Source organism: Priestia sp. TRM10 (assembly GCF_057808375.1).
In genome coordinates, this window is the sequence record NZ_JBJZOT010000002.1 from 515826 (window position 1) to 573496 (window position 57671).

Sequence of the window (57671 nt, forward strand, 5' to 3'; positions counted from 1 at the left end):
CATCATTTTGTCCCACTTTTGTGTAACGTCATAGCACGTATGGAGTGTTGCTTGAGGTGAAACACCCATTACGGTCGCAATGTCCGCTCCTGCTTGATAACATATCTCAAATTCATATTTTGCATTATCAATTGTTTTAATATCAGCGACAACGGACTTGTGTGGAAAAGCGTTTTTGATTTCATAAATACTTTCCATTCCAAATTCTTTAATAAGAGAAGTTCCTACTTCAATCCAATCAATGAATGCTTCTGCCTTTTTAGCAATGTTTATTGCTTCTTGAATTGTTAAGCGATCTAAAGCTAGCTGTATTTTCATATTAAACTCCCCTTATCTCCTGTTTGGTAAACCGGTTTAGTAATAGTATAAAACAAATGTAAGCGCTTCTCAATCCTTAAAATAAAAAAGTGAGCCTTTATAACTCACTTTTTTGTTTAATGAGGCTTTGGACCCGTTGTTTCGCGAATTATTAGCGTGCATTGATACTCATTTTGTTCACTTGGTGTTGGCTCTTTTTGAATTTGACGAATGAGTAAGCTTGCTGCTTTTTTTCCCATTTCAAAGGCTGGATGTGAAACAGTTGTAACAGAAGGTGTAGATACCTCTGCATGCGGAATATTATCATACACAATTAATGATAAATCGTTTGGAATCGATAACTTCTTACGTTTAATATATTTTTGCACTTCAATAAAAACTAAGTCATTTCCAGCAAGCAAAGCTGTTGGAGGTTCAGAATAAGAAAAAAGCTCGTCTAACTTCTCTTGCATGCACGTTTTTTCACAGTTAATAATAAATTTTTCATCTACAGCAACATCTCGTTCTCGTAAAGCTTGTTTATACCCTTCTACACGTTCGATACGCGGAGAAATTGTAAGAGGTTCTGTTATAATCGCTATTTTCTCATGACCAAGATCTAATAAATGAGAAATAGCTTCGCAAGTTGCTTCACGGTTATTAACAAAAATAGATGGAACTTTCCCTGTGAGTTCCTCTACTTTTCGGTCCATCACAACAATGGGGTATTCTTCTCTTACCATTTGTTCATAGAGCTCGGTGTTTTCCCCTGTTGGAAATAAAACAAGTCCATCCACTTGTTTAGCTTTTAACATTTCAATATATTTCTTCTCTTTTTCCGGGTTATCATCTGCATTGCAAATGATGGCATGAATATCATACTTATGACAGTAATCTTCAATCGCACGAATCACTTCAGTCGAAAGATGATGCATAATATTTGCAATAATAATACCAATCATGGATGTACGTTTTTGCTTTAAACTTCGCGCTAAATAGTTTGGCTGATAACCTAAGGTCTCAATTGCTTGTTGAATTCTTTTTTTCGTGTCTTCTCCCATATATTGATATCTTTTATTAATATATTGAGATACTGTACTCTTGGATACATTTGCTGCTTTTGCAACGTCAAGCATCGTTACTTTCTGCATATCATCCGTCCTTTTTCTATTTCTATACTATGGTTGGTGTTGTCTATTAATAGTTTAAACAAAACGAACAGAAAAAGAAAAGCTTTCAGCACCGGAAATTCACGAGGCTTTCCAACTTTTCTTTCTCCTTAAAAGAACAATCAGAGGAATTCCCCTCTGATTGAATGATTTAAGCCATTTTTTCAACGTGTTTTACAGCTTCTTTCTTGCCTGGCTTTTTTGTTGCAACAATCGTCAGGATGGCTGCAAGGAATAAAGAACCAGCCATAAATACATAAGAAGCACCGAATCCACCTGTTAATCCGTTCAAATATCCAACAATGTAAGAGCCAAGAAAAGAACCGAGTGCTCCCATACTATTGATTAAGGCCATTGCTCCTCCTGCTACATTTCGAGGTAGAATTTCAGGAATAATCGCAAAGAACGGCCCGTATGGTGCATACATTGTTCCCCCTGCAATAACTAGCAATGTAAATGAAAGCCAAAAGTTACTCGTCCCAATAAGGTATGATCCAGCAAAAGCAAGCGCTCCAACTAATAAGAATGGCCATACAAAAGCACTCCTGTTTAGAAACTTATCAGAAAGATATGAAACTGCTAACATTAATACAACAGCTAAAACGTATGGAATAGCAGAAAGCCAGCCTGTTTTCACTATGTCCATGTTTGGTGCTGCTTTAATAATGGACGGTAACCACATTACAAATCCGTATACTCCAATGCTCCATAGGGCATATTGAATACTTAATAAAATAACAGTTCGATTTTTAAAAGCTTCCTTATAATCTTTAACGGGTTTGATGCCTCTTTGTTCTTTTTCTAACTCTTCTTGTAGATCTCTCTTTTCTTCAGATGATAACCATTTTGCATCTTTTGGTTCATCATTTACTAGCTTCCACCATAGAAATGCCCAAATAACAGCAGGAAAGCCTTCTAAAATAAACATCCATCTCCAACCAAAGGATTCTAATAGATAACCAGATACAATTGACATCCACAAAACAGTAGCAGGATTCCCTAAAATCAGAAACGTGTTTGCACGGGAACGTTCAGCTTTTGTAAACCAGTGGCTTAAGAAAACAAGCATCGCTGGCATAACAGCGCTTTCAACAACGCCTAGCGCAAAACGAATTACAAATAAGAAGCCAATATGACTAACTAAACCTGTTGCAGTGGCAAGTCCTCCCCATAAAATAAGTGACCAGAAAATGAGTTTTTTTGCACTTTTCTTTTCAGCATAGTGTGCGCCAGGAATTTGGAAGAAGAAGTATCCTAGGAAAAATAAGGAACCGAGCAAGGACGAAATCGCTGGTGTAATATGCAAATCTTCTGCTAATCCAGAAGCAGCTCCAAACCCATAATTCGCTCTATCTAAGTATGCTAAACTATACGTAATAAATACGACTGGAATTAATCGTAGCCATCTTTGTTTTGCAAGCTGTTTTTTCATCTTTACTTCACTCCTTGTGCATGAGATTGTAAATAAGATTGTAGTTCTTTCTCTGTTGGGTATCCATCGTTATCTCCTGTTGTACCAACAGCAAGTGCCCCAATTGCATTTCCTCTTCGGATGGAATCCGAAATTGATTTTCCTTTTACTAACCCACTAAGCAAGCCGCATGCAAAGCCATCTCCTGCTCCAACCGTATCAACAACGTGTGGAACTTCAAATCCTGCAACAGTTCCTTCTTCGTAAGAAGTTTTAAAATATGCCCCTTGTTCACCTAGTTTAATTACAACTACTTCAACCCCGCTATCTAAATAGTATGACGCAATATCTTCGGGCTGTTTGTATCCTGTAAGCAGCTCTCCTTCATGAATGCCAGGTAAAACATAGTTTGCTTGTTTAGCTGTTTCATTTGTCACTTTAATCATTTCCTCCTGAGATGACCAAAGCGATGGGCGTAAGTTGGGATCAAAAGAAACCGTTTTTTGCGCTTTTTTCATAAAGCTTAAAGCATATTGAGCAAATTCACGCGTTTCTTGAGAAAGTGCAAGCGGAATTCCTGTCATATGCAAATGAGCTGCTGAGTTAAAATACGTGTGATGAAAATCGCCTATATTTAAATGACTCGCAGCCGAGTTCTTTCGGAAATAAAAAACATCTGGATCTCCTTCTGTTACTTTTGATTTCATTTGGAAGCCTGTTGAATGATGTTCATCATATAATACTCCATCAATATTAACATTCTCTTTTTGAAGTCTATTCATAATAAATGTTCCAAATGGATCACGTCCGACTTTGCTTACCCACGCTGATTGAACATCTAAGCGAGCCAACCCAATCGCAACATTTGTTTCTGCTCCTGCTAACTCTTTTGTAAATGCATTAATCTCATGCAACGGTCCTTGTTCATTTGCCATAAACATGGCCATTGCTTCTCCGAATGTAATCACATCTAACTTTTTCATACGAGTTCCTCACTTTCGGTTACTGAGTTAATATGTTTTGCTAGTGAATCAATGTGGTGAATGGACTCAATAGGAAATTCCAGAGCTTTTACTGTTGGCTGTGGAAACGCTAACAAAATATCTTTCCACTTTTCGTATAAATCATCTAAAATTGACACAGTGACTAACTTCCCGTTTAAGGAGTACACGTGCTTTAAATGAATGTACTGAACATAAGAGCCTAATTTTTTAATAGCTTCTAAGAGAGATTGATTGGTATAGAACCAGTTCCCACTATCAAACGTCATAGCTACTTTCACACTAGATTTAGAAGCCTCTTCAAAGAATTTTTGCAATCGCTTAATATTACCTCCATAAGAAGTTTGATCGTTTTCAACAAACAGTTGAAGATCCGGATAATCATTTAAAAAGTGCCGCAACTCCTCTAAGCTTGATTTCCCTTTTTGATAAAAACCTAGCGAAACTTTAATCCACTGTGCGTGAAGCTCTTCCCCTTCTTCAAAAATCATTCTTAGTTCGTGTTGATTTAAAAAACCATCTTCTAACCATAATTGAATTGGTGCAGAGTACACAATAAATAAGGAAGTTTCTTCAAGCCTTTTTTTAGTCTGAATCCTATCGTTCTCTTTGTCTCTAAATAATTCTCGTCTAATTTCAACCCCGTACACGCCCTTTTCGTATAACGGTTTAATAAATGAATGTTGACCGTTTTCTTCAAGCTCATTTTGTGGAAATGCGTTTAAAGGAATAATTAATTTTTCCATAGATATGCTCCTTACATTATACAATACTCTTTAGAAAACCGGTTTAGTAAAACGGTTTAGTTAGATTATAAAACTTTTGTAAGCGCTTTTCAATAGGTTTTTAAGAAAAGTTTGATATTGATGAATTCCCCTATTTCTATCCTCTTTTTTAAACTAACCGCACTCTCTTATTTCAAACAAGAGACTTATAAAATGATAGATACTAAAAAGAGCGCGAAGTCCTTCAAAAAAGGTTTTCGCGCTCTTTTTATTTTAATGAACACTTATAAAGAAATAGCACCTGTTATTAAGGCAACAATAATCATAACTGTACACGTTCCTAAAGCCCACTTTATTATAAATTTTTGATGATCTCCAAAATCAACCTTTGCCATTCCGACTAGTAGATGAGTAGAAGCAATTAAAGGACTCATGGCGTGTATTGGTTGCCCGAGGATGGAAGCTCGCGCAATTTCAACTGAATCTATCCCATAAGCTTCTGCGGTTTGTGCAATAATCGGGACTACGCCAAAATAATATGGGTCATTTGCCATTACGTAAGTGAGCGGAAGACTCGTAATTGCTGTAATAAGAGCAAAATAGCCTCCTAACTCTTCTGGAATAACGGAAATCAAACTGTTGGCCATCTCATCTACCATATGTGTTCCTGAAAGAATTCCAGTGAACACACCAGAAGCAAAGATTAAAGCGACAACGATTACAACGCTGTCTGCATGAGCACCTAGTACTTTCTTTTGAATATCTAGATTAGGATAATTAATTAATAAAGCTAAAGAAAAAGCGATTACAAACAACACTGGTAAAGGAAGTATCCCTAAAACTAATGCTACAATTAGCCCAATCGTTAATAGTGCATTGAACCATGTAAGATGAGGTCGTCTTAAGTTCGACTCTAGCGCTGCCGCTTGTTGATGCTGAGATAAGTCTCTAGATAAATCTATATTCATGACGCCTAGTCGTTTTCGTTCTTTTTTACCAAGAATATAGGCTGTGAATAATACCCATACAATACCTCCTAGCATAACAGGAACGAGAGGAAGAAACACGTCGTTTACATCAAGCTTTAATGCACTTGCAGCTCTAGCCGTTGGCCCTCCCCATGGAAGCATATTCATGACGCCAAACGACATCATGGATACACAGGTTAGAATAAGAGGGTTCATTCCTAAACGATGATATAGTGGTAACAATGCAGAAACTGTAATAATGTAGGTTGTAGTTCCGTCACCGTCTAAGGCAACAAGACCTGCAAGAATCGCCGTTCCAAATACAACTTTTAAAGGATCTCCTTTAACAATAGATAAAATCTTAGAAATGAGTGGATCAAACAAACCGGCTTCAATCATAATCCCAAAATACAGAACGGCAAACATTAGCATAATCCCTGTAGGGGCAACGCTGCTTAACCCTTCTAATATCATTGGTCCTAAATCTTTAGCAAACCCTCCAATAAGCGCAAAAACTAATGGAACAACGATTAGTGCAAGTAAAGCTGACATTTTCCTTGTTACAATTAAAAAGATAAAGCAGGCCATCATTGTAAATCCCAATAAAGAAATCATCTTATCCCCCCTATTTGAATACGCTTACAAAAAGAATCACTATAAATCTCAAAAGTCTTTTTATAACAATAGTGAGAATAAGAATTCAAGACGAATCTTTATTCTTGAATTCTTATTTCACTTTTCGTCCTTTTAACTAAGATGCTACTCTAACATTGTCTTTTAAACTATTATTGAATCATTTTTTAGTGAGATGTCTGCGTTTATTTATCATTTGACGTAAGACGGTTTGCATAATTCCACCGTTATGATAATAATCAACGTCTACCGCATTATCCAAACGTACGATCACATTAAATTCAAAAGAAGTATAATCTTGACGAATAGCTTTAACTTTTATTTTTTGCTTTGGTTGAATCTTGTTGCATAGCCCTATTGTTTCAAATGTCTCATCACCAACAATCCCAAGTGTTGACGCATCCTCTCCTTCTATAAACTGAAGAGGAAGCACTCCCATTCCAACTAAGTTGCTGCGATGAATTCTTTCAAAGCTTTGTGCTATTACAGCTTTTATCCCTAGTAGATATGTTCCTTTTGCTGCCCAGTCACGAGAGCTTCCTGTTCCGTATTCTTTACCAGCAATAACCACAAGAGGCGTTTTATCTTCTCTGTATGCTATAGCTGCATCGTAAATAGACATAATCTCTCCTGTTGGTAAATACTTGGTTATCCCTCCTTCATAACCTGGCACCATTCTATTGCGTATGCGAATATTGGCTAAAGCACCTCGAATCATAACTTCATGATTCCCCCTTCGCGAAGGATAAGAGTTAAAATCTTTTGGACTGACTCCTTGCTGTTGGAGATATATTCCTGCCGGGCTATTAGACTTTATGGCTCCTGATGGAGAAAGATGGTCAGTTGTGACAGAATCACCAAGTAAAGCAAGAGAACGGGCCCCTTTAATATCTTCAATGTTTCTAAGTTGCTCAGGTACATCTTTTAAAAACGGCGGTTCTTGAATATAGGTAGAAGATGATTCCCATTCATATAAATCTCCTTCTGGGATATGGATTGAATTCCAGCTTTCATTCGCTGTATATATATCTTGGTAACGTTTACGAAAAAGCTCGGGCCGAACTGCATTTCCCATCCATTCTTGCACTTCTTCGGAAGATGGCCAAATATCTTTTAAGTAAACAGGCTCTTTGTTTTGATCATAGCCAATTGGATCACTAGTCATATTAATATCCACTGTCCCTGCTAGAGCATAAGCAACAACAAGTGGAGGAGATGCTAAGTAATTAGCCTGAATTTGAGGATGTACACGGCCTTCAAAATTTCGATTTCCTGATAAAATGCCTGCTACAGCTAAATTGTGATCACTAATAGCTTTACTTACTTCATCAGAAAGCGGACCTGAGTTTCCAATACAGGTTGCACATCCGTATCCCGCAATATGAAAGCCTAGCTCCTCCAAATAGCTTAGCAATCCAGACTCTCTTAAATAATCTGTCACGACACGTGAACCAGGTGTTAACGAACTTTTTACATAAGGAGCTTTATGAAGACCTTTTTCGATTGCTTTTTTGGCAACTAATCCCGCTGTAATAAGAACGTTTGGATTTGAGGTATTTGTACAACTTGTAATTGCAGCAAGAACAACAGAACCATTTTTAATAATGGACTCTTCTCCATTCTCATGCTTTACGACCACTTCTTTTGCTAAATCGCTCTCACTAAGACCATATCCGCCCTTTTCAACCTTTTCACGCATTACATTATGGTATTGTTTTTTCATCTGAGTTAATTCGATTCGATCTTGCGGCCGTTTTGGGCCAGCAAGACATGAAACAACAGTAGATAGATCAAGCTCAATTAAATCTGAATAAATCGCTTCAGGACTATTTTCATCTAAAAACATTCCTTGAGCTTTGTAATACGCTTCCACAAGCTTTATTTGTTCCTCACTACGCCCAATGAGTTTTAAGTAGTTTAGTGTTTCTTGATCTACAGGAAAGAAACCCATTGTTGCCCCATACTCAGGTGCCATATTGGCTATCGTTGCTCGGTCTGCAGTGCTCATCTTCCCTACACCAGGACCGAAAAATTCAATAAACTTACCAACAACACCCTTTTTCCGCAGCAAATTTGTTACTGTTAATGCTAGGTCTGTTGCTGTTGTTCCTTCAGGAAGAGACCCTGTTAGTTTAAACCCAACAACTTCAGGAATAACAAAATATAAAGGTTGCCCTAGCATTGCTGCTTCTGCTTCAATTCCCCCTACTCCCCAAGCTACTACTCCTAGTCCATTAATCATTGTTGTATGAGAATCTGTTCCAACAAGAGAATCAGGATAAATTTCAATATCGCCGTCCCTTTCTTTTGTAACTGCAACTGATGATAAATATTCCATATTAATTTGATGCATAATACCTGTTGCGGGTGGAACGACTAGAAGGTTGTTAAAAGAGTTTTGAGCCCACTTGAAAAAGCGAAATCGCTCCTTGTTACGTTCAAAATTAATCTTTTCATTTAATTCCATTGCATCAGGTCTTCCGAAGTAGTCCACTGTTACAGAATGATCGACTACAAGATCAACAGGAATTAATGGATTGACTTTTGAAACATCTTCCCCAATCCGTTTTACCGTCTCTCTCATTGCAGCTAAATCAACAATGGCAGGAAGACCTGTTGTGTCATGCAGAAGAATACGTGAAGGTTTAAAAGGAACTTCTTGGTTGGAATCACGTTCAACAGCCCAATTGGCTAACCTTTCCACATGCTCTTTCGTAATATTAATTCCGTCGTATTCCCTTAGGACAGATTCGAGCAGTACTTTTATTGAATAAGGCAACCGAGAGATGTTTCCTATCCCCTTTTCCTCTAATGAATTTATTTTGTAATAGCTATAAACTTTTTTACCTACTTTAAGAGTGGAGTGTGTCTTAAAAACATCTCTTTTCTCATCCATACTTTTCAACCCCTTAGGTCTTTCTCTATTTTCCATAAGTTTATTGTATTGTAAATAATGAAGTCATAAAAATATCAATATTTCATAGTTATGTATGCAACTTTTTCATGACAAAGGTTTGGCCTTCTTCTTTTTTAACGGGGCTTTGTGTGCTATTGTTCTAATAAGCTATCCCTAAAATAGCTGCCATAAGGACCGTTAAGCAAAGGAGGAACATCGCGTGGATAATCGTGATTGGCTTATTTTACATACGTTATTTCATGAGAAAAACATCACAAAGACGGGAAAAATTCTGTATATTGCTCAACCAACGTTAACAAAGCGTTTAAAACAAATTGAAACGGAGTTAGGAGTGAAAATTGTTGACAGAGGGATAAAAGGAGTTCAGTTTACGCCTCAAGGAGAATACATTGCAAAACGCGCTGAAGAAGTGCTTCATATCTTTCGTGAGATAAAGGAAGATATTGACAACTTTAATCATAGTGTTTCAGGGACGTTAAGATTAGGTGTATCAAACTTTATTAGCAAATACAAACTTCCCATTCTATTAAAGCTGTTTAAGAAGCAATACCCTGACGTCGAGTTTCAAGTAGACACAGGTTACAGCAAGGATATTTTTAATTTAGTTTACACTCAATCTTCACATATTGGGTTTATTCGCGGAGAATACAGCTGGCCAGATCAAAAGCACTTATTATTTGAAGAAGAGTTATGTATAGCATCTAAACATCCCATTCAACTTGACGAGCTTCCTCATTTACCGAGGATTGACTACCGAACAGATCAGCTATACAAACAGTTAGTGGAAAATTGGTGGACAGAACACTATTCCGAGCCACCGTACATTGCGATGTCTGTTGACCAAGGAGATACATGCAAGGAGATGGTGTTAAACGGATTAGGTTATGCCATTATGCCCTCCCTCTTCCTGCGTGACGTAGAGGATATTCATAAAATTCATCTAAAAGATAAAGAAGGAAAAAAGATAACTCAAAAGACGTGGATGTTTTATTATAACGAATCAACAGAGTTAAACGTCGTCAGAGCCTTTGTGGATTTTATAAAGGAATTAGATGTCTATCACCTTTAATCCCATTAAAAAATAATAAAAGGGACAAGCTAAAGATCAGTCATTCAGTCGTTGTTGAATACAACTCTCTTTCTGTACTAGTCCGTCCCTTTTTTTAATATCTTTCATTTTCACCCTTTCTTTTACTTTGAAAGAAAGTGATCTAGATATTTTATAACTTCTTCCCTATCCCCAGAAACCTTCTCTTCTCTTTTTATATCTAATGCTAATTTATCTAAAGATTTATCAAGAACTTCTTGTTCCATTGCTTGGGGAACTACTACGACCCCATCCCTATCACCAATAATAAAATCACCAGGAGAAATGGTAGCCCCTCCACAAGAAATAGGCACATTTAATTCACCATTCCCTGCTTTTCCACTCGCTGCTACTGTTGTTCCTTTACAAAAAACCGGAAAGTCTAGTCTTTTAATTCCTTCAAGATCACGGATAACTCCATCGACAACAATTCCTTTAATTCCTAATGTTTTGGCCATGCCTACTATAAAGTCACCGGCAATCGCCCGATATGTATCCCCTTTTGCATCAACAACTAATACATCTCCTGGTTTAGCTTCTCTAATTGCTCGCAAAAAAATAAGATTGTCGCCTACAGGCATTTTAACGGTAAACGCTCTTCCCGCAACTTTATACTTATCTTGTAATGGCTTGATCGATGAATCTAAATTATTAAGACCTTCCATAGCATCAGAAATACAGGTAGTTGGAACCTCTTGAAATTTATTCTCTATATCCATCTGTTATCTCTCCTCTTTCCTCAATAAATACGTTATCTTTGTGAAAACTAAATGTTCTATCAAATATCTTTTTCTAGCTATATTTCTTTATATTCAGGTTAAGAGATGTTGAATTTATTTTAACTTAGAATTGTATAGTGAAAAAATCGAAACAATTCATACCTAGATATGAATTTTAGGAATGCTAGTTTACTTTTAATGTTGGACACGAACGCTATAATGACAGCTGTCAAACGTGAAAATATCGTTAACTAAACCATCGCATCGAGTAAATGCAGTAGTTAAAGTTTGAAATGTGAACAAGAAAAGGATCCTCCATACTTTGGACCCTTTCATTAAACGATTATAAGTCTGTTCTTGTTAGATCATCGGGTTGAAGATAACACTTAAACAGGTATTTTGATTTTAGGTGGGGAAGATCAGCTTTATTTAAAGCGGAAAAATGGGAAAATGACGTTTAAAAGATTCTCATGTAAGAATTGAAAATTAATATAAGGGCAACATAATAATTATTAATTGAACACAGACTTAGACAAAAAAGATATCGAGGATTATTCCGAATAAATAAAGAGTTGAAAATTTCCTTGTTCTAATCTGTGATTTTCTAGAAGGTATTGAGGTGTTGAAATGTGGACACTCCTAATTGCGATTTTTCCCCAATGAAACAGCAATTGGCAGAAGGAATACAGCAAATTACGAATGAACTTCAATATAGTTTAGGTGTACTCGACAATGAAAGCTATTGTCTTTTAGGGAAACTAGAGGGTATTAAAGAAAAGTTTATTAATATTGAATCTGTCGCTGCTTCTTTTTACTTAAACTGCTATTTAGCAGCTTTTACAGACAAATATGCGGAGCTGTCTCTTTGTGTTCAGCGACTATCCGACCGACGTCATGGTGCATTAATCGTTGTAGAACGTCGTGATACCCTTGACTCTTTCATCCAAAAAGGAACCGATGTAGGAGCCACTTTAACTCCTGCATTGTTAGAAGCTATCTTTTACCCTGGGAACCCTCTCCATGATGGTGCTGTACTAATCCGTTCTAACCAAATCGTTTCAGCAGCAAATGTTCTTCCTCTTACAGCTACCGTTATAAGTGGAAAAAAACTAGGTACCCGCCATCGTGCTGCACTAGGCTTAACAGAGCAAAGTGACGCGCTTGTCCTTGTTGTATCTGAAGAGACAGGAAGAGTTTCCTTTGCGCTTAACGGAAAACTCTATCCTATTATTACGACTGCCTCGTTATAAAAAAGAAGGATTATCGTAACAATATAAATCTCCCCTTTAACATCATGTACTTCACAAAAATCAAGAAGGCACAAATCATTTGAACAATAAGAGATTTGTGCCTTCTATTTTTATGTACATTGTTGATATATAAGAAAGTGAATTTCTCTAATTTTTATTGAGCATAAAAATCATACTTTTTGATTAATAAAAACCGCTTCTTCTCCTTTTCCTTTTCAAATTTATATTAAGGTTATTAAAAAAATGTTCTCCCCCTTAATGAAATATATATTTCGTGTTATAATTCAAAAAGAAATATTTATTTAAATAAAAGGTGGAGATTATTTTGATGACAGGTCAGGAAAATGGATTGTTATCCGAAAACACTCAAACATCAGCAACTCTATTTAAAAAAGCATGTAAAGTAATTCCTGGAGGAGTGACAGCGAATATTAAATATTTTAATCCTCATCCACTAATGATGGAAAAAGGAAAAGGAAGTAAACTCTTTGATGTAGATGGAAATGAATATATTGATTACTTATTATGCTATGGTGCTCTTATTTTAGGCCATGGTCATCCTAAAATATTTGAAGCTGTAACAAAGCAAATGATGGAATCTGGTACAACTATCTTCGGTACACCACACAAAATGGAAACAACAATGGCCGAAAAATTAATTGAATTATATCCTGGTATTGAAATGGTTCGCTATACAAACTCAGGCTTAGAAGCAACACTTTTAGCTATTCGTACGGCTGTTGCCTACACAGGTAAACAGAAAATCGCAAAATTTGAAGGGCACTACCATGGTGGATATGATCAAGTGCTTATAAGTGTTAATCCCGATATGGATAGAGCTGGAGAAGCATCAGCTCCTAAAGCAGTAGGAGAATCAAGAGGATTACCAGATTACTATCTTCAAAACACAGTTATTCTCCCCTTTAATGATTTAGAAGCAACAGAGAAGATTCTAAGAGATCATGCACATGAATTAGCAGGTGTTATTCTAGAACCAATTCAAGGTGGTTTTATCCCTGCTAATCAAGATTTTATGACAGGTCTTCGCAAAATTACAGAAGAGCTGAACATTGTATTAATCTTCGACGAAGTAAAAACTGGATTTAGATTATCACTTGGTGGTGCACAAGAAATTTACGGAATCAAACCAGATATTACAGCTTTAGGAAAAGTTCTTGGTGGTGGTTTCCCTATAGGAGCTATTGGTGGGAAGAAAGAGATGATGATGATTAGTTCTGCCAGAGATGGTCGCGATATTTTAACAGCAGGTGCAGAAAACATTGATAAACAAGATCCTCTATATCATAGTGGAACATACAATGGTCACCCAACTATACTCGCAGCAGGATTAGCAACGATTAATGTACTAGAACGAGAAGGTACAATGAACAAATTATTTGCAAGAACTCAATTATTAAGAAAACAGTTAGAGGAAGTCTATAAATCTTATGGATTAACGATGCAAACACTTGGCATGGGGAGTATTTTTAATATTATCCTTGGTGAAGGAAATATAAAAAATTATCGTGATATGAGTCAATCTAATACAAAATTACGAAAACAAATTGATTATGAATTGTTGAAGTTAGGTGTTTATACAAAACCACTTAATCGCTACTCCATGTCGGTGGTGCATACTGAAGAAGATATACATCGTACAGTAGCAGCACATGATGAAGCCATTAAACGTGTTTTAAATAAATAAGCGCTCTTCATTAAAAAAGGAAAAGGAGAGCTATAACAGGTGTTTATCCTTACACTTCTTTATAGCTCTATTTTCTATTCAATGAGTACAATAGTCTCTTTTTTTATTAATAACTATTGAATTAAGTAAATAAATTGTTACCAACATGGTTTAGAAAAACTTAAAGGATATATACTATAAGATAATCCTAAAATATGACTTCCCTTTAAAATAAGGGAAGAATTAGCTCCTGAGGATAACATTTTAAAATCTCTAATTCACATTATTCCTTATACAGGTTTGCTACGCATTTAGAATGATATACAATCTATATAAGATGATTTTTTAAATTTATAGTCACAACTATATCCTTCAAACTAAAGTTTTAATATATTTAATAACGTTCATAAAATAAGGAGATTATCTAAACATATGGAAAATATATATATACATATCGCAGAGCAGATGCCTAGTATGAGTAAGGCAAATATGAAAATAGCTAAATATATTTTAGAAAACTCTAATACAGTTCCTTTTTTAACCGCGGATAAATTAGCAAAAATCACAAAAGTTAGCCATGCCACTGTTGTACGGTTTGCTACTTTTTTAGGTTGTTCTGGTTATCCAGAGTTACAACAATATATGCAAAATTCTGCGCAACAACAGTTAACAACAACCGATAGATTAAAAATTTCTAAAGAGGTTTACAATGCTGAAGACCAAGGAATATATGATATCTTTTTAGATGATATTTCAAACATAAAATCAACTTTTGAGAAATTGGACGTTGGTATGTTTAAGCAAGCAGTAGACAGGCTTATCCAGGCTAAAAGAGTGTATATTGTAGCAAATCGAAGTGCTACATCCTTAGGCGTATTTTTACAATACTACTTTCAATTTCTCTTAGATAAAGTGGAGCTGATACACTCGATAGAAACAATGTCAGAGCGTTTGTATGATTTGAATAAGGATGATGTAGTTATTGGCATTAGCTTTGCGAGATATACGAAAAGCACAATACAAGTTCTAGAGTACGCAAAAGAAAGAGAAGCTTCTACTATAGCAATAACAGATAATCTTTTATCACCTCTTATCCCATACGCAGACATGCCATTAACAGCATCAAGTCAGATGCCTACTTTTATCGATTCATTTGTGGCACCCCTTAGTTTGATAAATGCTCTTATTATATCAGTAGGGAGAGAAAGAGAAGAAAAGTTCCAAAATAAATTAGAATCTCTAGAAGAAATATGGGAGAAATTCGATATTTTCTATAAAAAATAATCTTTAAAGATCTTACAATTACATAGTGAATAAGACAAAGCAGCTTCATTAAGTATTCAATAAACCTTAGAAGATGGTACTGTATTTAAAGAAACGATACGTTAAAGGTTAAATAAAACAGGATGTTGAGTTTCTCAACATCCTGTTTTATTTACAAGATTTCATACCTGTAGTCGTTTAAGTGTTGCAATGGCTTCATTTACTTACTTATTAGTGCTGTGCTGTTTATTAGGTAATTTACGATTTGCATGGGCCTTTCCTTGATGCTTTTCGTTCTGCTCCGCCTTAGCCTGTTTTTCATGTAATTTTTCTACAAACTCATGTGTGTCATCCATAAGAAACCCTCCTTATCTAGAACTCATTGTTACTTTATCCTCAGTCAAAGAATTCATACATGTAATTAATTGGTCGACTAATTAGTCTGAGATCATTTAAGAAACAGAAGCAAAGCAATTTGGAAAAGATCATAAAAAATTAGTGGCGAATTCTGAAACAGAAGAAGTTAGCGAATAATACTTTTTTGTGTATTATGTAAGATGACAGTATTAAACTAACACCTCACTTAGAAACACAACGGCGTTCCGTATCATAAATTAAAATAGGTGAAGATGAATAAGTAAATGTTTTATAGCAATTCCCTATTTTAGACAAAGATATAAGCACTATTGGTTTATAATTATAGTCGTGTTAATGGGGTATGTTATAAGTGAACTTATAGTAGATACACCCAATTATATTTCTGGAATCATCTGCGTTATGAGTGGTTTAGTGATAGGCGAAACGTTTATGTATATGAAATGGTCTCGACAAAAATAACAAAACTGATATATAAAATCATTTTGTTTATACAGCAAGAAAAAGAGCAAACTAGTTGTCACTAAACAAGTCTGCTCTTATTTCACTTCTGATAATGCGTGTTATGTTAACTAAAAACTATGTATTATAAAGCAGAACCGAACTTTCCTTAGGTGAGAGCTCGGTTCTTAAAGATATTACTATTTACCAGAAAGAATAAACCAACAATAAGAGTGGTTAAAAGTCATAGTTTTATTAAGAACTATTTACCTTTTTTCATTTGTTCTAAGATATAAAAGATATTTTCAGCTTGTTCCGTATTATCCATTAACCCGGAGAACATTTCTTTTCCAGGACCGTATCCATAAACATCTACTTCCTCACCGGTATGGCCAGTAGTAGTCCATCCTGTGTAGGAACGCTTGTTGAAGATGTCCTCAATAGCATTATCAATCTTTACTTCATCCTTGGTTTGAGCAGCTTTCTTAACCGCCTCAATTTCCTCTGGTTTTAACTTTAGTTTAATGTTTTGTTTTAAAGTCTTTTCTACGTCTGCACCATTTATAATCTGCTTAGCCATAAAGTCAGGCGTCTTTTTCGCTGCTTTAATTGGTGCTGTTGACCAATTATAGATTCCCTCGCCGTTTTCATCATTAGATCCTAATGATAATCCACCTGTTGAATGGTCAGCTGTGGCAATCACTAGAGTATGCTTGTCCTTTTTCGCAAAGTCCATGGCTGCCTTAAATGACTTTTCAAAATCGTCCATTTCGCTCATAGCAGCGACCACATCATTATCATGGCCCGCCCAGTCAATTTGACTTCCTTCTACCATCAAAAAGAACCCATTCTCATTTTGATTTAAGCGTTTGATAGCAGATTTCGTCATTTCTTCGGCTGAAGGGATGTTAGAACTGCGATCAATGGCTTTATCAAGACCGCCATCAGCAAATAGACCTAAAACTTGTTCATCTTTATTTTTTAATAACTCTTTTTTATTCGTTACATATCCATAACCGTCTTTCTTAAATTCTTTCGTTAGGTCTCGATTATCCCGAATAAAGTGTTTCTTTCCTCCACCAAGTAAAACATCTATTTTGTGTTCACCGTTAATCATTTCGTCATAATAATCATTCGCAATCTCATCCATGTTATCGCGGTGGTGATCATGTGCACCGAACGATGCTGGAGTTGCATGGGTGATTTCTGATGTGGCAACTAATCCTGTTGACATGCCATTTTCTTTGGCTTGCTCTAAGACCGTTTTAATTTCTGATTTATCATTATCTACCGCAATAGCATTGTTATAGGTCTTCTCTCCACCTGACATAGCTGTTGCAGCAGCAGCAGAGTCTGTAATATTTTCTTTATCATCCTCTGGATAGGTAGTTTGTACTCCAATAAAATGTTCGTCAAATAGGGTAAGTTCACGTTGTGGTGTTTTAAGGTTATCTTTCATATATCGGTGAGCTGTCATATAAGAAGTTCCCATTCCATCTCCAATCAAAAAGATGACGTTTTTAATATCTGGGTTTTCTTTCTTAATTTGTTCTACAGCTTCAGCATGCATAGCGTTTTGAGTTTGTTTTTTGGTTTGTACTTGAGTCTGTTGTTCGGCTTCTACTTTATCAGAGCTATTATAAGCTGTTACTCCAATTAGACTACCTAGTGCAATTGTAGTTACTGTAGCAAATGGCACAAATTTTTTCGTGAAAACTTTCTTAAACACAACAAATCTCCCCTTTTCCTTCTAAGATGTATACCATCAATAGTTCAAAGGTAAAGGAGAAATATAAAGTTAGTATAAATAGGATGTTAAGATATTGTTAAGTACTGCTAGTAGATTATTCATTACACTTGGCGTGATAATCATTTACCATACTTATCTACAAATTATCCGCTTATCACCATTAAGATTAGTCTTAAACTTCTGGCGTTGGAGTTGGCTCTGCATAACCACTTTTATAGATCTCATCAATCGATTGACGGATTTCTTTAATAGATTTACCTGCTTTTAAGTCAGAAACGGATTGAGCAGCAATCTCTAGACAAACCCCACATTTTGTTCCGTGGTCATCCCATACTACCTTTCCATCTATTTTATTTTCATGGACGAAGCAATCATAGTTATTTTTATGCCCAGCTGATTCTCCACAGCCACAATAACATGGAATTTGCTCTAACAGTTCTTTACTTTGAGCAGCATCGGCATAAATAACTTTCATATCATCCGGCTTATCTTTTAGAAAATTAGGTAGTACGCTGTTACCTGCTGTCTCCTCTCTAATATCCCCACTAGCACTTTCTGAATGCTGTGCATGTTCATTTTTTGTTTGACTTGTTTTTTCTTCGTTACTCTTTTCTTCACTTGTACTGGAACAAGCTACAGAAACTATACTGAGGAGTACCATTATGACTACCAATAAAGCTTTTTGACGCAATTAAAACACCCTTTCCTTCTATATATTAGTAACCTAATTTTATAGTAATTAAGGGACGCTTAATCTACAAGGTATATCTGTTCATATTCATATTTTTGAAACAACTACGGGTTCGTCTTTCTTAATGGTTATGAAATAGGGATAGGGAATACTGATAAATGTAGATAATGAGTACTCCTAATCCTATTAAGAGCCATACATGTAGACGCCTGAAGTGAGTTGTGGCCTTTGCCTATTATCTCATGAAAGATAACAAAGGAAAGAGTTCCAATGGCTCCTCCAGTTGATAAAGCTTGTAGTTGCAGTGAGGAAGCTTGTACGCTTTCTCCAATCCATAAGCTGCCACCTAAGGTTAGGGATAAGAGGACTATAATTAACAGAAAGAATAATTGAGGTATTTTTGCTATGGATAGGACCGTCATGATTGCCATGCCTTCTGGGACCTGATGTAAAACTGTAGCTATGAGTACAGAGGTTGATTGGTGTATATCTGTTATACCAAATGTAAGGCCTGTAATAATATTATGAAAGAATATAGCGACTGTTAATAAGATAAGTGATTGTAAGGGTGAAACCTCAATGTTCTGTCTATGTAAAAAGATATCCACACATAGCATCACCATATATCCTACAACAATCCCTAATAAAACGCCTTTTAAGTCATATACATGCCAAGTAGACGGAAGGATGTCAAAGAATAATAACCCTAATAAAATCCCTCCACATATTGCGTACATGAATTGAATTTTCCCCTGAACAATATGACTGACTAATTTAAGAAGGCCTCCACCTATTAATAACCCTAACAAGGAACCTAAAGTGAATAACATATTCATTTCTATATGCATAGCTTTCACTTCCTTCCAATTATATTGTCATTTGAAATTAATCTATTCGAGGGAACCATAACCATACCTATTTTTACCAATTACGTGGCACGATAACTCAACTAAGCTGCGTAAAATCTATAGTGAAGTATTTAATATGGAACGTTAAAAGAATATAAGAAGTTATTCCATTATAGGGCGCTTTAATTAAATAAGAATCATAGAAATGATCGAACTTTATTCTAAATCAACAATAAAAAGAGCAAACTCGCTGTTACTGAGCAGGTTTGTGCTTTTTACTTCCTGGAACTTACATTATGTAGACTAAGTTTGTAGATCATATACAGAGTAAAAATGAAGAATTCATATAGATTATTGTTAAAGGAAATAAAGTCGGATTATATCATTTCTTTTCCTTTATAACCTTTGAAACACCCAAAGCTAAGTTATTCCAAAGAATCTGTTCTACCATCTCTACCTGCCTACCATCACAATCAACAATAATAATAATCTCACCGTGTTTCCCACGTAAGAGACGCTTCTTTTTTTTAATGAATTTAAATATAAAGAGCTTAATTAAAAATCCTAGGATAAATCCAATAATAGCGCTGATAATCCCCCAGTAAATAGGTCCCCACTCTAGCTTGAATCCAATACTGGCACCTACAACTGAAAAAGCTGTAGCTAGAGCCATCCCTAAATCAATAAGGGATACACCATCTGCTCGGTGAAGACTATCAAACATTTTACGATCTTCTGTTCGATTATCGAGGGGCACTATAAATATATTTTCCCTTCTTATTTCTTTTTTTTCAAGTTCTGAAATGGCTAATTCTAAATAGGTAGAGTATTCAAATGTGGCAAAAATCTGCATATCATCTTGTCACCTTTTTTCTTTTTCAATATAAAAGTCTGGATTTTGATAGGTTTTTTTCAAGAAATTCTTTTGTTCTCTTTCCACCAGTTTATTATTTTCAACTGTATTAATATAAGCATCATAGATGGCGAAACCGTAAAGAGAAGGGAAAAATAATAACCATTCTGAATCTAAGGTCTTGGTAGCTTTCTGGATGTCGCCCAAAAATAGAAGAGAAATAGCTTCAAGAAGATGAGAATAGTAAAAGAAAATAACGGTCCAAATCACAATAAAAAAGGCACCGACTATTCTATGAATATAAAGCTGTCCTAAACCTGGCATGAATAGAGACCACACAATAGATAAAATAGGATTCCTCTTATCTAAATAGTTAATTTCCATAGCCCCTATACTAAAGGAATTAAAGGTGTGATTTTCTCTTTCAGCCAAAACATATATTTTATTTAGATCAACTGTCGTTCGATAGCTATCCCATATGGCAAAAATATAAACAGGAATGTAAATGAGAAGCCATCTTGTATGAAGGTCCTCTTTGGCCATTCCTATATCTCCTTGAAAAGAATGAATCATAGCTACATTTAAATTAGAATTCAGATTAATAACAATTTCCCATATAAATAAAACAAACCCTCGAAGGTATTTAGATAAAAGTAAGTGTCCAAAGCCTGGAAAGGCTGCTGACCACCAAGCTATAATATAAGGATTTCTTAAGTGAATTTGAGTGGTTCCAAATAGACTAACATGGGCTATATAGCGTCTGGCTGTATTATCATTCATATAGTTATTCATAGATGTTCTCCTATGGCATTATTAAGTAGCTAAGCCAGCAGATTGGTTACATCTGTCATTCATAGTTCCTATTATATAAATTAATCTTGTATAGGCTCTACATGCCTAATTATCTTGAATGTTCTTTACCTTATTCCCTTATTTTCTGTTTTTCCGATATTATCCTTAGAATTCCCATAAAGGATCTTGTTATTAATGATTTAAAGATAATACTGATAAATGTGTGATACCAATTCCATCCCTTTTTCCATTTAATTAAATGAGTTTTTTTCACAGCCCAAACTTCAATCAGAAAAGCAGGAGTGGTGAGAAAAAGGAGCTTATAAAAGATAGCAAATGGTTTGTCCTTTACAGTTGCTTGATTATAAAGAATTGTAAAGGTGGGATAAAGCAGAAAGTCAAACAATATATGGGTGTTAAACACTTTTGGAACAAAGCGAATTGGATATTTAACGATGTGGTATGAAGTAAGAAACTTATCTATTATCCCGTTGGTAACGGCATTAAATAAATACACCACTACCCAATCTTTTATCGGGGGTTTCCTGAGTATAATGGGGATTAAAAAAACTAAGTTTAAAATGCAGAGAACACGTAAAAAACGCTTATCAGATTTATTACCTTTCATAAGGAAGCTCCTTTCATGGTTAGGATGCTTCATTAAAGAGAATAGTATTACATATTTCAATTTCTTTTACGTATTAGACTATTTTTTGAAGACAATCAGTCCTATATATGGTTCTCGCACAATGAAATATTTTCCCTCTTGTATTCCATAGAGAGTAAGTGCATGAAAGGATTTTACCTTAATTTACCTTTATATATATTTAAATGTAATTGAAGTGATATACAGTCCGTAAAAGTATACTTTTACGGACTGTTCGATTATTTAATATCTACATTTAAACTTCAATGGTTAACATAAAACTGATTTAGCTTTAAGTTTATAAAAAGGGGCATTCATTACTGCTTAGGAATTCAATCAATAACGAATGACAAATTATAGTGATTAATGATTAATGGGTAACTCCACACTAAAAGTCGTTCCTTCTTTTTCTGTGCTATTTACATAAATATCACCTTCATGTAATTTGACAATGGTCCAGACAATCGATAGACCAAGTCCAGTCCCTTCCACGGTTTGTGTACGTGAGGTATCTACTCGATAAAAGCGATCGAATATCCTTTCTATTTCTGAATCTTTCAATCCTATTCCTGTATCTTTAAAGCAGACCATTATGGATTTTTCTCTTTCTTCAATTGATATTTCAATACTGCCCTCAGGTTTATTATATTTAATGGCATTTGTTAACAAATTATCCCAAACTGTATTGAGTAATGATGGGTCGCCGATAATTTCTATATCTGGCAAGGTGTAGCTAAGCATAATCTCATTTTCACTTACTTGCCATTGATAATTTCGTACTAATTTCTTAATTTGTTGACCAACATTGAATGTTCTTTTTTTCAAAATATTATCATTACGGTCTAATGAGGCTAGAAGTAATAATTGTTTCGTTAAAGTAGATAGTCTTCGAATTTCACCATTAATAATTGAAATATAATGACCTCTTTCCTCCACACTTAGTGATTCCGCTTCCAATAGGTTTGTATATCCTTTTATATTTGATAAAGGGGATTGGATATCATGAGAAATGTTCGAAATGAATTCCTTCCTCATATCATCCATTTGTTCTAACTTTCTTGCCATTTGTAAAAAATTATGGGAGAGTTCACCTAATTCGTCATAACGAGTAACATTAAGTTCAACATTAAAATTACCTCTAGAGAGTGATTTAGTAGCTATGGTTAATTTTGAAATAGGCTTTACTAAATATTTGGTACTCACAACTACCATGACAATGCTCAGTATAATCGTTAATGCAAGCAGCCACGCAAATAAAAAATGCATCTCGTTAAAAAGGAGTTTAATATCTGGTCTAAGGAAGAGAGCATATTTCCGTCCTTGATGTTTTAGTGGAACACCAATTGTATTTTTTAATTCATTTGCAAAGAAGCCCGTTACAAACGTTTGTCGTGGAAAATGAAGAATACCATGGTAAGTCTCGCCGTTTAATACTTGTTCTTTAACAGAAACAGAAAGACTATTTTCCCGAAAAGGTGCACCAAAAAAAGACTCTTCTCCAGCATTATCTACAAGATAAATTTGATATCCTATTGAAGAAACATTCTCTAAGTACTCTTTTAAATTAACATTTGAATGCTCGTCAGCAAATGTTACAATTGATCGTGCCATTTTTGTAATTTTTTGATCATTACAAGGTTTTAATTTTTGCTGATAATACGTATTCGATATAAAAAAAGCCAGAATACTACTTAGAATCATAATTCCAATTGTAATGACAACAAATTTCACATAAAGGGTTCTCATCCATTGATTACCTCCAGTGCATATCCAACTCCTCTCACGGTTTTAATTTGAAAATCATCGGTTAATTTAGAAAAACGTTCTCTTAATCTTTTCACATGAACATCCACTGTTCGTTCATTTCCTTCATACTCTAACCCCCAAATATGTTCAATTAGGTTACTTCTAGAAAATACTTGCATAGGTCTTGATGCTAGAAAATATAAAAGTTCAAATTCTTTTAAGGGTAAAAGAATCATTCGATCTCCAATTTGTACTTCATAGCTTTTTGTATTGATCGTTGTATTCCCTATACGAACAACAGCCTCATTTGAATCATGATTATATCGCCGTAATAAAGCTTGTATACGAAAGCTTAATTCTCTTGGTTCGAACGGTTTAACCAGATAATCATCGGTTCCTGATTGAAACCCTTGTTCCTTATCCTCAATTTGATTTTTAGCTGTCAAAAGAATAACGGGGATATCAGATTGCTTTCGAAGTTCTTTAGTTAATGTATAGCCATCCATAAAAGGCATCATGACATCAATAACAGCTAAATGACATGTTTCCTTATTAAGGATTTTCAAGGCTTCCAATCCATCTTTTGCTTTGAATACGCGATAACCTAGTTTAGATAAATGGATATTTACAAGTTTCAAAATATTAATATCATCATCAACAATTAAGATGTTCGTCATACTATTTACTCCTATAATATAAAAATTTAATCCAATCACTTTGTATTAATAAAACTGAAAAAATAGTCCTGCACCATGAAGCAGGACTATTTAATACATATAAAGAAGTGTAACTTCGATCCTTCCTCTTAGAGCTTAGGGTGTTAAATCTTCATTATGCAAAATTACACCGTCACTCATTTTAATAATATGATCTGCATAAGAAAGCATTTCTTCATCATGTGTAACCATTAGAGTCGTAATGTTCAAGGTCTTCGTCAAATCTCGTATGAGTGACATAATATCTTTAGATCTTTTTGAGTCTAGACTTGCCGTTGGTTCATCAGCGAACAGCACTTTAGGCTTATGAATAATTGCACGAGCAATGGCAATCCTCTGTTTCTCTCCACCAGATAATGAAGACGGGTAGGCATATTTCCGCCGATTCATCCCCACCAATCTTAGAATTCGATTAATTTCTTTCTTCCGTTCAAAGTTCTTTAATTTTAATTCCGAAATATCCAGCATTAGCAATAACTGTTCTTCTACTGTGAGAAATGGAACAAGATGGGCAAATTGAAAAACAAAGCCGAACTTATGGGCTCGTATTTTTCGAATTTGTTTCGGGTTCATATTATTTATATTTTCCCCCTCAAATATTATATTACCACCTGATGCAGATTGAAGTCCTGCTGCTATGGTTAGCAAAGTACTTTTACCAGATCCTGAAGCTCCTACTAATGCCGTTATCTCCCCTCTTTGAAGGGAAAGATCGATTCCTTTTAATATTTCTTCCTTTAATTCTCCATTCATAAATGCTTTTTTGACTTTATTCATTGTAAAAAAACTCATATTAAATTTCTCCTTGTTGAATTGCTTGTAATGGTTCGATTTTTTTGATTTGTATCCCTGAAAGGGTAGCCCCAATAAAACCGATAATGAGAAAGACGATTGACAACTGCATTGTTGTGACTAAGGTTAAACTAAAAGGCATTCCTGCAGGCGCCATCATATTAAAAACTTGACTGAGTGTAATAGATAGGATAAGTGCAATTACTGTAATAAACAACATTTGGGTCCACATCATTTTAAACAATGCGCTTGTTTTTACACCAATGGCTTTCAAAATACCGTATAAACCCATTTTTTGAACGTTCATCATGTAGAAGAAGATAGCAAACAACATTCCACTGATGACCACTAGAAACCAAACAATCATATTTAAAGACATCTGTTCTGCGCTATAACTCGCAATAGTGTTGAGAAAGGCTTTTTTTGAAAATGATTGCAATCCATCTATTTCCTGCGTTTTGTCCTTTCCAGGTATGAAAATCAATTGCATTTCATTCACTCTGTACATTTCTTTGTAGTTCTCTATATTAATAAAAGCAACGGGGGCATGACTGAATTTTTTTTGATCCACAAAACCTTTTACAACAAATTCACCACTAAATTGATTATTTGTTAAAACATCTCCAACTTTAATTCCTTTATCTTTCATCGAACGATCGAGTATGACGTCCCCATTCTTGACGTTCTTAAAAAGCTTTGAATCAGTCGAGGTGACAAAAGCCACACTTTGTTGTTTGTTATTTTTATCATTTAAAAAGCCCATTTGAATGGACAGTGCTATAGCATCATTGTGTTGGTTTGAAATTTTATCTTGTATGCTGCTATCTATTTTGGATAAATTATAGGTTTCCTCTGCATCCTTATTCATATAAAATTGTCCATTGGGTAAATCTTTAATTAATGCGGCATTGTCTTGTGATAGCCCATTTGCTAAACCAGAAATAATAAAAGTTAATAGGCTAATGAGAAAAACAATGGACCCTAAAATTAAAAATCTTAATTTATTTTTTTTAATCTCTTTCCATGCAAGGTTCATAATGAACTCCTCCAAATTCTTTTTTACATCCATAGCATATACCTACTATGTGAACGGAGTGTGAATAAACCTTTACATTTAATATGGAATTGTTCTCTACAGCTATCACAATCACTATTGTCGTCCCTTTAAAAAAGGGTCAATTCTAAAACATATATGTATATAAATCTATAACATCAGACAAGATATTAACATATTCCCTGATATGTAAAGAACCCTTTGCTCATGCTGAGCAAAGGGTTCTTCTTTATGAAAAGTAATTCAACAATGATTAGTTACCATAATGTTGATTATCATTACTACAATGAAACAACCATAGAGTAAATGACTCTATGGTTGTTTCATTAATTATTATTCAAACAGAATACACTTTATTTATATTAACCATTGTGTAAACAATAGTTGAACTTAATACTATTTTCTTTTGACCTTATAAAGCAGTTTCTCATCATTCTGATAAAGATTAATTTTTATTTAACTTTCGCTTCATTGGAAAGTAATATAAAATCGCAGGGACAGTTAACCCGACTAGCCAAGCAACATCTGCTCCTCCAAAGGCTTTTGCTATAGAACCCACATAGAATGATGTATTAATAAAAGGTATTTCTACAATAACTGCGATAATAAACGCTATACATGTAACCTGATTTATTTTCCCATATTGACCATTCATATCAAAAATATCTTTTACATTATATTTGCCATGACGCAATAAATAGTAGTCTACAAGATTAATAGACGTCCAAGGAATTAGAAAATAACTAATAAAAAAAATAAAATTTAAGAAAAAGGACAGAAAATTGTTTTGTCCTAAAAAGCACAAGATAGTACCTGCTAAAGTCACACCAAATATCATTCCTATCCGAACTTTTTGTGTGACTTTTATTTTCCAGAAAGGTTCTATAGTTGTAATAGTAGACATGAAAGCACCGTATAGATTAAAAACATTAATAGCGATTTGACCAAAAATAATAATTAGGTACATAACAATAGAAAACCTACCAAATAAGTGAGCTAAATTTCCTCCTGCATGATCAAGAAAATTGGGAATAGCAATAGTCAAAGTTGCTCCTAAAATCATCATCCATACAGTTCCAACAAACGTCCCTATATAGCTATACCAAAATGTTTGAGAAGTTGATGTATTGGCTGGCATATAACGGGAATAGTCTGCTACATATGGTGCGTATGCTAATTGCCATGTTGCTACAACGCTGATTGATAACAAAAATACGGGCCAGTCTAAGCTAACTAATGACAAGCTTCCAGCCGGAAGTGGCAACTGAAATATAATAATAGTTACTACTAGGTAAACTATAAAAGAGGACCATGATAACAGTTTTTGCATTTTATGAATTAAGTCATGACCAAAAATAGTAACAACAAAACAGATGATGCTTAAAATTATTAGGCTCCAGCTCTCATTGATTGGAATTAAACTACTTAACGTTTGAGCTGCAAGCACACTACTACTTGCAAAGAATCCTAAATAAACGAACATTACAAGAAATAATGGAAAGATGGCTCCAATCACTCCAAACTGCGCTCTACTCTGGAGCATTTGAGGGATCCCAAGTTTAGGTCCCTGAGCAGAGTGGGAAGCCATAAAAATGGCACCTAATAGGGTTCCAATAATGATAGCAGCAAAACTCCAAAATAGATTAAGACCTAAACTAATGGGTAGTGCACCTGTTACAAGGGTTGTAACATGCATATTTGCTCCAAACCATATAGGGAATAAATCATGAGCCTTACCATGCCGTTCTTCTAGTGGAACAAATTCAATACTACGTGTTTCAACTTTCACTGGACAAGTCTCCTCGTAATTTAATTGTCGGAAGTATTTGTATACATAAATATATATAATTAAATGAGACTATCTGAATAAACAATAAATCTGTATACATGCCCTCCTTACAAAACAGCTCCAACTATAAGATTCTTATTCATATACATACTTACGTTTCATTTCGGAATAAAAATATCCAAAAAATAATGAAATTGAAACTTTGAATATTTCTCCTTTAGTCTCGTAAATATTATATAGTAGAATTTGTTTCATCCCAGAGGAATAATGCCTACTGTCGTCAATCCAATGAGAACGCTTATCCAGTAAAGTTATCTACTTTTAAAGGAAACGGAATCTGTATTTCACTGAAATAACTCATTATATAGCAAAGGAATAGTCAATTTAATTGGGATAATACTTGGTTTACTTTTTTTCTTAATATAGAAAGAACATTGGTGATTCTCTGCTGTTCTTCTGTTAAAAATTGTTTTAAAATCACACTTAATTTTTCTTCATATTTTTTATCATTTATATATCGTTGTGTACGATGTATAAATAACTATAAGAGCTATGAGGAAAAGATATAAGATAGTCCTTACTTTATTAAAAAAATAAAATTGCTTTTTATATTATCCCATACGGTATAGTAACAGAAAGAATCTTGGTAAACAACCCTCATGTAATAAACTATATATTTATAATAATGAAACTAAAGAGCACTATATGTAACGTATATATCTTTAGTTAACACAACACCCCTTATCGGAATCATCTTTTATTATTTAATCAAGCCTCATTATTGTTATAATGGGGCTTGATATGGTTAAGACTTATATCTCCTAAAAATATGAAATTAGGATGAGATTAGTTAATGATTCGTGATTGGTTTAGTGACCTTCTATTTGGAGTGGCAGGAGTCAATACAGGCAGTTTGGATACAAAGAAAATTAACAATAATATTGAGTTATTAAGGAAACAAGGCTGGTTTAAGGAAAACTATGATGATGAGAGATATCATGGACTCTTTATTGGAAATAAACACATTAAATCCTATTTACAAAGTCAGAATCGTGTTAAAAAGATAATAAATAATAAAAGCGTACAAAAAAAGTTTTTACTATTACTCGACAAACAATTAGAAATATAGTTTCTCTAAAGGTTCTTTTATAACTATATATATCACTCTACAAAATTGTTCATAATATTAACCTATTCCCCCATATGTAAAAACCCTTTGCTAGCGCTGAGCAAAGGGTTTCTTTTATTAAAGATAACTTAAGCTGAATCAGTTTTGATTATTGGTAAATAGGCTATCGAACAAATATCTGAATGCTTAGTTATCAATAATTTGTGATTCCTGAACATCCAAAACTTCAATACTATTACAGTAAAAGTCAATATCTTCATTCTCTCTGTCTCGTACTTGGAATTTAATATTTTCCCAACTTCTATCACGGATATCTATTATTTCTAAGATAGATAACTGTATAGCTCCACCATTCGCAAACAGTTCAAAATTTTCTACTCCATAAAAGTTCATACTGACTTCATAAAACTTATTATTCCCATCAGGTTGAAAAAGGAAAGTTATATGTACATTAGTATTGTTTTCTTCATTAAATAAGAACCTGTTATTATACTCGATAAAATACCTTATTTCTATAATGTATTTCATATCTAAAAATGAAAAATGGGGTGAAAGACTATTTAACAAATGAAAGTTCTTAATACTTACCATTTTAATGCGCTCCTTTATAATGAAGAATTTCTGTAATTTACTTATATAATAAACTACTTATGTTACCATAGTGATTATGATTGAAATAAAAAAAGCCCTACAAAGGCTCTTTTTTTATGGATTTATAAGTAATTCAGGTTTAAACAAGGGCTTGAATATGGCCTTTTAGCTTTGATTCTTTAATATTATTTCCTTTCACCCATTCTTCAAAATTTATAGTTAGATCGTTGTTTCCTTGAGCTACATTTGTAGTAAGAGTTTTCTCTTTAAATGAATAAGCAAAGGTATGTAGGGTGCCAAAAAGATTATTGTAATCTGTAAAAAATAATGGTGAGTTTTTATCACTAAATTTATGAAATGTCTCTTCCATACTTAAATTCTGATTCTTTAAGCTATTAATGTACTCATTACGTTTTAAAGACCCTTCAATATGTGCTCTATTTTTCTTCTTCATATCATCATTTTGAAAGTGATTTACACATGAGATGAAGCTAGGGTCTTTACGAACTAACACTTTTTCTGGGCTTACTTCTACGGCTGCATAATTTCTATAAGAGTCGCCAAGGGAAAAGTTATAACAAGCAGTATGAGGAATATCTTTGAGTAAATCAATGGCTTCCTCTACGGATGTACAAGAATCTAGTACCATCCTAACACTAGTCCAAGCAGCTACACCTTCCTGGTATTCCTGGTTGTTTACAAAATGAAGTCCAATAGCTAATCCACTTTCATTTACCCCATCATGTCTTCCAATAATTTGTAAACTATAACCACAAGAGGCTAAAACATCTTTAGAGTCTAACAATAATAAGAGACCATCATAAATATCTGGTGAGAAATCGTAATTCCTCACATAATATTGATCATCCACAAACGCTGAACATCCCATATTAGCTAATTTAGGTACATCATAGCCACTAAACAACGCAGCCACTTTCTCATACGGAAGTTGTAAACCTTCAGATAAACCTTGCAATTCTTCAAGCAAATTAGGGGATAAAGAGGAAAATACGTGATGAAAGTGATTCATGTTAATTTCGGGTTTAGTTAACTTATTGAATACATTAATTAAATGCTTATCCTTTAAATATTTTCCAAGATGGAAACCTATTTCGTAAGGAGTAGTTCTGAATTGAAGAATCTCAATCTCAAAATTAGACAACCTTTTCACCCTTCCTGTTCGCTCTAATATCCTACACTTTGAAATTTTAACATAAAAAGGATGATCTTTTATTTTGTAGACTCTATGCAAAGTCAGTTTACATAAAATATATTATTAGCAGTAAAAAAGCGTAAAACCATTGACTGACAAGGGTTTTACGCTTTTTCTTTTCCTATAAGTATACTTTTAAGGACATGGTGTTTTATGAACAGTTATTTAATGTAGAGGAAGTTTTAATTTACATAGAAAAGTATAAATAGAAATAGAGATCATACACAAAGTCATTATTTAAATAATGACTTTGTGTATGATGAGAACCCTCTAGTATCTGTATAAAATTAATATATTTAGGCATCCGGAATAATAGTAAGGGCAATGGTACGAACTGGAGTATCTTTTGTGCTCTTATTAAGCGCCATATCATAATATTTGTTCATCAAGGTATTTAACTCGTTTTGAAAATTAATAAAGTTTTCCTCCTCTATTTTCAATTCTACTAGAGAAAAAGTAGCACCATCCTCCTGTATATTCTGTTCTTCCAATTTCTTAAGATAATTTTGGTATTGTGTCATAAGCAATACTTGGTAGTAAGAAACATAGTTTAATTTCTCTTTGCCAGTGGCTTTTTTCCACTCTTCTCCGTTAAGTAATGCTTCTTCTTCATTTAAAGCGTAATATTTCTCAGAAACAGATTTTACTTTCTTCTCTTTGATAACACGTAGGATGCCTGAATCAACCATAACCTGTATATGTCTATATAGAGTTGCTCTAGGAACATCCTCAATAACTTCTACCATTTCTAATGGTGTCAATCCATTTTCCTTATTCCTCATTAAGGCTTGACAAATCTTCATTCTTACTGGGTGCATTAAAACTTCTACTTTATTTTTCATCTTATCACCTAATTAATCAAAATTGTTATTCTCATTATAAATAATGAGAATAACAATTGCAATTAGCTACCTTTATCTGTTATCATTATCAATAATGAGATTGAAATTAGGAAGGAGTATTAAAAGTGAAGCTACACTATGGACTAGATGATTTTAAACACATTAATTTTATGGCTATTTTACCTATTATCTTACCCATTATCATAATAGGTACCATTTTAGTTTTAATTGCCTTCTTAGATTTATACAGATACAGGAAAACCAGAGAAAATGTTCAGATTTGGGTATTAATCATTCTCTTTGTTAATACATTGGGACCTATTCTGTACTTTGCTATAGGGAGAAAGGATCGTGAGAAGTTTGAAACTAGAGATTAGACATGTTACAAAATCATTTAGAGAAAGAGTTGCTGTAAGTAATTTCTCCATGGAACTAAAATCGGGGGATTGTGTAGGCTTAATTGGACCAAATGGAGCCGGAAAATCAACTTTAATCAAAATCATTGCCGATATTATAAATTCAAATGAAGGAGAAGTTTTACTAAATGGGAAGAACGTATCGAAAATGAAGAGAGAAATTGGTTATCTGCCACAATATCCTAATTTTTTTTCTTGGATGACAGCAAAAGAAACGCTTATGTTTATGGGGCAGCTTTCTGGGCTAAAAAAAGGAGAGTTAACGAAGTCAATCTCAAATATTTTAATAAAAGTTGGACTTCACGGTACGGAAGACTTAAAAGTTAGTACATTTTCTGGCGGAATGAAACAAAGACTTGGTATTGCACAGGCTCTTCTACATAAGCCTTCACTTATTATTATGGATGAACCTGCATCTGCATTAGATCCAATTGGTCGAAGAGAAGTATTAAACCTGATTGAGGATATAAAGAAAGATACTACCGTATTATTATCAACCCACATACTGAGTGATGCAGAGGAAATATGTGATCGGTTTGTAATTATAAAAGATGGAATAAAAATTGAAGACACAACGATTAGAGAACTATTAAAACGTAATAGTAAAAGTAAATTAAGCTTAGAAATTACATCAAAGGATTTCGAATGGGTTAATGTGATCAAGAACTTATCTTATGTGAAAGATGTAGAGATAACTGGAACTAAAGTCAAATTCGAAGTTGATAACCTAGAAAAAAACAAAAGCCTATTACTTAAACATGCCCTTGATTATAATGTAGACATTATAAAACTTGAAACGTGTACTGATACGCTAGAAGACATATTTTTAAAAATGGTGGTAGAGAAATGAATAGTCTAATTATCTTATTAAAAAAAGAATTTGTTCAAATGGCACGTGATTTTAAAGTGATTTGGCTACCCATTGTTTTTATCTTTCTAGGAATGACTCAACCTGTGATAACGTATTACCTACCACACATTTTAGAAGCATTAGGTGGTAGTCAAAAGATTACAATCAGTCCAAGTATGACAGATCAAAAAGGTGGAGAAGTATTAGCAAGCACGTTAGGTTCTCAATTTGATCAGCTTGGAATCATTATTATTGTCATTTCAATAATGAGTATTATCCAAATGGATAAAGCAAATGGGATGCTGTCTTTCATTCTAACAAGACCTGTTACGAGTACTTCGTATATAGGGGCGAAAATCATCGCAAATTATTTAATAGTTGCATTTAGCATAGCTATTGGATTTTTTGCTTCTGCTCTTTATGTTTATTATCTATTTATCACTGTTCCATTGTGGTACCAAGTTATTGCACTACTATTTTACCTAATATGGGTTCTGTTCATCGTTTCTTTCGTCATGATGATTAGCACTATTTTTTACAGTCAAGGAGTTATCGCTCTAATCTCAATTGTTTTCCTTATAGGCTGTAGAATCATAGTGGGCTTGAGTCCTATAACAGATTTAATAAATCCAGCCAGCATGAGTAAACAGGCAATGGAAATATTAATAACAGAATCTATGAACCTACATACAACTGGTAATATGCTATTCACACTCGTATGGATTATAGTGGTCCTGCTAATAACAAGCTATTGGATCTCTCATAAAAAGTTTAATTATAAGGCGATTAATTAACTCATAATTTAGAAATAAAATTACAATTATAGGGTACCCATGAGTAATATCATCCAAATCAGAAATTAATATTTTTCCTAGTTCACATAGCACGTATTATCGGTACTAAAAAAGGATCTTCCAGTGAAGATCCTTTTTGCTGCTTATTAAACAATCGTAGCCGTTAGTTCAATCTTTAGTTGCTACTTTGGAAGGCCTCAATTATGTTTTTTTAAAATATTGCACGTGTTCAGAGACCCACTGAGTGAAGGTTTGTGCGGGCCGCCCAGTAATCTCTTCGACAGTTTGAGTCAATGTATAAGCCGATTTAGGCGGATTAAGGTGCCAACGAATTACGTAATCAATAGCGTCCTCCTGAACTCCCATCCTCCTCATCTGCTCACGTTCTTCTTCTTCAGAACTCTCAACAAATCGAATATCAAGTCCGATGACCTCACGAATAATCCGAACTTTATCTTGAATGGATAAACTCTCAGGCCCTGTTAATGTATATACTTTACCTGCATGACCATCCTCAGTCAGTGCGACTGCTGCGACTCTTCCAATATCCGCTTCATGAACAGGAGCAATTCGTGCTCCTCCAAACAGATCTCGAACTACCCTCTCAAAGCGTATGGAATCTGCCCATTTTCGCGCATTTGCCATAAACTCAAAGGCTTGAAGTTGGGTCCACTCCAGATTGCTTGCTTCAACTGCCCTCTCGAAAGGGCCCTTCTCGCCGTTCCATAAAACAGTAACTCTGCGTACTCCAGCCTTCACAGCAAGTTCTACGATTTCCGGTCCCGTTTCCAATGGGGTATATTCTGCGCCTGTGGTAATCAAATGCATGCCGCTTACGCCAACCAATGCAGAAACTAGCGTACTCGGATCACTTAAATCTCCCATGACAACTTCCACATCAGCAGGAAGATTGGCTTGCAGTGGATTACGTGTCAAGGCTCGTACCTTTTGCCCCTTTCGAATCAGTTGGTCCACAACATGCCGGCCTACTGTCCCCGTTGCTCCCGTTACTAAAATTGTCATTGTTCATCCTCCTCTACAGGTACCTACTTATCCCGTTTTTTTTCCTTAGGTTGATTTGTTTTTCCAAACGAACTTGCGCCTCATCCAATGTTTTTTTGCCGTATCACTTCATTCAACTTGGTTTCATATATTTGCAGCAATTCTTCACAATACTCATCTTTTTTGTCGTATTCTTGATCTCAAGACAGTGCAGAATATCTTTAATCTGGTCGGTTGTTAGACCTAAATTAAGATATAGTTTGATTGTATTAATAGCTTCGATAATCGAATCTACAAATTCGCGATAATTATTGTCAAGATGAGAAACAGTTATCAACCCTTTTTTCTCGTAATGCCGTAGGGATCGAGAACTAATCCCGGTCATTTTAGCTATTTGACTTATTTCAAAACTTCACCTCCCTTCTTTTAAAATTACTAATTTCATCATAAAGTATGACACTAGTGTTAAAGTCACGTTTTTTTAGATATTAAAATACCATTTGGTAATAAAGGTATTACCTGCGTATCCGTTAAATCATTATGAATTGGTCGTCGGAAAAGATTGTAATATTTAAGTCACGTCTTGGCATAACTGCACTAGTTATTGAAGAAAATCTAAAGGATCGAATGAATACTCTATACAAATTTAGTTAACATCATGTTTATTACCGGAAATTGATAATAAAAAACGCTTAAAGTATTAACTCTAAACGTAGCAATCTATATTCAATTAAAGATTATAAGTTAGATTAAATTTAGTTAGTACAATATTTATATTTGATGTTCCACAATGGTGCCCTTTTCATGAAGACTTGGTTTCAAGGTAATATTAATAACGATTTTCTACAACAGTCCCCTTTACTTTAAGTAAAATTCGCTGAAATTTTTGGGATATACTAAGTGTTTTTTTGTAAATAATAAGATTGTTAAACAATAAATTGAGGAGGACTTGTATGCAACAGAATAAACAAGCTAAAGAGAATTTGAATTCTATTATGAAGCCAGAATTTTCCGGAACTGATGTACAAAAAGTAAAACAAGAAATTCAAAAAGATGTAAGTGAAGGACAAGGAGCAATGACTTCCCGAGAAGCAGGGGCAATGCGTGATTAAAAAAACATTCTGAGTGGTTTTGTTCTGTTTTAAGATTAAACCATCCCTCGTTTGGATTTGATTGAGATACTGCAATTTAATAATTAAGCACGGTTGGTTTAAAAGACCACCTCAAGCGATTGGCCGTAAATATCTAACTAAAGAAAAAACGATTTGTACCATTTTTATAAAGGAGTTACTCAACAATCTGGCTTGATTGTTGAAAAAGAAGTAAAAGGTGATACATATTAAATATGACTATATGTATCACCTTTTAGTTAAAATACTAAATCTTATCAGCAGCATAAAACCTTTGTTACTTAATGGTTTTATGCTTTTTACTTTCCCCTTAGTTATACTTTTTCGGGTGGTTAGAAGCTCAATTAATTAGTGAAAATTGAGGACTTTTATTTGTTAAACAAATGAGGCTTACGATTTGAATGATGAAGGAAAACAAGAAAAAGCTGCCAACAAAGCTAGGCAGCTCTTCCTTAAACCTTCTCAACTATTCCCTCTATTATAACTGTAGAGGAGCTTTACTTATTTCTTTTTCTTGTTTGTTAAATTCTTATTATTGTTCTCTTTTTCAGAAGCAGTAATATCCGTATCTTTAACTTGACTTTCTATTTTTTGATTATTTACTGAGTCTGCAACCTCTCCAAGCTCTTCGATAACAGGGGAAGTTTTCACTTTAAGTTGGGCTTCTCGTTTCTTGTTGTTAGTTGAAAGTGTAACCTTTTCCTCTTTTGGAGCCTTAGGAGCAAGTGCAGTAGCAGCTTCTTGATGACTTTGGTCTACGGAATTATCCATGTTTTTATAGATTTCAGAGTCAGAAAGTTCGGGAACCGCAGGAGCTTCTGATTGTTCAACTCGTGCTTCTTCCTTACGGATAGTATCCTTCATCTCTTTAATCTCTTGAATTTTACGCTTGCCGATAATCACTTCTTCCACAACTACAGGTCTTTTGGTTACTTCAATTCGTTCCTCCATAATAGGAATACGAATGATCTCATTCTCTGTCAATGGGCTGTCATCACACTGACCATCTAAGACTGGGCGACGTTCTACGTAGGCTTCCTCACGGACAACCGGAACCTGGATAGTTCGTACTTCTTCTACGATTTCCTTACGAAGTTGTACTCCCCCAGTCTGAACACGTTCTTTCCTTACATCGAGTTGTTCTTCGCGAAGTTGCACTGCCCTATGCTCCTCTGTCTCATATGGAGCTTCCCTAATTGTAGAATATGAAGGAATTGTGTGAGTTTCATCCACATCAATTAGGACAAGGATTTTCCCTTGATTTACATCCGTTTCACACTGTTTCGCAGTAAAATCTTGAATGCCCATTCTAACAAGTTTTGAAGTTAGACCACCAGCTTGTTTAGTAGTAGTCATTCCACCTGTCATCATGGTAAGAAAGTTGTCCATCATGACCCCTGCCAACGAACTTACAGCTGGTGTGCCAGCCTCTATCATTACATCAGTCTCGGCTCTTAACCGTAGAGTATTACTTCTATCCTTTGCTACTACTATTATATCTGTCTCACGATGCCCCTGACGTTTTAACCCTTCAATTGCGTGTATCGCTTCTTGCTCCGAATAAAAAGTTCCCACAACTCGTTTTCTTATGCCCATTTTTCCATCCCCTTAAAATTTAATTTAAACGCAAACTATCACTTACATTTAATTCCACTTTCGTTATGTATATTATGTACCCAACAGTTTTCTAGTTAAAACGTGGTACGAGTGATTGTGTAAGTAAATAATATGTAAATAATATGTAAATTCTAAAATATAGAAAGATGAGGTATTATGGAAATATTTCAAATTATATAAGTATCCTTACCACCTATTTATTATCAGTAAGAATAAATAAGTTTTTGATTTTACATATAAGATTCAAAAGCTGATGATTGACTTTCAATAAATTATAACTTTTACAAACTTTTGGTAAATCTAATAAAATATAAGTCTCATGTTTGAAGTGGTTCATAGATTATCTCCTCAACTTTTATATTTTAATGAGTTTTTTAACATAAAATACCATAAATTACCTTAATTTCACTAAGAGATTATATTTGCCTTCAATATATAGTTACCATAATGTTGCTTATAGGAATTAAAAAAGTTAAGGACTAAATCCTTAACTTAAATTCTCTATAAAGTTATAAAATAAATGTACTTAAAAACCATCAAAGATTTTGTAATTCAATTCGATCTAATTCTTTTTGTCTTTTCTTTTTAAAACGTTCTCTTCCCGAAATCCATGTGCTTAGCAGTCCACATAAAGCAACGATTAGTATGACCCATGTAGAAGAATGATCATTATTATCCATTAATCTATTAAAAAAGAGGCTAATAACGCCTATGTATACAATTGGAAGGATCCCGCCTAAATAAGGATTCTTTCGTGTTGGTAAATATTCTTGAGTAAGCAAAATAAGAATGACTACTAGTATTTTCACTATATGATCCATAATTAAACATCCTTTTCTGTTTTATATTTTTCAATAATGATTTTAGCCACATCGAGGCTCAAACGTTCGTCAATAACAAAACCCTTAATCATATTTACAAATTCTACATCTTCTTCTTGACTATGCATTTCAATCTTTTTTATTAAACGATCTAGTTTTGCTCGTACAGTTGGATAAGAAACATCATAGAGACTAGACATGTTTTTTAACGACCCTGAATTCAAAATAAATTTTCTAATAAATTCTAAAGACTCTTTATCTAATGCAAGGACCCATGAAGGAATTTCTTCTCTTTCCATAAATAACCACCACCTATGTAAATAATATTAAACTAAATATTAACTTTATTCAAGTTTAAAATAAAAATATTTAAATTTATTTCAATTATGTTATAAACTTTGGTTGGTATTGTTGATAAAAGACATGGTGTATATGATATACATTTCTAGTTTGCATAAAACATCTTCCGTGAAGGGATAAAAGCTCAAACTCGTTGTCATTCAACAAGTTTGAGCTTTTTCTTTCCCTTTAATTTGAATATGATTATCGTTTTTCCACGTTATATTGTAAAGTTCTTTTCCATTACTTGCCCACTTATTAGCTATGTATGCCGTTTCTATTCGTGCTGTTTCATCATACTTATTTTTAAAATAAATTTCTATCTTATCAGGACTAGCAATAAGCGCATTTCCAATTTGTATAAGTTCTACTTTATTTAGATGATGGGGAGATGACAATTTTAAAAATGTGGTTTTCTTAAACCTACCCCAATAGATATAATAAGCACAGCAAGAGGTCAGTATTATGACGAGTATTAAAAAAACTATAATAAGTTTTTTTCTGTTATAAACTTTCATTTTTTGATGATTTATTGTAATGGGAATAACACTCCAATCTTCAAGGGGATATCTTCCAAAAATTATATCTTAGATACGGGGGGAGTGAAAGAGGATACTAATCTTATAGGGGTAGCGTCAGGAAAATCAGGGTTTACAACGTTAAGGAAATTTCAATATTAAAAAGCCTAATTTTTCAATTTGATGCGAAGAAATTAGGCTTTTTCATTTCTCCATTAAAGTGCCCTTTAGTGGAAAATGGGTACAATAATCAGTATTGGTACTGAACAGAAAATCAGAGAAACACTGTTAGTCTCTTGTATTGTCTTACTACTATTTCCAATCCTATAAATTAGGCACAAAATGACCAAAAAGACGAAGCAGTTTCCATTAAAAAATGCGATTTAGAAGTTTTATTTAAAGCTTTACTTCTACCTCAGTTCCATCCTTCAATCTCGTTTCAACAAGGATAACTCCCCTGTGCTTAGAAAATCCCTGCAGCAACAGCTTCAAATCTTTTCTTTCAATTTCTGGAAAGATGAATTTGCTGTCATCCTTTTCAATTGCTTTATTTATTAAGCGATTAATCCTTTTTGATGTAACAATCAAACTAACCAAATTTAAAACCGCATAGGGAACGGGAATGGAAAATCGTTTATCCTTTACTTTCACCTTGACTTTTAACATAATCTATTCAATCACCACGAAGACTTTATCACCATTGGCTGAGGTGATGTCAACAATCTGTCCGTCCAGTTCATTTTCAATTGCTTCAATGAGCAGGTCAATGTTAATATCTTTTACATATTTTTCTGCCTCAGGTATTTTTTCAGCAATATTTGTACCTACTTTTAAAACAGCCTTTACCAGATTAATCGGTAAATTCACATTTACATTATCTCCTTCTTCGGAGGTCACACGAATCTTTAACATTTTATTTCCATATGGAACTTCTTTATTTATTGTCACTAGCTCTGGCTGATCTTTGCCTTGTAAAATATTAATTAATTCACTTGCTTTTTCCTTATCAATCTTTCCTTCCTCCACCAGCGTTAAGACTCTCGAAATTTCGTCCTTCATTATACTTCCCCCTCTTTTAATAACTGAATGGCTTTCTCTGCCGTAATTTCTCCTTTTTCCAATAACGATACAATTTTTTTCTTATCTACTTCGGGTTTCTTCTGAGAGGAATATCCGAGAGTAGAGATAATTTCATCTAATTTTCCTCTGACAGTCGGATAGGAAATTCCGAGCTCCTTCTCGACTTCTTTGATATTTCCACGACATTTAAGAAAAATCTCAATAAAATGCAGCTGTTCCTGACCAAGAGCAGCCAGTCTTGAAACTTCAAATTCATTTTCTACCGTTGTCTGGCAATGGTTACACTGTAGCTTAGTAATTTTAAGCGCCTCCATGCAAACCGGACAATTAGTGAGTAAAGGATACGCCATACTGTTCTCCTTTCTTTCATTTAATCATATCATACATCATATCTTTTAATTTTAAAATAATTATTTAATATCGTTTATAAAATTTTATATTTTTATTAAAAAAATTAACTTTAATATTAAATATATTAATTTATTGGTCACTTAAGTTAAAGTGAAAAACAGACTCATTGGAGAGTCTGTCTGATTGTCAAGAACGAGATAAGAGCCTATTTGACACTTAAAGAAAAGTTCTTCGATAAGCTAGTTCTTTAATTTAATGTCCCTTTAAATGTAGAAAGCGTCCAGAAATGTATAAGATATATACTTTTAGTTCACATAAAATATGTTACACATCACATAGTAAAAAAGCACAAACTCGTTGATTCCCAGCGAGTTTGTGCTTTTTCTTTTCTGCTTAGACATATTTCTACGGACGAGTTTAACTTATCTGTATTTTCTTTCTCTCTACTCTTTTAAAGAAAATTGTCAAATATCGAAAGTACGAACATAGAATTAGAGTATAATTGCGTTAGAATAGATAAGAAAAAAATAAAAATGAGTGAGCCTGTGTTAGAAATTTAATCATTAATATTATTTATTATGAGTTGCCCAAATAATAGCCGGAATAAGTACTAATGAAAGAATAGCACCAATAATGGAAAGAGCTGCATAACTAGAATGGGCTACTACCATTCCGGACACGCCTCCTCCTAATGCTCCTGATAAAGCCACTAAAACATCTACAGAACCTTGCGTTTTAGCTCGTGTAGAAGATGAAGTTGCGTCCACAATGATTGCTGTGCCACTAATTAACCCAAAGTTCCAACCCAATCCTAGTAATACCAGCGCTGTAATGAGTACCCCCATTGAATCAGCAGGTCCCATAGCAGCTAGAAGCCCCGAAGCTAATAGTGTAATTCCTGAAGTAATGGCCATAGTAGTACGTCCAATCTTATCAACAAGAAAACCAGTTACTAAAGAGGGAAGATACATAGCAGCTACGTGAAAGCCGATGACAAGCCCTACCTCATTCAGTCCATGGCCATGGTGTCCCATATGTATGGGTGTCATCGTCATAATGGCAATCATAACGAATTGAGTAAGGACCATAACTGCAGACCCAGCAAAAATACCTTTTTTATTCGTTGATAACGAATGAGAACTTGATTCTGAAGGTGTATTATCGGTTGTATTTTGAACCTCTAATATTGCATTAGCAACAACGAGTGGATCAGGGCGAAGGAAAATGAATAGAACTAAACCAGCAAGTATATAGGCCACTGCAGCTAATATAAATGGTCCAGCTAAAGCAGGCACTCCAATGGATATAGCAAACTCTCCCATCACATCTACAAGGTTTGGGCCTGCAACAGCACCAAATGTAGTGGAAACCATGGCCATACTAATTGCCTTCGCTCTTTGTGTTGAATTTGCCAAGTCTGTTCCTGCGTAACGTGCCTGTAGGTTTGTAGCCGTTCCAGCTCCGTAAATCAGCAGTGAAGCAAATAAAAGACCAATGCTATTTGTTAATGCTGAAATAACGACGCCAATGGCACCAATACCACCAGTCAAAAAACCACCGGCAAGTCCAGAACGACGCCCAAACCGCTGAGAAAGTCGTCCTACAAGTAGAGCAGCTCCTGCTGATCCTAAAGTAAATAATGCAGTTGGAATACCTGTGACACTATCTGTACCTAACATATCTTGAGCTATGAGTGCTCCTACGGTGATTCCTGCTGCGAGCCCTGCGCCTCCAAAAATTTGGGATAGAACAACAACAATTAGTGTTCTCTTATATAATTGTTGTTGTTTTTTAGGAGAACGAATATAGCTTTGTAATCGAGATGACGGAGCGTCTAACTTTTTTACATCACCTGTTTGTAGCATAGCCTAACCTACCTTTCTAGGAAATTAATATATTTCCCATCTTCTTTTAATCGGATTTGAATCATCATAACACGCACAAAAAAAGCCATACAATATAATAATTGTATGGCGAACAATATTAAGTAATCGTTTTTAGTAAACGTTCAAGGATAACCAATCCTCTCTCAAGCTCTTCAATGGACTCTGGTGCACAGACAGAAACCCTCACAGCCCGTTCCGGACAACTATTTCCAACTACAAAACGTTCAGCTGCGTATACTTGAACTCCCTGATTGGCAGCCAACTTTTCGAATTCGCCTCCCTTGATTTTACCAGGTAAGAGCAACCAACGGAAAATGCCTGTTTCATCACCCAAACATGTATAGTCTGCTAAATATCGATTCACAACTTGGTTTCTCTTAATAGTTTGTTCTTGATGACTCTTAATTAGAATTTCAAACTGATTAGATACAATAATACGTGCTGTTAATTCTGCTAATAATGGAGAAACGGATATATTTAAATTATAAAGCGCCCTTGAAAGGGACTCCTTGTATTGATTTGGTACAGTCACGTAGGCTAACCGTAACCCTGGTGCAATTGACTTTGATAGACTCGCAATATAAATGACCTGTTCTGGTGCAAATGATGCGAGTGCTGGAAGTGGTTTTTCGTTAAGGAGATGATATGATGCATCTTCAATAATAAACTGATTGTATTTTTTGGAAGTGGCTGCAATTGCTTTTCGATTCTCAATAGACATGGAGCGAGTTGTGGGATTATGATAATCTGGGATTAGATAAAGACCTTTAATATTGTCATTTTTACAAGCATACTCAAAAGCAGGTGGACTCATTCCATTGTTCCCTGATTTTATGGGTACGATTTGCACATTAAGCATCGCTGCAACCGTTTTTAAACCTGGATAAGTATGCTGATCCACACCAATACGATCTCCGGGCTGACAAAGGCTTGCCAGTGTGGCCGCAATCGCATTTTGACCACCATTTGCAAATAAAATGTGATCAACAGTTGTTTCAAATCCACCTCTTCTAATCAGCTTTACAGCTGCATCCTTTTGCCAAAGGCTTTCGCCTGCTCGACCGTAACCAAACCATTTCTCATAGTCTGTCTCCTGTAACATGCTTTTCAGTTGGAGTAGTAAGGGTTCGTAAGAAGCATCATCTGGGAGTGTTGCTCCCATTTCAATTAAATGATTCGGCTTTGTATCTTCGAGCAAATACGCATTTGATACTGCATCATATGATACAAATGTGCCACTTCCTACTGTTGCACTTAACAACCCCTTTAACTCACACACTTTAAAGGCTTTTGAAATGGTACTAACATTTAAATCTAAATAATCAGCCAGTTCTCGTTGTGGAGGAAGTTTTGTTCCAGGTAATAGAATTCCATTTAAGATGTCTTGTTGTAACTGACTTGCAAGTACTTGATAAATGGGTTTTCTGGTTTTATCAATTGATGGCTTCCAGCTCATCGGATAATTTTCAAAAGAATTAATTGGCATGATATGCATCCTTTTTTCCTATCATTATATTATTGTATTGTGTAGAAAGCTATTATAATGTAAGTTTTCGAAAATAGGTCATAGATTGATGACTTTATAGATTATTTCTTGTACTATTCTCTATTCATTTTTAGTTTACATAAGCTAAATTATCAGCAGAAAAAAGCGTAAACCTATTGAATGATAATAGATTCACGCTTTTTTCTTTATATTGTTTAGATTGTTAACCATTGAGATCCATAGCGTGTATATTGAACAAGAATTTCGATGTCCGCACCTAATTCTTCTGCAGCTGAACGTGCCCAGAATAGATTTTTTAAGATTTCTCGTCCAATAAATACTAAGTCTACGCGATCGTTTCTTAAGATTTCTTCTGCTTGTCTACCTGTTTTAATCAATCCTACTGCTCCAGTTGCAACATTTACTTCTTTATGAATTTTCTCTGTAGCTGAAACTTGATATAAAGAAGGCCTTCTTTACTTACTTTTTATGATTGAGCGGGAAGTAGTGAAAGGATGTTATGAAATTCCTGAATGATATAGGATAAAAGTTAATGATCTTTTGGAGAGAATCCAAAAAACACCTGAAACTATGAGGTATTTATTCCATCTCACTATTTTGTTTAGAGATTAAACATTAATTGAACTCTTGACGATCATCTGCCTGCGGTAACTCTTCTATCCATCCTTTGTCAATTAGGATTTTTCCAAACGATGCAATAGTCTTCAAATCCCTTAAAATAGATGCATCACAATGTCCAACTACATCTATTCTCATGCTTGTTATCATAGCTGTCGCATAATAGGTAGTAGCTAAATGAAACAAAAATCCAGTATGGAACACCATTAATTTATCTGAAAAAGGAGCTACATTAGAAACTGTAATTTCTTCATCTAACAAACGTGGAGAATGCAAATTTTCTTCCTTGAGTACAGAAGAAAAAACGTCTATGTTTTTATTAACGGTATTTCGACAATGCTCCATAAATTTATGTATGGTTTTATCCTTGATGACTTGTTTAAATCCGTCAATTAGAGTCTTCGTTATAATACTCTTCTTTAAATTAAAATAAATATTTCCTGCCTCCATTGAATTCAATGGTCTTTTATTTCCGAATAAATCCATTACATATGAAAACTTTGTAATAGATTGACTTTTCTTCTCTGTAGAAAAATAAGGGGATCTTTGATAAATTCCTTTGGATAACAGAATCTCAATGGATTCATTATACAGGTCCATCGTGTCAATATTACATTGATAGTAATGATTTCTTATATCTTTTCTAGCAGATACGCTGAAAGACATTGAATATCCAGCTAAACCATGTAATGTCATATCATGGATATAGTTTAACCAAAATATATCGGTAAACAAAGGAGGCGCATTTAGATTTACATCTTTGTCTGTAAATCCTTTAGGCACTTCAATTTTTTCATTTTCGAAAATGTCTTCGATCATTTTTAAATGCTTTTTAGCTAGGCTTAAAGTAAGTTCGAAAAGAGAAAAAATTTCAGGATCCTTTACATTGGCTAACACATATTTACTAATACAAATAGCCATTGTTTCTTGAAGATATTGCGTCCATAATGCTGTGATTTCCGATGATGTTAATCTACTTTTGGGATTGCTCAAGATTTCTTCCTCCAATGCTATATATGCTCATAGTATTATTCCCAAAAGGATTATAATTAACATAAATTCCATAGTGATAACAAAGACTAACCCTTACTTATAGGATATAAGACAATCTTAAGTATAATGGTTTACTAAATTCTTCATGCAGGCCTTCTGTAAAAGGTAAAACAAATGATTTTGTAACTGCCTATATCGACATATAGGGTACCGGGTGAAATGCTGCAGTTGAAGCTACATTAACTACTGTTCCTTCATTGTGACCTTTCTTCAATTTCTCCTCTAAAAACAGATAACATAAATCCATTACACTAACAAAGTTAAGCATTATTTATTCGTGCTGCTTTTTAAAACCTGTATCTGTTAATTTTCCATTCGTTGCATAACCTGTAAAATGATAAAACCAATCTCCATCCTCATCACTGATATAGGCATTTTTCATGTACTTAGTACGCCAAATTGTATGTACATCACAGTTAGTCATGAATCCCCTAATCTCTTCCTACTTTGTATTGTATATCATTGGTTTAGAGAAATTTATTCGATTATCACTACCTTAAGTTATTGATTAATAAAGTATATCCTAAGTAAGATTAGTTACTATAACAAGGACTATCGTACGTAAAAAGCCGTTGAAAACTATACTTTCAACGGCTTTTATTTTTTATTCTGACCATGGTGAATGTAAAATACAATGACAGAAATTTTTATTTTTATATTCCGGTCTAAAATATTTAATAACATCTTCTTTCATATTGCCAAAAGTAGTTTCTGGCTTATGTTTAAAGCCCTCATAAAACGCTGGGATAATTTCCTTTTTGAAATGGTTACGTGGGAAGAATTTTATAATTTCTGCACGCAAGTCGGCAGGAAATTGTTCAAAGCCATCTCCCATCACATCTAAACCAACACCTGAAAAGAGTAGGGCCACTTCAGATTCTTTATGCTCTGCAACGCCAGGTGTCGTATGCAATGCAATCGCATCCCATACAAGACGAATTGACTCATCTGGAATTTGATACTGCTGCAAAAAACTTCTTGCTGCGTTTGCACCGTCTACTTCAAACCGTAAATCAGGACTACTATACTTTTTGGTTAAGCCTAAATCATGGAATAAAGCACTGACATAGAGCAGCTCTATATCATAATTCTGTTTTGCTTTTTTTCCATTAACTGCCCCAAATAAAAACACACGATTTGAATGATTCCATAATAAATCGTTCCCATGCTCACGTAAAATATCTGCTGCATCTTTCGCCAAGCGAGAATCCGGAATTTTAATACCTGCTACTTCTTGAAGCATAATTGAAAGTCCCCTTTACAATTTAATAGTTCCATTTTTATGAACCTATCTTGATTGTAAAGAGAAACTTATCATTGTTCTATACAATTAATTCTATGATAATGATAGATAAAAACTATAATATAGAATTTTGTAAAGAAGTAATCGAATCTTTCCCTATGTGAAAACCAAGCTTTTCAATTTCTCGTACTAATAACTGAATATATTTACGAGCTGCATAATTAACAAAACAATTCTTTTTCATCACGAGATAAACGGCTCTAGTCAAAGATGGACTTTCAATATGTTGGAAAACTATATCCTCTGTGTCATAAAATTCATATAATGTACGCGAAACAACACTACGACCAATACCATTTCGAACTAAATTCAAGATAGATTCGATACTAGATGTTTCAACAATAGGCTCTAATTGCTTGCCAACCTCATTGCTCGTTTTATCAAGTATTTTTCTACATTGATGCCTACTTGGAAATAAAATAAGAGGACTCTCTAAAACAGCGGAAAACGAAACCATCTCCTCACCATTACTTTGATTACTAATTAGATAAAACTCTTCATCATACAACTTCGTCACTTGCAACGTATCATATTGATTAAGATGAAAACCAATGCCAAAATCAGCTTGATTTTCTAGGACAGCCTTTTCCACCTGGTCAGTAGTTTGAATAAACACCTTAATGTTCGGATATAAACGGTTAAATTGAATACATAAAGTAGATACTAAATCTGTTATTTCCCCAGGTAACACAGCAATTTTCAATTCCCCGATTTCTACTTTCGTAAATGCTGCAATTTGGGCGGACATACTTTGTATGGAACCTTGAATATTCAATGCTTCTCGTTGTACAATTTCTCCTACCTTAGTAAGCTCAATTTTCTTGCCAATACGGTTAAAAAGTGAATACCCTACCTCTTGTTCAAGCATTTTAATTTGATGACTTAAAGTGGGTTGTGAGATGCCTAACTTTTCAGCTGCTTTTGTAAAATGTAATTCTTTACTAACCATTAAAAAATATTCTAAATGTCGTAATTCGATGCTATTTCAATCCCTTCTAATGAAATATCTATCTCTATTTACATACTTCTTTAACTAAATAATCTAATCTATTTAAAGGAATTATTCCACCAAAGAAAAGTATTTGGCTATTTCTGTTCCCCACTATCTGTTCTTGTTCATAACATTCACCCCTTACCTATTCTATACTAAAGACAAAACTATTTACGTAACACTAATTATCGAAAGAAAAGCCGTTGGATTTACACATCCAACAGCTTTTCTTTACGTTAAATATAAGAATAAATCAACCTATAATCGTTAATTGGTAGCACATCAACAAAGCATTTTTCTTAATAAAATTACTTAATGTTTTAAATTTCTGCTATCTTACTAATTGCAAATTTAAACTTTATCTTGTGTTCTTTTTGCATTTTACTTTGTACAATGATTAATACCCTGTCAAGCTAACTAAGATTTCTTATATCTTCCTCTTTTTTTGTACAGTCTCCTTTTTCCCCCATTTGAAGAAAAACTTACTGATCCTCTGATTCTACCTCAAGGCTTTCCACTTTATTATCTTTTTTAACTTCTAAACGCACTACCTTACCTTGAATATCTTGAGATTTATTGTCAACATCTTTTTCAAAATCATTTGCTTTCGTATAAGTCTTTTTACCATTATGTACTTCTATCATTACTTCATTACTTGTTTCGCTAATTAGCTTTCCAATTACGTTGTAATCTCCATCTGATTCTTTTTCGTAAACACCCTCATCATTAGCTTTAGCTTGCGGGGTTAATTCTAAGCTTTCAGCATTTTGCTCTTTTGTGTTCACCTCAACTTTCACCAATTTGCCTTTTATGTCTCCATTTATTTCATCCTCTTTTTCAAAGGTATTTCTTTTTGGTATTTTGACTTTTTCATTATCAATGATAAGAGTTAATTCGTCTTGCGTTTCCTTATCCAGCGTTCCTACTAAATCAAACTCTTCATCTTGATTGCCATTCTTTTCGGGATACTTAGTGTATTTCTGTAGATTTGTTTGTTTTTGAGAGGTACCAGTGTTAACTGTAGGAGATTTTTCTTCACTAGAACATCCAGAAATACTGCCCATAGTGAGAGCACCCACTATTGAAACACCGAGCACAACGATTTTCTTATTCATATAAACTTTTCCTCCTTCGTCTACTTATGATTATATTGCCTGTCTGGATAGTAAATAAACAAAAAGAGTTTAAAATCAATAAATATGTCTAACTAGTGACTAACAAAAGTGCAACGAATCTCTAAAGCTCTTATATCTTCAGTACATTGGTTTATTGAAAACAAAATTCATAATCTATGGGGAAGGCTGTTCAATTTAAAAATTCTAGAAGAGAATATTTTTTTATTGATGAATTTTGAAAAGATGTTTTACGTGAAATATATTCCATAAAAAGTTAAAAAGAAACAATGTATTTAATACTAAATACATTGTTTCTTACCTCTACATTATTAGGAATGTAAGAAAAGATAGTAAGATAGAAGTGATAAACATAGCAATCAGTGGCTTAAAGGCTTTTGTTCGAAGATCGTTTAAACTTACGTTTAATCCTAATCCCACCATAGCCATAGTTAAAATGAAAGTGGTCAGACCTGAAATGTCATTCATAATATTCTTAGATATAATAATGTATTCTCCCAGAACATAGCTTCCAAAAATACTCATCATAATGAATCCTATTAAAAACCAGGGAAATTCAATTTTTGTGTCTTCTTGAACTTTTCCACTACGTTTCATCCAATACATTAAGATAAAACTTAATGGAACAAGTAGGAAGACCCGACCTAATTTTGCTAATAGGCCCATTGCTAAAGCATCGGGTCCACCAGGAGCTGCGGCTAAAGCTACATGTGCAATTTCATGTAGTCCAACACCTGCCCAAATGCCGTATTGAACATCTGTCAATCCGATATAAGGTCTTAAAAGTGTATATCCAATAGCAAATATTGTCCCTACTAAAGCAATTATACCGGCCCCTATGGCCGTATCTTTTTCTTTTGCTTTCAAAATCGGAGAAACGGCTGCGATAGCAGCTGCTCCACAAACACCTGTTCCAATTCCTAAAAGAAGAGATAAAGAAGCATCTGCCTTTAGCCATTTAGCAATTAAAACCGTTAAGAAAATTGAAAAAACAATGGTTCCTACATCTCGAACTAGTAGACCTAATCCCTGATGAATAACTACATCAATATTTAACTTTAAACCAAATAAAATAATAGCAAAACGTAATAATCTTTTTGAAGAAAATTCAATTCCTGAGCGTATTCTTTCAGGATATCTCCACATCTGACGGTAAATCACAGCAATCACAATAGCACAGGCAAGTTGCCCAACGTGATCAAAACCAGGCACTTTAGCCAATCCATACCCCATTAATGCAATAATAAAAGTAAACCCAATTCCCACAAACCATAAGGCAAAAGAAGAAAGTTTATTAACTTCTGTGCGTAATAACATTGTATTTTTTTCTTTAGCTGTCATATTCTTATCTCCAATACTAATTATTTAGTTTTAAACTAAATAATTTATTTATACTTTTACTATAAAAGGAGATATAACATTAGTGAAATACAGATAAATTATCTTAGTGATTAATAATATTAATCATTAAGATTTGGGAGATGAAAATAAAATGGACATCAATTATACTGATTTCTATGCATATGAACAGTTTCTTGGTCCTCAGATGCCTTCAACGCCGCCTAGGCCACCAGGAGGATCCCCTACATTAAATTCACAACAGGCTCCAACAGCCCCTCCACCATCATTTACACCAACTCAGCAAACTGCTACCTCTTTTGCTGTAGATCCAAGGTCTATTTCATTATGTTTGTTCTGAAAGATATTTATATGGCTTAGGAATGGGTCTAGCTTCTGGTTTTTCCTGTATTTATAGTTCCTGCTTCAGATGGACTAGGAGATTCTGGACCTTTTTTGGTATTGATACAAGACAAATTATTTCTTTTTCTATTTATACACTCGATATATATTTCCAGTTTACATAATAATCGAAATTAGCAATCAAAAAGTCCTTAGAATGAATAGAATCTGAGGACTTTTTAACAAAATATAATAATATGTTTATTTTATATAGACTAACATGTTTAATTACAATGTATTCAGAAAGTATGCAAGATCTCAATATTTTTTAATCATAAATAATATTCATTGGAGGTATATGGATATGGACTGGCAAAGTATTGCATTGACAGCCGCTGGGGCCATCGGTGGTGGCACGGCGGTGATTCATGGAATGCTAATGCAACGGCTGATAATCAGGCCGATCGAGGCGGTTTTTGTGACGGATGAACGGATATCTGCTCCATTACAAAGACTCGTGCTGTTGCTTCTGCATTTCACCACACTTAACTGGTTACTTAGTGGGCTTACCTTAATCGCCGCCGCAATCTGGTTCGAGCAGAATGTAAAGCTCGCGACGGGCCTACTTGCTGGCAGCTCTTTTCTGTATGCTGCCAGCATTTCTCTTTGGGTAATGCGCCGTCTTCATCCTAGTTGGATCTTAATGACCATTGCGTTCATACTAATCGTCTTGGGACTAATGCCTGTCTAACGATCATTTTTTCTTTGTCCTCATGGTTAATAGTTGACTCAAAAACGGAGCGTTAAACTGGTGCTCTATTATGGTTTCGTCCACAGCATTTAGGGTTAATACCTCTTGATTTTATCTATAATCTTGGACCATCAAACTAACGTGCACACTTTATTTAACAATCCAAATTTACACTTCTACATATAAAAAGTTAATTCTATATTTCCTGTACACATCATAATTTCTTAGTTCACATAACACATCTTCAAGAAAGTAATGAAAGCTCAAACACGTTGAATGACAACGAGTTTGAGCTTTTTCTTTTCCATTAAATATACTTTTACAGACGCCTGGGAGCTCAATTGATATTTATCTCTTTTAAGTGTTAGAGAGTTAGATCATTTTTATGTTTTAGATAAAAAAGTTTTTAAAAAATGATTCATCATGAATCACTTCTGCAAAAGATTCTCCTATTTTACCTTTATTCAGAGAACAAACTTCCTCGTATAAAACCAGATATTAAACTGGATAGACTGGGTGCTTACGCTCAGAAAAGATTACATACTTCGAGGAGTATGCTTCAAAGCGTTTAGTTAACTCATCGCGCAGTGAGTTTGCCGGAATGACTCCGTCAATAACCATTTCTGAAGCAAGCCGGTAAATATCAATATCTTCTTTATATTCCGCACGCTTTTCAGTGATAAATGCAGCCCTCTCTTCGTCAGGTAATGCAGCAATTTTGTTAGCATATACAGCATTAACAGCTGCTTCTGGGCCCATTACGGCAATCGAAGCGGAAGGTAAAGCCAGACAAGCATCTGGGTCAAACGCCGGGCCGGCCATGGCATATAGACCTGCACCATAAGCTTTTCGAACAATAACAGAAATCTTAGGCACACTTGCCTCCGCCATCGCAGAAATCATTTTTGCACCATGTCGAATGATTCCTGCCCGTTCTACCTTTGTACCAATCATAAATCCAGGCACATCAACTAGGAACAATAACGGAATATGGTATGCATCGCAAAGATTAATAAATTTCGCAGCTTTGTCAGCGCTATCATGGAACAGCACGCCACCCTTTACACGAGGCTGATTGGCTATGATGCCGACAGGTTTTCCGTCTATACGGGCAAGACCTGTAATAAGCTCGGTAGCAAATAGTTTCTTAATCTCAAAGAAAGAACCTTCATCAATAATTCCATTAATAAGATCATGCATATTAAAGGAAGAGTTTTGATTTGCCGGAATCAGCTCTTCCAATGATTTCTTCATTTGTTTTGGTGCTGCTGCCTCATGAACCGGCGGCTTTTCTGAAAAATTTGCCGGAAAGTAAGAAAGATAATTGCGGGCAATGGAAATAGCTTCCTCTTCATTTTTAGCGAGTACATCACCGCATCCTGATACTGAACAATGCATGCGAGCGCCGCCCATTTCTTCCAATGTAACTTTTTCCCCGATAACCATTTCGGCCATCCGTGGTGAGCCAAGGTACATGGATGCATTTTTATCTACCATGATAACAATGTCGCAAAACGCCGGGATATAAGCCCCACCTGCAGCAGATGGACCAAACAGAAGACAAATTTGCGGTACTTTTCCAGATAGTTTCACTTGATTGTAAAAGATTCTGCCTGCCCCGCGACGTCCAGGAAACATTTCTACCTGATCTGTAATCCTTGCTCCAGCTGAATCTACTAAATAAATTAATGGTACACGAAGTTTCTCAGCTGTTTCTTGAATTCGAATGATTTTTTCAACCGTACGTGATCCCCAGGAACCCGCTTTAATAGTTGAATCATTAGCCATCACACAAACAACCTGGCCATTAATCTTCCCCATTCCTGTCACAACACCATCGGCAGGAAGTTCCCCCGCCATACAGTTTGCAAATAGCGCATCCTCCAGTTCAAAGCCAGGATCGAATAACTGTTTTAAACGGTCCCGAACAAAAAGTTTTCCTTGATCAGTGTTTTTTTCATGATACTTAAGAGCGCCCCCCTTTTTAATTCTTTCTACTCTTTCTTCAAGTGTTTGTTGTAGAGGTTTCATATCCATTGTCTTTCCTCCTCTATTAATCTGGTTTTCTTATTCTCCAACATATATGGGGGTTCTTTTTTCCTTAAAGGCCTGTAATCCTTCTAAACGATCCTTCGATGGAATTGTCACTTCATAGGCACTTTGCTCAATGGCAAGACCGGTGTTCATATCAACATCATAGCCTTTATCAATGGCGAACTTTGCTTGCGCGATGGCAATTGGACCATTTCGGGCAATTTGCCCTGCGATTTCCAAAGCTTTTTTAATCAAATGATTTGAAGATGCCGTATACTCTACTAACCCAATTTCTAAGGCTTCTGCTGCATCAATACGTCTCGCTGTAAAAATAAGTTCCTTAGCCCGTCCCTTTCCTACTAATCTCGGTAAACGCTGCGTCCCGCCTGCGCCTGGAATAATTCCCAGTGAGGTTTCCGTTAGACCTAGCTTCGCTGTTTCAGAGGCAATACGGATATCACAAGCCAGTGCAAGTTCTGTTCCCCCACCAAACGCAACACCATTCACAGCCGCAATAATTGGCTGCGGTAATGCTTCTAAATCATTGATATTCCCACGGATCAAGGAAAGCGTCTTCCGTACCTGAACCTGTTCCATATCTGCGCGTTCTTTTAAATCAGCACCCGCACAAAAGGCCTTTTCTCCAGCCCCTGTAATGACTACACAACGGATCGTCCGGTCATATTTACATAATAGAATCGCTTCTTGGAGTTCCTTTAACATTTGAAGAGATAAAGCATTGGCCGCTTTAGGGCGATTTAATGTAATCATCACGATTCCGTTTTCCAGCCTGTTAACTAATATCGTTTTATCCATATTTTCACCTTCCTCACACGGTATGGATGTCTATTGGGAGGTTAAAGCTTGAAGACTTTTACTAGGTAAAGGTCTCCCAATCTTCTTCTGAATAAATTGGGATGCAGATAAAAGCTTTTCCTGATCCACCCCAGTATGGATTCCCATTCCTTGAAGCATATAAAGTAAATCATCAGTTGCCACATTACCTGATGCTCCAGGCGCATAAGGGCATCCTCCTAATCCCCCAATGGAAGAATCAAAAGTGGTAATACCCATTTCTAACGATACTAAGACGTTAGCTAAGGCTGTTCCCCTTGTATCATGAAAGTGCATCGCTAATTTATTTGCCGGAAATCTTTTTAAGAAAACTTCCAATAACTCTTGGACTTGCTTTGGATTCGCAACACCAATCGTATCTCCAAGCGACAGTTCGTTAATCCCCATCTCAAATAAGGTTTCCAAAACTCTTATAACCATATCTATATCAATAGGCCCTTCATATGGGCATCCAAAAACAGTAGAAACATAACCTCTGCTGAGTTTCCCTGCTGCAAGGGTTTTTTGGACCAGGTTTCTTAAGATAGGGAATGTATCGCTAATCGATTTATTAATATTTTTTAGATTATGAGTTTCGCTGGCTGACATAAATACAGCCGCTTCATCAACGTTCGCTTCAAACGCCCGCTCCAAACCTTTTTGGTTTGGAACGAGAGCCGTATAGGTTACACCTGGCATTCTTGTAATGCCTGTGGCAACTAAAGTGGCATCTGAAAGAGCAGGAATCCATTTCGGATTGACGAAGGAGGTAATCTCAATCGCTTTTAGTCCACTAGCGGACAATTGATTAATCAAGGAAATTTTATCCTCTGTTGAAATAAAACCCTTTTCGTTTTGTAATCCATCCCGTGGACCAACCTCTTTAATAGTTATATTTGGGGGCCATTTCATTGCTTTATCACCTTTCCTCCGATGATTTTAGGGCTTATTCAACTTCTACAATGATGTCTCCTTCATTCACAAATTCGCCCTCGTTCACTTTTACTTCTTTAACAATCCCATCAGATTCGGCTGCAATCGGAATTTCCATTTTCATTGATTCTAAAATCACTACATCCTGGCCTTCTTCTACTTGATCTCCAACTTTAACAAGTACCTTCCACACATTTCCTGCCATGCTTGCTACGATTTCACTCATCATTATTCCTCCCCTATTTCGCGTTATTTGTTTTTTTAGTTTTTAAATACTTTCCAACAAAGTCCGTTGTCGTATCACCTGAACGAAATGCCGGGTGGGAAATGACCTCTTCCAGCATTGGTATATTTGTTTTAATTCCTTCAATATGATAATCCACTAATGCATCGTGCAGACGGTTTATTGCATCGTCACGATCACTTCCTTTTACAATGAGCTTCGCAATCATTGGATCATAAAAAGGGGTAACTACAGATTGATCATGAATCGCTAATTCATGCCGAATTCCAGGTCCGTTCGGCAATTCTAATTTGGTGATTTTCCCTGGAGAAGGAAAAAATGTTTTTGGATCTTCTGCGTAGATTCTGACTTCAATCGCATGACCTTCACGTTTTACCTCTCCCTGAGAAAAATCCAGTGCTTCATCCCCTGCGATTTTCAATTGTTTTTCCACTAAGTCCAAACCTGTAATTTCTTCTGTAACTGGATGTTCCACTTGCAAACGGGTGTTCATTTCAAGAAAATAAAAATTTTGCTCTTCATCTACTAAAAACTCAATTGTTCCTGCATTTTTATATCCAATTGATTTTGCCGCTTTTACTGCTGCCTCCCCCATTTTGCTGCGGGTAGTTTCAGAAAGAAAGGATGATGGAGCTTCCTCAACGACTTTTTGATGGCGACGCTGGATCGAACATTCACGTTCCCATAGATAAACGGTATTGCCAAATCCGTCTGCCAGGATTTGAATTTCAATATGCCTAGGGTTTTCCACAAATTTTTCAACATACATGGTACCATCGCCAAAGAAATCATTAGCCCGTTTTTGGTTCCCCGCAAACGCTTTGCGGATTTCATCTCCGCTATGGACAACCTGCATTCCGATTCCGCCTCCTCCAGCGGAAGCTTTTAGCATCACAGGATAACCAATACGGTCAGCCGCTTCTACCGCTTCCTCTGCATCAGCAAGAGGGTAGGTAATCCCAGGGACTACAGGGACTCCTGCTTCTTCCATCGCTTTTCGTGATTCAATTTTGCTGCCCATTTTGGAGATAACCTCTGGAGAAGGTCCAATGAATATCAGCCCTTCCTTCCCACAGCGCCGGGCAAATTCGGCATTCTCGGAAAGCAGACCGTATCCAGGGTGAATAGCCTCTGCTTTTGTTAAACGGGCGACTTCTAAAATTTTATCAATGTTTAAATAACTTTCTGCTACACGCGAACCTCCAATTAAATAGGCCTCATTCGCCATTTTTACATGGGGAGCGTCCGCATCAGCTTCTGAATGTACAGCAACTGTAATAATCCCTAGGGCCTTGCATGTCCGGATTACCCGAACAGCAATTTCACCACGATTAGCAATCAAAACCTTTTTGAACATACTTTCCGCCCTTTCTATCTTTTATTTAATGGGATCTTTGTTTATCATCATGAAGCTTAAATTTTTATATTATAGAGATATGTGCATCTATCTATAGTTTCATCTTTAACTGCCAATCTAGCGATTACAAAGAGAAAAATTAAATAGAACAAGGTATTTATCAAGCATTTTATGAACAAATGACTGACCCGAATAAAACATTATATAGCTGATAATTTACTAGCAACGATCTTCTGTATTTCTACAACAGTTGATGGATCTTCAAGTCCTGTAATGTCACCAGCTACCTTTCCTGTCGCCACTATTTCCTTTAATAAACGCCGCATAATTTTTCCACTTACTGTTTTCGGTAACATATTAGTCATAATTATGGATTTTGGACTGGCAATCTTACCAATTTGTTGGATGATACTCCTATTTATCCGTTCTATCATCTCTTCGTTACCTTCAAAACCATCAGCTAGACGGGCAAATACTAAAGGAACTTCCCCTTTTATTTCATCAGGAATCCCAATGACAGCGCATTCAAAAACACCTTTGCATTCAAGTACAGCACTTTCCATTTCCAACGTACTTAACCGATGCCCTGCCACATTGAGTGCGTCATCAGAACGGCCAACTACCCATATATATCCATCTTCATCTATCAAGGCAAGATCGCTGGCATAATAACTTCCTTCTACTTGGCTAAAATAGGATGCGTAATATCGCTCCGGTTCTTTCCAAAGTGTACGGCACAGCATAGGAAATGGTTTTCTAATTACTAAGTTTCCTAACTGACCAGGTTTAACTGGATTGCCTTCTTCATTAACAACATCAAAAACTGCCCCTAAAAACTGAGTCCCTGCGGAACCAGGTTTCATTGGCATCAGCCAGGCTGCTCCTGCGATAGGAGATCCCGCTGTTTCCGTTTGACCCCAAGTATTATTGATATATACCTTTTTCTTTCCTAAAACTTCATATGTCCAATGCCATGTTTCAGTATCAAAAGGTTCTCCCACAAGAGAAATGACATCAAGACAAGATAAATCAAATTG

At 35.0% G+C, this 57671-nt stretch carries 55 protein-coding genes and 2 pseudogenes (2 of these 57 cut by a window edge); 11 read left to right on the forward strand and 46 right to left on the reverse strand.

Features of this window, described 5'->3' with window-relative positions; translation table 11 throughout:
- From hxlA to acnA, 7 genes are all read right to left on the reverse strand, one after another.
- A protein-coding gene (gene hxlA / locus ACK3CR_RS02645) for a 3-hexulose-6-phosphate synthase (RefSeq protein WP_328123728.1) crosses the window boundary here: on the reverse strand, nucleotides 1-318 show its beginning. 324 nt of this gene lie to the left of the window's left edge; 318 of the gene's 642 nt are visible here — the first part of the coding sequence; its start codon is at nucleotides 316-318; its stop codon lies beyond the left edge, outside the window.
- Between the two features lie 116 nt (nucleotides 319-434).
- Complete coding sequence (locus ACK3CR_RS02650) at nucleotides 435-1448, reverse strand: LacI family DNA-binding transcriptional regulator (RefSeq protein ID WP_488974703.1); 1014 nt, start codon at nucleotides 1446-1448, stop codon at nucleotides 435-437.
- Nucleotides 1449-1617: 169 nt separating this feature from the next.
- Entirely contained in the window at nucleotides 1618-2898 is a 1281-nt protein-coding gene (locus ACK3CR_RS02655; RefSeq protein WP_243520337.1) for an MFS transporter, read from the reverse strand.
- Between the two features lie 2 nt (nucleotides 2899-2900).
- On the reverse strand, nucleotides 2901-3860 hold the full coding sequence (locus tag ACK3CR_RS02660; protein WP_488974704.1) for a sugar kinase: 960 nt from the start codon (nucleotides 3858-3860) through the stop codon (nucleotides 2901-2903).
- A complete protein-coding gene (locus ACK3CR_RS02665) occupies nucleotides 3857-4624 on the reverse strand; it encodes a sugar phosphate isomerase/epimerase family protein (protein ID WP_488974705.1) in 768 nt (255 codons plus the stop codon). The genes ACK3CR_RS02660 and ACK3CR_RS02665 overlap by 4 nt, the downstream gene beginning before the upstream one ends.
- 263 nt (nucleotides 4625-4887) lie before the next feature.
- Nucleotides 4888-6186 carry a CitMHS family transporter gene (locus ACK3CR_RS02670; protein ID WP_243520331.1) on the reverse strand — a complete coding sequence of 433 codons (1299 nt, stop codon included), beginning with the start codon at nucleotides 6184-6186 and terminating at the stop codon, nucleotides 4888-4890.
- 178 nt (nucleotides 6187-6364) lie between these two features.
- Nucleotides 6365-9100, reverse strand: coding sequence for an aconitate hydratase AcnA (acnA, locus tag ACK3CR_RS02675; RefSeq protein ID WP_488974706.1), 2736 nt, complete (start codon nucleotides 9098-9100; stop codon nucleotides 6365-6367).
- A 220-nt stretch (nucleotides 9101-9320) separates the two neighbouring features.
- Here acnA and ACK3CR_RS02680 point away from each other — a divergent pair, with 220 nt between their 5' ends.
- Nucleotides 9321-10190 (forward strand): LysR family transcriptional regulator, encoded by an 870-nt coding sequence (locus ACK3CR_RS02680; protein ID WP_151586394.1) that lies wholly within the window; start codon nucleotides 9321-9323, stop codon nucleotides 10188-10190.
- Nucleotides 10191-10312: 122 nt separating this feature from the next.
- Here ACK3CR_RS02680 and ACK3CR_RS02685 read toward each other — a convergent pair whose 3' ends face one another.
- A complete protein-coding gene (locus tag ACK3CR_RS02685) occupies nucleotides 10313-10927 on the reverse strand; it encodes an RraA family protein (protein ID WP_488974707.1) in 615 nt (204 codons plus the stop codon).
- Between the two features lie 629 nt (nucleotides 10928-11556).
- Between ACK3CR_RS02685 and cdaS the strand changes: the two genes are divergently transcribed.
- The 3 genes from cdaS to ACK3CR_RS02700 all read left to right on the forward strand — a co-directional run bounded on the left by cdaS (nucleotide 11557) and on the right by ACK3CR_RS02700 (nucleotide 15145).
- Entirely contained in the window at nucleotides 11557-12177 is a 621-nt protein-coding gene (gene cdaS / locus ACK3CR_RS02690; RefSeq protein WP_488974708.1) for a sporulation-specific diadenylate cyclase CdaS, read from the forward strand.
- 328 nt (nucleotides 12178-12505) lie between these two features.
- On the forward strand, nucleotides 12506-13882 hold the full coding sequence (locus ACK3CR_RS02695) for an aspartate aminotransferase family protein (protein ID WP_488974805.1): 1377 nt from the start codon (nucleotides 12506-12508) through the stop codon (nucleotides 13880-13882).
- A gap of 411 nt (nucleotides 13883-14293) precedes the next feature.
- Nucleotides 14294-15145, forward strand: coding sequence for a MurR/RpiR family transcriptional regulator (locus ACK3CR_RS02700; RefSeq protein ID WP_243520321.1), 852 nt, complete (start codon nucleotides 14294-14296; stop codon nucleotides 15143-15145).
- 203 nt (nucleotides 15146-15348) lie between these two features.
- Here ACK3CR_RS02700 and ACK3CR_RS02705 read toward each other — a convergent pair whose 3' ends face one another.
- From ACK3CR_RS02705 to ACK3CR_RS02760, 12 genes are all read right to left on the reverse strand, one after another.
- A complete protein-coding gene (locus ACK3CR_RS02705) occupies nucleotides 15349-15480 on the reverse strand; it encodes a DUF4023 domain-containing protein (RefSeq protein ID WP_243520319.1) in 132 nt (43 codons plus the stop codon).
- A gap of 722 nt (nucleotides 15481-16202) precedes the next feature.
- Nucleotides 16203-17669: an alkaline phosphatase gene (locus ACK3CR_RS02710; protein WP_488974709.1), complete on the reverse strand. Its 1467-nt coding sequence runs from the start codon at nucleotides 17667-17669 to the stop codon at nucleotides 16203-16205.
- Nucleotides 17670-17862: 193 nt separating this feature from the next.
- Nucleotides 17863-18381 carry a PCYCGC motif-containing (lipo)protein gene (locus tag ACK3CR_RS02715; protein ID WP_410915317.1) on the reverse strand — a complete coding sequence of 173 codons (519 nt, stop codon included), beginning with the start codon at nucleotides 18379-18381 and terminating at the stop codon, nucleotides 17863-17865.
- Nucleotides 18382-18509: 128 nt separating this feature from the next.
- On the reverse strand, nucleotides 18510-19229 hold the full coding sequence (locus tag ACK3CR_RS02720; RefSeq protein ID WP_488974710.1) for a ZIP family metal transporter: 720 nt from the start codon (nucleotides 19227-19229) through the stop codon (nucleotides 18510-18512).
- 382 nt (nucleotides 19230-19611) lie between these two features.
- On the reverse strand, nucleotides 19612-20082 hold the full coding sequence (locus ACK3CR_RS02725) for a hypothetical protein (RefSeq protein ID WP_488974711.1): 471 nt from the start codon (nucleotides 20080-20082) through the stop codon (nucleotides 19612-19614).
- 9 nt (nucleotides 20083-20091) lie between these two features.
- On the reverse strand, nucleotides 20092-20874 hold the full coding sequence (locus tag ACK3CR_RS02730; protein WP_488974712.1) for a hypothetical protein: 783 nt from the start codon (nucleotides 20872-20874) through the stop codon (nucleotides 20092-20094).
- Between the two features lie 130 nt (nucleotides 20875-21004).
- The gene (locus ACK3CR_RS02735) at nucleotides 21005-21502 is read right to left on the reverse strand and encodes a CBO0543 family protein (RefSeq protein WP_488974713.1); all 498 of its coding nucleotides are present in this window, start codon (nucleotides 21500-21502) and stop codon (nucleotides 21005-21007) included.
- A 381-nt stretch (nucleotides 21503-21883) separates the two neighbouring features.
- The gene (locus ACK3CR_RS02740; protein ID WP_488974714.1) at nucleotides 21884-23266 is read right to left on the reverse strand and encodes a sensor histidine kinase; all 1383 of its coding nucleotides are present in this window, start codon (nucleotides 23264-23266) and stop codon (nucleotides 21884-21886) included.
- Entirely contained in the window at nucleotides 23263-23943 is a 681-nt protein-coding gene (locus ACK3CR_RS02745) for a response regulator transcription factor (RefSeq protein ID WP_243520304.1), read from the reverse strand. The genes ACK3CR_RS02740 and ACK3CR_RS02745 overlap by 4 nt, the downstream gene beginning before the upstream one ends.
- A 135-nt stretch (nucleotides 23944-24078) precedes the next feature.
- Nucleotides 24079-24774 carry an ABC transporter ATP-binding protein gene (locus ACK3CR_RS02750; RefSeq protein ID WP_488974715.1) on the reverse strand — a complete coding sequence of 232 codons (696 nt, stop codon included), beginning with the start codon at nucleotides 24772-24774 and terminating at the stop codon, nucleotides 24079-24081.
- Between the two features lies 1 nt (nucleotide 24775).
- Nucleotides 24776-25810 carry an ABC transporter permease gene (locus ACK3CR_RS02755; RefSeq protein ID WP_243520300.1) on the reverse strand — a complete coding sequence of 345 codons (1035 nt, stop codon included), beginning with the start codon at nucleotides 25808-25810 and terminating at the stop codon, nucleotides 24776-24778.
- 463 nt (nucleotides 25811-26273) lie between these two features.
- Nucleotides 26274-27617 (reverse strand): purine-cytosine permease family protein, encoded by a 1344-nt coding sequence (locus ACK3CR_RS02760; RefSeq protein WP_243520299.1) that lies wholly within the window; start codon nucleotides 27615-27617, stop codon nucleotides 26274-26276.
- An 853-nt stretch (nucleotides 27618-28470) separates the two neighbouring features.
- Between ACK3CR_RS02760 and ACK3CR_RS02765 the strand changes: the two genes are divergently transcribed.
- Nucleotides 28471-28746: a hypothetical protein gene (locus tag ACK3CR_RS02765; RefSeq protein WP_243520296.1), complete on the forward strand. Its 276-nt coding sequence runs from the start codon at nucleotides 28471-28473 to the stop codon at nucleotides 28744-28746.
- Nucleotides 28747-28932: 186 nt separating this feature from the next.
- Here ACK3CR_RS02765 and ACK3CR_RS02770 read toward each other — a convergent pair whose 3' ends face one another.
- The 3 genes from ACK3CR_RS02770 to ACK3CR_RS02780 form a co-directional block, all read right to left on the reverse strand.
- Nucleotides 28933-29337, reverse strand: coding sequence for a hypothetical protein (locus ACK3CR_RS02770; RefSeq protein WP_243520294.1), 405 nt, complete (start codon nucleotides 29335-29337; stop codon nucleotides 28933-28935).
- 139 nt (nucleotides 29338-29476) lie between these two features.
- Nucleotides 29477-30508 (reverse strand): C45 family autoproteolytic acyltransferase/hydrolase, encoded by a 1032-nt coding sequence (locus ACK3CR_RS02775; protein ID WP_488974716.1) that lies wholly within the window; start codon nucleotides 30506-30508, stop codon nucleotides 29477-29479.
- A gap of 338 nt (nucleotides 30509-30846) precedes the next feature.
- On the reverse strand, nucleotides 30847-31392 hold the full coding sequence (locus ACK3CR_RS02780; protein ID WP_430238391.1) for a transcriptional regulator: 546 nt from the start codon (nucleotides 31390-31392) through the stop codon (nucleotides 30847-30849).
- Between the two features lie 125 nt (nucleotides 31393-31517).
- On the opposite strand from ACK3CR_RS02780, the gene ACK3CR_RS02785 reads away from it, so the two are divergent.
- From ACK3CR_RS02785 to ACK3CR_RS02795, 3 genes are read left to right on the forward strand one after another with little or no spacing between them, the layout of a single operon-like run.
- Nucleotides 31518-31769, forward strand: coding sequence for a PLD nuclease N-terminal domain-containing protein (locus ACK3CR_RS02785; RefSeq protein ID WP_430238389.1), 252 nt, complete (start codon nucleotides 31518-31520; stop codon nucleotides 31767-31769).
- A complete protein-coding gene (locus ACK3CR_RS02790) occupies nucleotides 31753-32658 on the forward strand; it encodes an ABC transporter ATP-binding protein (RefSeq protein ID WP_243520819.1) in 906 nt (301 codons plus the stop codon). Before ACK3CR_RS02785 ends, ACK3CR_RS02790 begins: the two co-directional genes overlap by 17 nt.
- Nucleotides 32655-33452, forward strand: a complete 798-nt coding sequence (locus ACK3CR_RS02795) for an ABC transporter permease (protein ID WP_243520286.1) — start codon at nucleotides 32655-32657, stop codon at nucleotides 33450-33452. The genes ACK3CR_RS02790 and ACK3CR_RS02795 overlap by 4 nt, the downstream gene beginning before the upstream one ends.
- Before the next feature lie 201 nt (nucleotides 33453-33653).
- Here the strand turns inward: ACK3CR_RS02795 and ACK3CR_RS02800 are convergent, their stop codons facing one another.
- Both ACK3CR_RS02800 and ACK3CR_RS02805 read right to left on the reverse strand, forming a co-directional pair.
- Complete coding sequence (locus ACK3CR_RS02800; RefSeq protein WP_328123739.1) at nucleotides 33654-34475, reverse strand: NmrA family NAD(P)-binding protein; 822 nt, start codon at nucleotides 34473-34475, stop codon at nucleotides 33654-33656.
- 112 nt (nucleotides 34476-34587) lie between these two features.
- Nucleotides 34588-34839: a MerR family transcriptional regulator gene (locus ACK3CR_RS02805; protein ID WP_243520282.1), complete on the reverse strand. Its 252-nt coding sequence runs from the start codon at nucleotides 34837-34839 to the stop codon at nucleotides 34588-34590.
- A 568-nt stretch (nucleotides 34840-35407) separates the two neighbouring features.
- On the opposite strand from ACK3CR_RS02805, the gene ACK3CR_RS02810 reads away from it, so the two are divergent.
- The gene (locus ACK3CR_RS02810; protein WP_488974717.1) at nucleotides 35408-35566 is read left to right on the forward strand and encodes a hypothetical protein; all 159 of its coding nucleotides are present in this window, start codon (nucleotides 35408-35410) and stop codon (nucleotides 35564-35566) included.
- 519 nt (nucleotides 35567-36085) lie between these two features.
- On the opposite strand, the gene ACK3CR_RS02815 is transcribed toward ACK3CR_RS02810, so the two are convergent.
- The 15 genes and pseudogenes from ACK3CR_RS02815 to ACK3CR_RS02885 form a co-directional block, all read right to left on the reverse strand.
- Nucleotides 36086-37180, reverse strand: a complete 1095-nt coding sequence (locus tag ACK3CR_RS02815) for a YsnF/AvaK domain-containing protein (protein ID WP_488974718.1) — start codon at nucleotides 37178-37180, stop codon at nucleotides 36086-36088.
- A gap of 557 nt (nucleotides 37181-37737) precedes the next feature.
- Complete coding sequence (locus tag ACK3CR_RS02820; RefSeq protein ID WP_488974719.1) at nucleotides 37738-38022, reverse strand: hypothetical protein; 285 nt, start codon at nucleotides 38020-38022, stop codon at nucleotides 37738-37740.
- A 2-nt stretch (nucleotides 38023-38024) separates the two neighbouring features.
- On the reverse strand, nucleotides 38025-38321 hold the full coding sequence (locus ACK3CR_RS02825) for a DUF2089 family protein (RefSeq protein WP_243520274.1): 297 nt from the start codon (nucleotides 38319-38321) through the stop codon (nucleotides 38025-38027).
- Between the two features lie 954 nt (nucleotides 38322-39275).
- The gene (locus tag ACK3CR_RS02830; protein WP_430238380.1) at nucleotides 39276-39545 is read right to left on the reverse strand and encodes a hypothetical protein; all 270 of its coding nucleotides are present in this window, start codon (nucleotides 39543-39545) and stop codon (nucleotides 39276-39278) included.
- A 3-nt stretch (nucleotides 39546-39548) separates the two neighbouring features.
- The gene (locus ACK3CR_RS02835; RefSeq protein WP_243520270.1) at nucleotides 39549-39938 is read right to left on the reverse strand and encodes an SHOCT-like domain-containing protein; all 390 of its coding nucleotides are present in this window, start codon (nucleotides 39936-39938) and stop codon (nucleotides 39549-39551) included.
- Nucleotides 39938-40309 (reverse strand): DUF2089 domain-containing protein, encoded by a 372-nt coding sequence (locus tag ACK3CR_RS02840; RefSeq protein WP_243520268.1) that lies wholly within the window; start codon nucleotides 40307-40309, stop codon nucleotides 39938-39940. The genes ACK3CR_RS02835 and ACK3CR_RS02840 overlap by 1 nt, the downstream gene beginning before the upstream one ends.
- Nucleotides 40310-40879: 570 nt before the next feature.
- Complete coding sequence (locus tag ACK3CR_RS02845) at nucleotides 40880-42175, reverse strand: MFS transporter (RefSeq protein ID WP_488974720.1); 1296 nt, start codon at nucleotides 42173-42175, stop codon at nucleotides 40880-40882.
- Between the two features lie 118 nt (nucleotides 42176-42293).
- The gene (locus ACK3CR_RS02850) at nucleotides 42294-43682 is read right to left on the reverse strand and encodes an aminotransferase-like domain-containing protein (RefSeq protein WP_488974721.1); all 1389 of its coding nucleotides are present in this window, start codon (nucleotides 43680-43682) and stop codon (nucleotides 42294-42296) included.
- A 215-nt stretch (nucleotides 43683-43897) separates the two neighbouring features.
- Nucleotides 43898-44143 (reverse strand): annotated as a pseudogene (locus tag ACK3CR_RS02855) (oxidoreductase); the annotation flags it as partial.
- Between the two features lie 175 nt (nucleotides 44144-44318).
- Nucleotides 44319-45314, reverse strand: a complete 996-nt coding sequence (locus ACK3CR_RS02860; protein ID WP_243520262.1) for a DUF3231 family protein — start codon at nucleotides 45312-45314, stop codon at nucleotides 44319-44321.
- Between the two features lie 331 nt (nucleotides 45315-45645).
- On the reverse strand, nucleotides 45646-45798 hold the full coding sequence (locus ACK3CR_RS02865; RefSeq protein ID WP_488974722.1) for a hypothetical protein: 153 nt from the start codon (nucleotides 45796-45798) through the stop codon (nucleotides 45646-45648).
- A 180-nt stretch (nucleotides 45799-45978) separates the two neighbouring features.
- Nucleotides 45979-46617 carry an HD domain-containing protein gene (locus ACK3CR_RS02870; protein ID WP_243520260.1) on the reverse strand — a complete coding sequence of 213 codons (639 nt, stop codon included), beginning with the start codon at nucleotides 46615-46617 and terminating at the stop codon, nucleotides 45979-45981.
- Between the two features lie 115 nt (nucleotides 46618-46732).
- The gene (locus tag ACK3CR_RS02875) at nucleotides 46733-47656 is read right to left on the reverse strand and encodes a LysR family transcriptional regulator (RefSeq protein ID WP_328123816.1); all 924 of its coding nucleotides are present in this window, start codon (nucleotides 47654-47656) and stop codon (nucleotides 46733-46735) included.
- A 494-nt stretch (nucleotides 47657-48150) separates the two neighbouring features.
- Nucleotides 48151-48783 carry a hypothetical protein gene (locus ACK3CR_RS02880; RefSeq protein WP_243520256.1) on the reverse strand — a complete coding sequence of 211 codons (633 nt, stop codon included), beginning with the start codon at nucleotides 48781-48783 and terminating at the stop codon, nucleotides 48151-48153.
- Between the two features lie 321 nt (nucleotides 48784-49104).
- Nucleotides 49105-50142, reverse strand: a complete 1038-nt coding sequence (locus ACK3CR_RS02885) for a YeiH family protein (RefSeq protein ID WP_328123744.1) — start codon at nucleotides 50140-50142, stop codon at nucleotides 49105-49107.
- A 151-nt stretch (nucleotides 50143-50293) separates the two neighbouring features.
- Between ACK3CR_RS02885 and ACK3CR_RS02890 the strand changes: the two are divergent.
- Both ACK3CR_RS02890 and ACK3CR_RS02895 read left to right on the forward strand, forming a co-directional pair.
- A pseudogene (locus ACK3CR_RS02890) lies at nucleotides 50294-50666 on the forward strand (transporter).
- Nucleotides 50667-50845: 179 nt separating this feature from the next.
- On the forward strand, nucleotides 50846-51232 hold the full coding sequence (locus tag ACK3CR_RS02895) for a hypothetical protein (protein ID WP_243520252.1): 387 nt from the start codon (nucleotides 50846-50848) through the stop codon (nucleotides 51230-51232).
- Between the two features lie 498 nt (nucleotides 51233-51730).
- Here the strand turns inward: ACK3CR_RS02895 and ACK3CR_RS02900 are convergent, their stop codons facing one another.
- From ACK3CR_RS02900 to ACK3CR_RS02925, 6 genes are all read right to left on the reverse strand, one after another.
- Nucleotides 51731-53269: an acyl-CoA carboxylase subunit beta gene (locus tag ACK3CR_RS02900; protein WP_488974724.1), complete on the reverse strand. Its 1539-nt coding sequence runs from the start codon at nucleotides 53267-53269 to the stop codon at nucleotides 51731-51733.
- 30 nt (nucleotides 53270-53299) lie between these two features.
- Nucleotides 53300-54082: an enoyl-CoA hydratase gene (locus ACK3CR_RS02905; protein ID WP_488974725.1), complete on the reverse strand. Its 783-nt coding sequence runs from the start codon at nucleotides 54080-54082 to the stop codon at nucleotides 53300-53302.
- 30 nt (nucleotides 54083-54112) lie between these two features.
- Nucleotides 54113-55012 carry a hydroxymethylglutaryl-CoA lyase gene (locus ACK3CR_RS02910; protein ID WP_243520245.1) on the reverse strand — a complete coding sequence of 300 codons (900 nt, stop codon included), beginning with the start codon at nucleotides 55010-55012 and terminating at the stop codon, nucleotides 54113-54115.
- A gap of 34 nt (nucleotides 55013-55046) precedes the next feature.
- Nucleotides 55047-55259 carry an acetyl-CoA carboxylase biotin carboxyl carrier protein subunit gene (locus ACK3CR_RS02915; RefSeq protein WP_243520243.1) on the reverse strand — a complete coding sequence of 71 codons (213 nt, stop codon included), beginning with the start codon at nucleotides 55257-55259 and terminating at the stop codon, nucleotides 55047-55049.
- A gap of 13 nt (nucleotides 55260-55272) precedes the next feature.
- On the reverse strand, nucleotides 55273-56634 hold the full coding sequence (locus ACK3CR_RS02920; RefSeq protein WP_328123745.1) for an acetyl-CoA carboxylase biotin carboxylase subunit: 1362 nt from the start codon (nucleotides 56632-56634) through the stop codon (nucleotides 55273-55275).
- A gap of 200 nt (nucleotides 56635-56834) precedes the next feature.
- Nucleotides 56835-57671: the end of an acetate--CoA ligase gene (locus ACK3CR_RS02925; RefSeq protein WP_243520238.1), read on the reverse strand. It continues 1131 nt past the right edge of the window; only the last 837 of its 1968 coding nucleotides appear in the window; the start codon falls outside the window, past its right edge; it ends in the stop codon at nucleotides 56835-56837.

Coding starts and splice junctions, on each gene's coding strand:
- ACK3CR_RS02650 (WP_488974703.1), bottom strand. CDS start 1,448: ATGCAGAAAGTAACGATGCTTGACGTTGCAAAAGCAGCAAATGTATCC.
- ACK3CR_RS02655 (WP_243520337.1), bottom strand. CDS start 2,898: ATGAAAAAACAGCTTGCAAAACAAAGATGGCTACGATTAATTCCAGTC.
- ACK3CR_RS02660 (WP_488974704.1), bottom strand. CDS start 3,860: ATGAAAAAGTTAGATGTGATTACATTCGGAGAAGCAATGGCCATGTTT.
- ACK3CR_RS02665 (WP_488974705.1), bottom strand. CDS start 4,624: ATGGAAAAATTAATTATTCCTTTAAACGCATTTCCACAAAATGAGCTT.
- ACK3CR_RS02670 (WP_243520331.1), bottom strand. CDS start 6,186: ATGATTTCTTTATTGGGATTTACAATGATGGCCTGCTTTATCTTTTTA.
- acnA (WP_488974706.1), bottom strand. CDS start 9,100: ATGGATGAGAAAAGAGATGTTTTTAAGACACACTCCACTCTTAAAGTA.
- ACK3CR_RS02685 (WP_488974707.1), bottom strand. CDS start 10,927: ATGGATATAGAGAATAAATTTCAAGAGGTTCCAACTACCTGTATTTCT.
- ACK3CR_RS02695 (WP_488974805.1), top strand. CDS start 12,506: ATGACAGGTCAGGAAAATGGATTGTTATCCGAAAACACTCAAACATCA.
- ACK3CR_RS02700 (WP_243520321.1), top strand. CDS start 14,294: ATGGAAAATATATATATACATATCGCAGAGCAGATGCCTAGTATGAGT.
- ACK3CR_RS02705 (WP_243520319.1), bottom strand. CDS start 15,480: ATGGATGACACACATGAGTTTGTAGAAAAATTACATGAAAAACAGGCT.
- ACK3CR_RS02720 (WP_488974710.1), bottom strand. CDS start 19,229: ATGCATATAGAAATGAATATGTTATTCACTTTAGGTTCCTTGTTAGGG.
- ACK3CR_RS02725 (WP_488974711.1), bottom strand. CDS start 20,082: ATGCAGATTTTTGCCACATTTGAATACTCTACCTATTTAGAATTAGCC.
- ACK3CR_RS02730 (WP_488974712.1), bottom strand. CDS start 20,874: ATGAATAACTATATGAATGATAATACAGCCAGACGCTATATAGCCCAT.
- ACK3CR_RS02735 (WP_488974713.1), bottom strand. CDS start 21,502: ATGAAAGGTAATAAATCTGATAAGCGTTTTTTACGTGTTCTCTGCATT.
- ACK3CR_RS02740 (WP_488974714.1), bottom strand. CDS start 23,266: ATGAGAACCCTTTATGTGAAATTTGTTGTCATTACAATTGGAATTATG.
- ACK3CR_RS02745 (WP_243520304.1), bottom strand. CDS start 23,943: ATGACGAACATCTTAATTGTTGATGATGATATTAATATTTTGAAACTT.
- ACK3CR_RS02750 (WP_488974715.1), bottom strand. CDS start 24,774: ATGAGTTTTTTTACAATGAATAAAGTCAAAAAAGCATTTATGAATGGA.
- ACK3CR_RS02755 (WP_243520300.1), bottom strand. CDS start 25,810: ATGAACCTTGCATGGAAAGAGATTAAAAAAAATAAATTAAGATTTTTA.
- ACK3CR_RS02765 (WP_243520296.1), top strand. CDS start 28,471: ATGATTCGTGATTGGTTTAGTGACCTTCTATTTGGAGTGGCAGGAGTC.
- ACK3CR_RS02770 (WP_243520294.1), bottom strand. CDS start 29,337: ATGGTAAGTATTAAGAACTTTCATTTGTTAAATAGTCTTTCACCCCAT.
- ACK3CR_RS02780 (WP_430238391.1), bottom strand. CDS start 31,392: ATGAAAAATAAAGTAGAAGTTTTAATGCACCCAGTAAGAATGAAGATT.
- ACK3CR_RS02795 (WP_243520286.1), top strand. CDS start 32,655: ATGAATAGTCTAATTATCTTATTAAAAAAAGAATTTGTTCAAATGGCA.
- ACK3CR_RS02800 (WP_328123739.1), bottom strand. CDS start 34,475: ATGACAATTTTAGTAACGGGAGCAACGGGGACAGTAGGCCGGCATGTT.
- ACK3CR_RS02805 (WP_243520282.1), bottom strand. CDS start 34,839: ATGACCGGGATTAGTTCTCGATCCCTACGGCATTACGAGAAAAAAGGG.
- ACK3CR_RS02810 (WP_488974717.1), top strand. CDS start 35,408: ATGCAACAGAATAAACAAGCTAAAGAGAATTTGAATTCTATTATGAAG.
- ACK3CR_RS02815 (WP_488974718.1), bottom strand. CDS start 37,180: ATGGGCATAAGAAAACGAGTTGTGGGAACTTTTTATTCGGAGCAAGAA.
- ACK3CR_RS02820 (WP_488974719.1), bottom strand. CDS start 38,022: ATGGATCATATAGTGAAAATACTAGTAGTCATTCTTATTTTGCTTACT.
- ACK3CR_RS02825 (WP_243520274.1), bottom strand. CDS start 38,321: ATGGAAAGAGAAGAAATTCCTTCATGGGTCCTTGCATTAGATAAAGAG.
- ACK3CR_RS02830 (WP_430238380.1), bottom strand. CDS start 39,545: ATGTTAAAAGTCAAGGTGAAAGTAAAGGATAAACGATTTTCCATTCCC.
- ACK3CR_RS02835 (WP_243520270.1), bottom strand. CDS start 39,938: ATGAAGGACGAAATTTCGAGAGTCTTAACGCTGGTGGAGGAAGGAAAG.
- ACK3CR_RS02840 (WP_243520268.1), bottom strand. CDS start 40,309: ATGGCGTATCCTTTACTCACTAATTGTCCGGTTTGCATGGAGGCGCTT.
- ACK3CR_RS02845 (WP_488974720.1), bottom strand. CDS start 42,175: ATGCTACAAACAGGTGATGTAAAAAAGTTAGACGCTCCGTCATCTCGA.
- ACK3CR_RS02850 (WP_488974721.1), bottom strand. CDS start 43,682: ATGCCAATTAATTCTTTTGAAAATTATCCGATGAGCTGGAAGCCATCA.
- ACK3CR_RS02865 (WP_488974722.1), bottom strand. CDS start 45,798: ATGACTAACTGTGATGTACATACAATTTGGCGTACTAAGTACATGAAA.
- ACK3CR_RS02870 (WP_243520260.1), bottom strand. CDS start 46,617: ATGCTTCAAGAAGTAGCAGGTATTAAAATTCCGGATTCTCGCTTGGCG.
- ACK3CR_RS02880 (WP_243520256.1), bottom strand. CDS start 48,783: ATGAATAAGAAAATCGTTGTGCTCGGTGTTTCAATAGTGGGTGCTCTC.
- ACK3CR_RS02885 (WP_328123744.1), bottom strand. CDS start 50,142: ATGACAGCTAAAGAAAAAAATACAATGTTATTACGCACAGAAGTTAAT.
- ACK3CR_RS02895 (WP_243520252.1), top strand. CDS start 50,846: ATGGACTGGCAAAGTATTGCATTGACAGCCGCTGGGGCCATCGGTGGT.
- ACK3CR_RS02900 (WP_488974724.1), bottom strand. CDS start 53,269: ATGGATATGAAACCTCTACAACAAACACTTGAAGAAAGAGTAGAAAGA.
- ACK3CR_RS02905 (WP_488974725.1), bottom strand. CDS start 54,082: ATGGATAAAACGATATTAGTTAACAGGCTGGAAAACGGAATCGTGATG.
- ACK3CR_RS02910 (WP_243520245.1), bottom strand. CDS start 55,012: ATGAAATGGCCCCCAAATATAACTATTAAAGAGGTTGGTCCACGGGAT.
- ACK3CR_RS02915 (WP_243520243.1), bottom strand. CDS start 55,259: ATGAGTGAAATCGTAGCAAGCATGGCAGGAAATGTGTGGAAGGTACTT.
- ACK3CR_RS02920 (WP_328123745.1), bottom strand. CDS start 56,634: ATGTTCAAAAAGGTTTTGATTGCTAATCGTGGTGAAATTGCTGTTCGG.